This is a genomic window from Streptomyces sp. SAS_270 (assembly GCF_052543295.1).
The window spans coordinates 57,672-114,501 of sequence record NZ_JBMNDS010000020.1 but is presented as its reverse complement, the minus strand read 5'-3'; the positions used below and the strand labels follow the sequence as shown (position 1 = coordinate 114,501).

At 70.6% G+C, this 56,830-nt stretch carries 50 protein-coding genes, 1 tRNA gene and 1 riboswitch (2 of these 52 only partly in view); of the genes, 29 read left to right on the top strand and 22 right to left on the bottom strand.

The genetic code is table 11. From position 1 onward, the window contains the following. Positions 1-1,686, top strand: the 3' portion of a protein-coding gene (locus ACN6LB_RS16480; protein WP_445026490.1) for a tetratricopeptide repeat protein. It extends 372 nt beyond the left edge of the window; the window shows 1,686 of its 2,058 coding nt (coding positions 373-2,058); its start codon lies beyond the left edge, outside the window; its stop codon occupies positions 1,684-1,686. Between the two features lie 55 nt (positions 1,687-1,741). Here ACN6LB_RS16480 and ACN6LB_RS16475 read toward each other — a convergent pair whose 3' ends face one another. Continuing rightward, positions 1,742-2,983 carry a cytochrome P450 family protein gene (locus tag ACN6LB_RS16475; protein ID WP_445026489.1) on the bottom strand — a complete coding sequence of 414 codons (1,242 nt, stop codon included), beginning with the start codon at positions 2,981-2,983 and terminating at the stop codon, positions 1,742-1,744. Between the two features lie 211 nt (positions 2,984-3,194). Between ACN6LB_RS16475 and ACN6LB_RS16470 the strand changes: the two genes are divergently transcribed. The 7 genes from ACN6LB_RS16470 (at position 3,195) to ACN6LB_RS16440 (ending at position 11,331) form a co-directional block, all read left to right on the top strand. Next, positions 3,195-5,141: a recombinase family protein gene (locus tag ACN6LB_RS16470; RefSeq protein WP_445026488.1), complete on the top strand. Its 1,947-nt coding sequence runs from the start codon at positions 3,195-3,197 to the stop codon at positions 5,139-5,141. Between the two features lie 223 nt (positions 5,142-5,364). Further along, positions 5,365-6,435 (top strand): transglycosylase family protein, encoded by a 1,071-nt coding sequence (locus tag ACN6LB_RS16465; protein ID WP_445026487.1) that lies wholly within the window; start codon positions 5,365-5,367, stop codon positions 6,433-6,435. 229 nt (positions 6,436-6,664) lie between these two features. After that, positions 6,665-6,830, top strand: a riboswitch (cyclic di-AMP (ydaO/yuaA leader). Between the two features lie 3 nt (positions 6,831-6,833). Then, positions 6,834-7,538 carry a transglycosylase family protein gene (locus ACN6LB_RS16460; protein ID WP_356143639.1) on the top strand — a complete coding sequence of 235 codons (705 nt, stop codon included), beginning with the start codon at positions 6,834-6,836 and terminating at the stop codon, positions 7,536-7,538. A gap of 309 nt (positions 7,539-7,847) precedes the next feature. Next, entirely contained in the window at positions 7,848-9,128 is a 1,281-nt protein-coding gene (gene eno / locus ACN6LB_RS16455) for a phosphopyruvate hydratase (protein WP_445026486.1), read from the top strand. 104 nt (positions 9,129-9,232) lie between these two features. Beyond that, positions 9,233-9,709: an FtsB family cell division protein gene (locus ACN6LB_RS16450; protein ID WP_356143635.1), complete on the top strand. Its 477-nt coding sequence runs from the start codon at positions 9,233-9,235 to the stop codon at positions 9,707-9,709. 108 nt (positions 9,710-9,817) lie between these two features. Next, positions 9,818-10,348 (top strand): DUF501 domain-containing protein, encoded by a 531-nt coding sequence (locus ACN6LB_RS16445; RefSeq protein ID WP_356143633.1) that lies wholly within the window; start codon positions 9,818-9,820, stop codon positions 10,346-10,348. Next, the gene (locus tag ACN6LB_RS16440; RefSeq protein ID WP_356143632.1) at positions 10,345-11,331 is read left to right on the top strand and encodes a Ppx/GppA phosphatase family protein; all 987 of its coding nucleotides are present in this window, start codon (positions 10,345-10,347) and stop codon (positions 11,329-11,331) included. Before ACN6LB_RS16445 ends, ACN6LB_RS16440 begins: the two co-directional genes overlap by 4 nt. On the opposite strand, the gene ACN6LB_RS16435 is transcribed toward ACN6LB_RS16440, so the two are convergent. After that, the gene (locus ACN6LB_RS16435; protein ID WP_445026484.1) at positions 11,274-11,963 is read right to left on the bottom strand and encodes a poly-gamma-glutamate hydrolase family protein; all 690 of its coding nucleotides are present in this window, start codon (positions 11,961-11,963) and stop codon (positions 11,274-11,276) included. The genes ACN6LB_RS16440 and ACN6LB_RS16435 overlap by 58 nt on opposite strands. A gap of 563 nt (positions 11,964-12,526) precedes the next feature. Between ACN6LB_RS16435 and ACN6LB_RS16430 the strand changes: the two genes are divergently transcribed. Together ACN6LB_RS16430 and ACN6LB_RS16425 are read left to right on the top strand one after the other, a co-directional pair. Beyond that, entirely contained in the window at positions 12,527-13,933 is a 1,407-nt protein-coding gene (locus ACN6LB_RS16430; RefSeq protein WP_356143628.1) for an NAD(P)/FAD-dependent oxidoreductase, read from the top strand. A gap of 221 nt (positions 13,934-14,154) precedes the next feature. Continuing rightward, positions 14,155-15,447 (top strand): class I SAM-dependent methyltransferase, encoded by a 1,293-nt coding sequence (locus ACN6LB_RS16425; RefSeq protein ID WP_445026483.1) that lies wholly within the window; start codon positions 14,155-14,157, stop codon positions 15,445-15,447. Positions 15,448-15,526: 79 nt separating this feature from the next. Here the strand turns inward: ACN6LB_RS16425 and ACN6LB_RS16420 are convergent, their stop codons facing one another. Both ACN6LB_RS16420 and ACN6LB_RS16415 read right to left on the bottom strand, forming a co-directional pair. Beyond that, positions 15,527-18,055 carry an ABC transporter permease gene (locus ACN6LB_RS16420; protein WP_445026482.1) on the bottom strand — a complete coding sequence of 843 codons (2,529 nt, stop codon included), beginning with the start codon at positions 18,053-18,055 and terminating at the stop codon, positions 15,527-15,529. A gap of 93 nt (positions 18,056-18,148) precedes the next feature. Next, a complete protein-coding gene (locus ACN6LB_RS16415) occupies positions 18,149-18,919 on the bottom strand; it encodes an ABC transporter ATP-binding protein (RefSeq protein WP_445026481.1) in 771 nt (256 codons plus the stop codon). A 390-nt stretch (positions 18,920-19,309) separates the two neighbouring features. Here ACN6LB_RS16415 and ACN6LB_RS16410 point away from each other — a divergent pair. The 3 genes from ACN6LB_RS16410 (at position 19,310) to ACN6LB_RS16400 (ending at position 21,856) form a co-directional block, all read left to right on the top strand. After that, a tRNA-Leu gene (locus tag ACN6LB_RS16410) sits at positions 19,310-19,392 on the top strand. Between the two features lie 177 nt (positions 19,393-19,569). Then, a complete protein-coding gene (locus ACN6LB_RS16405; RefSeq protein WP_445026480.1) occupies positions 19,570-20,745 on the top strand; it encodes a 4-hydroxybenzoate 3-monooxygenase in 1,176 nt (391 codons plus the stop codon). A gap of 211 nt (positions 20,746-20,956) precedes the next feature. Next, positions 20,957-21,856, top strand: coding sequence for a Bax inhibitor-1/YccA family protein (locus ACN6LB_RS16400; protein ID WP_445026479.1), 900 nt, complete (start codon positions 20,957-20,959; stop codon positions 21,854-21,856). A gap of 90 nt (positions 21,857-21,946) precedes the next feature. Here ACN6LB_RS16400 and ACN6LB_RS16395 read toward each other — a convergent pair whose 3' ends face one another. Further along, positions 21,947-22,177, bottom strand: coding sequence for a DUF4287 domain-containing protein (locus ACN6LB_RS16395; protein ID WP_026178224.1), 231 nt, complete (start codon positions 22,175-22,177; stop codon positions 21,947-21,949). A gap of 100 nt (positions 22,178-22,277) precedes the next feature. Here ACN6LB_RS16395 and ACN6LB_RS16390 point away from each other — a divergent pair, with 100 nt between their 5' ends. Further along, positions 22,278-22,589 (top strand): hypothetical protein, encoded by a 312-nt coding sequence (locus ACN6LB_RS16390; protein WP_356139770.1) that lies wholly within the window; start codon positions 22,278-22,280, stop codon positions 22,587-22,589. Positions 22,590-22,637: 48 nt separating this feature from the next. Here the strand turns inward: ACN6LB_RS16390 and ACN6LB_RS16385 are convergent, their stop codons facing one another. The 3 genes from ACN6LB_RS16385 to ACN6LB_RS16375 all read right to left on the bottom strand — a co-directional run bounded on the left by ACN6LB_RS16385 (position 22,638) and on the right by ACN6LB_RS16375 (position 26,250). Continuing rightward, on the bottom strand, positions 22,638-23,420 hold the full coding sequence (locus ACN6LB_RS16385) for a hypothetical protein (protein ID WP_356139769.1): 783 nt from the start codon (positions 23,418-23,420) through the stop codon (positions 22,638-22,640). 320 nt (positions 23,421-23,740) lie between these two features. After that, a complete protein-coding gene (locus ACN6LB_RS16380; protein WP_356139768.1) occupies positions 23,741-24,961 on the bottom strand; it encodes an acetyl-CoA C-acetyltransferase in 1,221 nt (406 codons plus the stop codon). A gap of 266 nt (positions 24,962-25,227) precedes the next feature. Further along, a complete protein-coding gene (locus ACN6LB_RS16375) occupies positions 25,228-26,250 on the bottom strand; it encodes an SGNH/GDSL hydrolase family protein (protein ID WP_445026476.1) in 1,023 nt (340 codons plus the stop codon). A 142-nt stretch (positions 26,251-26,392) separates the two neighbouring features. Between ACN6LB_RS16375 and ACN6LB_RS16370 the strand changes: the two genes are divergently transcribed. Beyond that, positions 26,393-27,787: a cystathionine beta-synthase gene (locus tag ACN6LB_RS16370; protein WP_356139766.1), complete on the top strand. Its 1,395-nt coding sequence runs from the start codon at positions 26,393-26,395 to the stop codon at positions 27,785-27,787. Positions 27,788-28,201: 414 nt separating this feature from the next. On the opposite strand, the gene ACN6LB_RS16365 is transcribed toward ACN6LB_RS16370, so the two are convergent. Continuing rightward, positions 28,202-29,029 (bottom strand): helix-turn-helix transcriptional regulator, encoded by an 828-nt coding sequence (locus tag ACN6LB_RS16365; RefSeq protein WP_445026474.1) that lies wholly within the window; start codon positions 29,027-29,029, stop codon positions 28,202-28,204. A 146-nt stretch (positions 29,030-29,175) separates the two neighbouring features. Between ACN6LB_RS16365 and ACN6LB_RS16360 the strand changes: the two genes are divergently transcribed. After that, on the top strand, positions 29,176-29,937 hold the full coding sequence (locus ACN6LB_RS16360) for an SDR family oxidoreductase (RefSeq protein ID WP_356139764.1): 762 nt from the start codon (positions 29,176-29,178) through the stop codon (positions 29,935-29,937). Between the two features lie 37 nt (positions 29,938-29,974). Here the strand turns inward: ACN6LB_RS16360 and ACN6LB_RS16355 are convergent, their stop codons facing one another. The 5 genes from ACN6LB_RS16355 to ACN6LB_RS16335 all read right to left on the bottom strand — a co-directional run bounded on the left by ACN6LB_RS16355 (position 29,975) and on the right by ACN6LB_RS16335 (position 33,788). Then, positions 29,975-30,412: a hypothetical protein gene (locus tag ACN6LB_RS16355; protein ID WP_445026473.1), complete on the bottom strand. Its 438-nt coding sequence runs from the start codon at positions 30,410-30,412 to the stop codon at positions 29,975-29,977. 92 nt (positions 30,413-30,504) lie between these two features. Next, positions 30,505-31,440, bottom strand: a complete 936-nt coding sequence (locus ACN6LB_RS16350; protein ID WP_356139763.1) for an ABC transporter substrate-binding protein — start codon at positions 31,438-31,440, stop codon at positions 30,505-30,507. 13 nt (positions 31,441-31,453) lie between these two features. After that, positions 31,454-32,116 carry an ABC transporter permease gene (locus ACN6LB_RS16345; protein ID WP_356139777.1) on the bottom strand — a complete coding sequence of 221 codons (663 nt, stop codon included), beginning with the start codon at positions 32,114-32,116 and terminating at the stop codon, positions 31,454-31,456. Then, positions 32,116-32,757 carry an ABC transporter permease gene (locus ACN6LB_RS16340; protein WP_356139762.1) on the bottom strand — a complete coding sequence of 214 codons (642 nt, stop codon included), beginning with the start codon at positions 32,755-32,757 and terminating at the stop codon, positions 32,116-32,118. Before ACN6LB_RS16340 ends, ACN6LB_RS16345 begins: the two co-directional genes overlap by 1 nt. Next, positions 32,754-33,788, bottom strand: coding sequence for an ABC transporter ATP-binding protein (locus ACN6LB_RS16335; protein ID WP_356139776.1), 1,035 nt, complete (start codon positions 33,786-33,788; stop codon positions 32,754-32,756). The genes ACN6LB_RS16340 and ACN6LB_RS16335 overlap by 4 nt, the downstream gene beginning before the upstream one ends. Before the next feature lie 168 nt (positions 33,789-33,956). Between ACN6LB_RS16335 and ACN6LB_RS16330 the strand changes: the two genes are divergently transcribed. The 3 genes from ACN6LB_RS16330 (at position 33,957) to ACN6LB_RS16320 (ending at position 37,062) form a co-directional block, all read left to right on the top strand. Continuing rightward, complete coding sequence (locus ACN6LB_RS16330; RefSeq protein ID WP_445026471.1) at positions 33,957-35,465, top strand: aromatic amino acid ammonia-lyase; 1,509 nt, start codon at positions 33,957-33,959, stop codon at positions 35,463-35,465. Then, positions 35,462-36,334 carry a MurR/RpiR family transcriptional regulator gene (locus tag ACN6LB_RS16325; protein WP_356139760.1) on the top strand — a complete coding sequence of 291 codons (873 nt, stop codon included), beginning with the start codon at positions 35,462-35,464 and terminating at the stop codon, positions 36,332-36,334. Before ACN6LB_RS16330 ends, ACN6LB_RS16325 begins: the two co-directional genes overlap by 4 nt. Positions 36,335-36,477: 143 nt before the next feature. Then, the gene (locus ACN6LB_RS16320; RefSeq protein ID WP_445026470.1) at positions 36,478-37,062 is read left to right on the top strand and encodes a hypothetical protein; all 585 of its coding nucleotides are present in this window, start codon (positions 36,478-36,480) and stop codon (positions 37,060-37,062) included. Between the two features lie 21 nt (positions 37,063-37,083). On the opposite strand, the gene ACN6LB_RS16315 is transcribed toward ACN6LB_RS16320, so the two are convergent. From ACN6LB_RS16315 to ACN6LB_RS16295, 5 genes are all read right to left on the bottom strand, one after another. Further along, positions 37,084-37,458, bottom strand: a complete 375-nt coding sequence (locus ACN6LB_RS16315) for a roadblock/LC7 domain-containing protein (protein WP_356139758.1) — start codon at positions 37,456-37,458, stop codon at positions 37,084-37,086. Positions 37,459-37,474: 16 nt separating this feature from the next. After that, the gene (locus tag ACN6LB_RS16310; protein WP_356139757.1) at positions 37,475-38,047 is read right to left on the bottom strand and encodes a roadblock/LC7 domain-containing protein; all 573 of its coding nucleotides are present in this window, start codon (positions 38,045-38,047) and stop codon (positions 37,475-37,477) included. A gap of 38 nt (positions 38,048-38,085) precedes the next feature. Continuing rightward, entirely contained in the window at positions 38,086-39,447 is a 1,362-nt protein-coding gene (locus ACN6LB_RS16305) for a hypothetical protein (protein ID WP_445026469.1), read from the bottom strand. Next, complete coding sequence (locus tag ACN6LB_RS16300) at positions 39,444-39,842, bottom strand: hypothetical protein (protein ID WP_445026467.1); 399 nt, start codon at positions 39,840-39,842, stop codon at positions 39,444-39,446. The genes ACN6LB_RS16305 and ACN6LB_RS16300 overlap by 4 nt, the downstream gene beginning before the upstream one ends. A gap of 189 nt (positions 39,843-40,031) precedes the next feature. Next, positions 40,032-41,462, bottom strand: a complete 1,431-nt coding sequence (locus ACN6LB_RS16295; RefSeq protein ID WP_445026466.1) for a diaminopimelate decarboxylase — start codon at positions 41,460-41,462, stop codon at positions 40,032-40,034. 116 nt (positions 41,463-41,578) lie between these two features. Here ACN6LB_RS16295 and hutU point away from each other — a divergent pair, with 116 nt between their 5' ends. From hutU to hutI, 4 genes are read left to right on the top strand one after another with little or no spacing between them, the layout of a single operon-like run. Beyond that, complete coding sequence (gene hutU / locus ACN6LB_RS16290) at positions 41,579-43,261, top strand: urocanate hydratase (protein WP_445026465.1); 1,683 nt, start codon at positions 41,579-41,581, stop codon at positions 43,259-43,261. Continuing rightward, entirely contained in the window at positions 43,258-44,475 is a 1,218-nt protein-coding gene (locus ACN6LB_RS16285; protein ID WP_445026464.1) for an allantoate amidohydrolase, read from the top strand. Before hutU ends, ACN6LB_RS16285 begins: the two co-directional genes overlap by 4 nt. Beyond that, the gene (locus ACN6LB_RS16280) at positions 44,472-45,833 is read left to right on the top strand and encodes a formimidoylglutamate deiminase (RefSeq protein ID WP_445026463.1); all 1,362 of its coding nucleotides are present in this window, start codon (positions 44,472-44,474) and stop codon (positions 45,831-45,833) included. The genes ACN6LB_RS16285 and ACN6LB_RS16280 overlap by 4 nt, the downstream gene beginning before the upstream one ends. A gap of 35 nt (positions 45,834-45,868) precedes the next feature. Continuing rightward, positions 45,869-47,125 (top strand): imidazolonepropionase, encoded by a 1,257-nt coding sequence (gene hutI / locus ACN6LB_RS16275; RefSeq protein ID WP_445026462.1) that lies wholly within the window; start codon positions 45,869-45,871, stop codon positions 47,123-47,125. Here hutI and ACN6LB_RS16270 read toward each other — a convergent pair. Beyond that, positions 47,067-48,674, bottom strand: coding sequence for a ricin-type beta-trefoil lectin domain protein (locus ACN6LB_RS16270; RefSeq protein ID WP_445026461.1), 1,608 nt, complete (start codon positions 48,672-48,674; stop codon positions 47,067-47,069). The genes hutI and ACN6LB_RS16270 overlap by 59 nt on opposite strands. A 260-nt stretch (positions 48,675-48,934) precedes the next feature. Then, positions 48,935-49,864, bottom strand: a complete 930-nt coding sequence (locus ACN6LB_RS16265) for an RNA polymerase sigma factor SigF (RefSeq protein WP_445026460.1) — start codon at positions 49,862-49,864, stop codon at positions 48,935-48,937. A 238-nt stretch (positions 49,865-50,102) separates the two neighbouring features. Between ACN6LB_RS16265 and ACN6LB_RS16260 the strand changes: the two genes are divergently transcribed. The 6 genes from ACN6LB_RS16260 to ACN6LB_RS16235 all read left to right on the top strand — a co-directional run bounded on the left by ACN6LB_RS16260 (position 50,103) and on the right by ACN6LB_RS16235 (position 55,758). Then, the gene (locus ACN6LB_RS16260; RefSeq protein WP_445026459.1) at positions 50,103-50,471 is read left to right on the top strand and encodes an STAS domain-containing protein; all 369 of its coding nucleotides are present in this window, start codon (positions 50,103-50,105) and stop codon (positions 50,469-50,471) included. Between the two features lie 291 nt (positions 50,472-50,762). Next, positions 50,763-51,317 (top strand): ATP-binding protein, encoded by a 555-nt coding sequence (locus tag ACN6LB_RS16255; protein ID WP_445026458.1) that lies wholly within the window; start codon positions 50,763-50,765, stop codon positions 51,315-51,317. 181 nt (positions 51,318-51,498) lie between these two features. Then, positions 51,499-52,200, top strand: coding sequence for an LPXTG cell wall anchor domain-containing protein (locus ACN6LB_RS16250; RefSeq protein ID WP_445026457.1), 702 nt, complete (start codon positions 51,499-51,501; stop codon positions 52,198-52,200). 47 nt (positions 52,201-52,247) lie between these two features. After that, the gene (locus ACN6LB_RS16245) at positions 52,248-53,207 is read left to right on the top strand and encodes a COG1470 family protein (RefSeq protein ID WP_445026456.1); all 960 of its coding nucleotides are present in this window, start codon (positions 52,248-52,250) and stop codon (positions 53,205-53,207) included. After that, positions 53,204-54,442 carry a hypothetical protein gene (locus tag ACN6LB_RS16240; RefSeq protein ID WP_445026455.1) on the top strand — a complete coding sequence of 413 codons (1,239 nt, stop codon included), beginning with the start codon at positions 53,204-53,206 and terminating at the stop codon, positions 54,440-54,442. Before ACN6LB_RS16245 ends, ACN6LB_RS16240 begins: the two co-directional genes overlap by 4 nt. A 38-nt stretch (positions 54,443-54,480) precedes the next feature. Next, positions 54,481-55,758: a hypothetical protein gene (locus ACN6LB_RS16235; RefSeq protein ID WP_445026505.1), complete on the top strand. Its 1,278-nt coding sequence runs from the start codon at positions 54,481-54,483 to the stop codon at positions 55,756-55,758. A 73-nt stretch (positions 55,759-55,831) separates the two neighbouring features. Here ACN6LB_RS16235 and ACN6LB_RS16230 read toward each other — a convergent pair whose 3' ends face one another. Beyond that, on the bottom strand, positions 55,832-56,830 hold the 3' portion of the coding sequence (locus ACN6LB_RS16230) for an oligopeptide:H+ symporter (RefSeq protein WP_356139744.1). Its footprint extends 498 nt past the window's final position; 999 of the gene's 1,497 nt are visible here — the last part of the coding sequence; its start codon lies beyond the right edge, outside the window; the stop codon is at positions 55,832-55,834.

Genomic DNA, 56,830 nt, shown 5'->3' with positions numbered 1-56,830 from the left:
ACCGGCACCCTCGAATCCGTCTCTGCCGACACCCTCGATCAGACTGGGCCGATCGTCCCTCGTGGGGTGGTCGGCCCTCCCCTCGCAGCCCAGGACCACCTGGACTTCCGCCAGGGCACCTTCAACGGCCAGTTCGTAGGCGTACAGCACAACCACTACCCCTCTGACCGTCCGGCGCGGGAGAGCGGAACCTCCGCCCCGGAGGGCTGGCCGAGCGTGGAGGACCTCGATCCTCTCGCACTCGGGGTGCGGCCGACACGACGGTTCGATGGCGAGTCAGAACGGCCGCCCTATATCCGGCGGGATGTGGACGAGCGGCTGGAAGTCTTGGTCGAGCGAGGCGGACTGCTCGTGGTCACCGGTGAGCCGTTGTCGGGCAAGAGCGACACCGCTGTAGCTGCCATATACGGCGCTCTGGATCTGGCCTCCCGGATCTACGCGCCAGCGCCCGGCGCGGATCTGCGTGGGTTGCCCGCACTCTTGCACGGTCGAGAGGGTTCGTATGTCCTGTGGTTGGACGAACTGGAGGGCCACCTCGGCGAGAACGGTCTGGACGCGGCTCTCTTGTCCCGGCTGACCAAGTTGTGCGTGCCAGTCGTGGCAACGATGAACGACGAGGCGTACGACGCTCATCGGTTCGGAAAGGGGCCTGCGTCGCGTGTGTTACGCCGGGCGGAGAGGGTCGAGCTCCCACGCCGTTGGAGCGAGGCAGAGCTGGCGAGACTGGCAATGTTCAAAGATCCACGGCTGACCGACGCCCTGAAGTGGCACGACAATCTCGGCATCGCCGAGTACCTCGCTGCCGAACCTGAGCTTTGGGACGAATGGCAGCGGGCCCGCCGCGCCACTGCTCACCCGCGCGGCCACCTGCTGGTACGGGCCGCGATCGATCTTGGCCGGTGCGGGCTTGACGGGCCGGTCCCACTGGAGTTGCTGCGGGATGTCCACGAGGAATACGCCTCCGAGATCCCGGAGAGAGACTGGGAGCCTTTCGACGATGCTCTGGAGTGGGCCACGGCGAAGTCGCACCGGGCGATCGGTTTGCTCGTACCGGGGGATAAGGCGGGCACCTGGCGCGCCTGCGGGGCACTGGTAGCGGCTGCGTTGCGATCCGCCGAGATGCCGCCGGTGCCTGACGGAGTCGTCCACTGGTTATTCGGCGTCGTGCAGGACTACGAAGCGCGTGACCGTGACGCTGTAACGATCGTCATCGCGTCCGCACTTGCCCAAAGAGCAAGCGAAGGCGATGCAGGGGCGATGTTCATGCTTGGCGTTCTCAACGACGGGACGAGCGACGACGAGGCATCATTGGACTGGTACCGGAGGGCGGCAGAGGCGGGGAACCCCATGGCAATGGCCGTCGCAGGCTTTCGCCTTGCGGCCCGGGGCGATGACTCGGCGGCGATCCCGCTCCTGGAAGCCGCAGCCGAGGCCGGCGACCCCGTCGCGGCTGGGCGTCTTGGCCGTCTGCTGCGGGAGCGGTCGGAGCACTGGCTGAGTGTGGCGGCCAAGGCTGGCGTCGCTGAAGCGGCGTACGAATTGGGCGACCTGCTTATGTCCCCATACGCGAGTGATCGGATCGAGGCAGAGAACTGGCATCAGGTGGCGGCGGCGGCCCAGGACGCCCTTGCCCGGCTGCGGCGCCCATCTCTCCGCCAGAGCGGGTCGGATACTGCCGAGGAGTGACTGAACAACCCACCCCACCGGCTACCGGGGACCCGGCATCGAACTCTTCACTTACTCATCCGGATGCGGTGAACTCCACCGGAAGCTTTCGTAGGCCCCGCATGATGAGCCCGCCCCGCCAGCGAAGGTCGGCGGGGTCGGCGGCGAGGCGGATGTCGGGCAGGCGGCGTAGCAGTGTCTCCAGGGCGGTGCGGCCTTCCAGGCGGGCCAGGGGTGCGCCGAGGCAGTAGTGGATGCCGTGGCCGTAGCCGAGGTGCTTATTGTCGCGGCGGGAGAGGTCGAGGGTGTCAGGCCCGGAGAAGCGGGCAGGGTCTCGGTTCGCGGCGGCCAGTACGACCAGCACAGGGTCGCCGGTAGCGATGGGCTGCCCGCCGATGGCGAGGGGCTCGGTGGCGAAACGCCAGGTGGCTAGTTCCACGGGGCCGTCGTAGCGCAGCAGCTCTTCGACGGCGGTGTCGAGCGGTCCCCGTTCGCCGCGCTCGATCGATTCCTGGAGCAGGGCCCGCTGGCCCGGGTGGCGCAACAGCGCGTGCACGCCGTTACCGATGAGGTTGATGGTGGTCTCAAATCCGGCGAACAAAAGCACGAAGCACATCGCGGCGGCTTCGTTCTCGGTGAGGTGCTCGCCGTGGTCGAAGGCGCGGATGAGACCTGAGATCAGGTCGTCGCTGAGATCGTCGCGCTTGCGATGGATCAGTTCGGTGAGGTAGGCGCGGATCTTCTTCACGGAGCGAGCGACGCCGCCTCGCGGGCCACCGCCGTGTCGGATCATCATGCCCGCCCAGTCGCGCAGGTCGTCCTGGTCCTCGCGTGGAACGCCCAGCAGATCACAGATGGCGTAGATGGGGAGAGGGAAGGCGAAATCATCGATGAGGTCCGCCTTGCCCGTCCTTGCGAACTCGTTGATGAGGCCGTCCGTCAACTCCTGAACGCGGGGCGCGAATTCGGCCACGCGGCCCGGGGTGAACGCTTTCGACACCAATCGGCGCAGCCGGGTGTGGTCCGGCGGGTCGATGTTGAGCAGATGCGTCATCAGATTTGCGCTGCGCTCGCCAGGGATGCCTGTCTTGCTCTTGCCGTGCGCGTCTTCGGCGTGGTGATCGGGGTTCTTCGACAGCCGTCCGTCCGCCAGGGCCTGGCGCGCGTCGACATAGCGGGTGACCAGCCATGCCTCGACTCCGCTGGGCAGTTTCGTCCGGTGTACGGGGGCATGCTCGCGCAGCCACGCGTAGGCCGGGTAGGGATCGGTGGCGAACTCCCAGGTGAAGAGTTCGGGCGCGGTGTTCGGGACGTTCACGAGATGACCGTAGCCGGAGCCGGTCTGGGCACGTGCGGCCGCCGAGGTGCGTACGGCTGAGCCTGCCGTATCGGGATATGGGTGATCAATAGGAATTATGTACGTTCCCCGGATGCCCTGTTCTGGAAGGCGTTAGATTCCCGATAACAAACACAAGTGGCCCCAGAGCTGGCTAGAGCTCCGGGGCCGCGCCAGCCGTGAAGGGGCTGACGTGTACAACGCTATAGCTATGCCTGTGTCCAGGGCCAGCCGTGCACGGGGGCCGGCGCGCACTGTTCGGGCGGCCTTGATGCTGCGGGTCTCGACGGAAGAACAGGCGCGGGGGTACGGGCTGGACGTCCAGGAGCGCGCGGGGCGTACCTACATCAGCAGCTGGCCTGGGTGGACCCTCTCACCTGAGATGATCTTCAGGGATGAAGGTGTGTCGGGGGCAGTCATCCACCGCCCCGGAATGCTGCGGCTCGAACAAGCTGCCAGGCAAGGCCTCATCGACGTGATCGTGGTCCACAACTTCGACCGCATCGGACGTACTGGCCGAGCATTCTGGGCCTGGATCTGGGCCATGGAAGATCTCGGCGTCAGTTTTGTGTCGGTCATGCAGGACATCGACATTGCCACGACGATCGGCCTGCAGCAGCTGCAGGCCCACGCGCTCGTCGCCGAGACCGAGGGGAACCTCATCTGTGAGCGCACACAGGGCGGTCGTCAGCGGAAAGCCCTGGAAGGCGGCTGGGTCGGTGGCCCGCCGCCATGGGGGTACGCCATCGAGGGGATTGGTAAACGTGGGTCCACGGTCGTCGTCAACGAGGCTGAAGCGAAGGTCGTCTTGAGCGCGGTGAGCCTCATCGTGGACGGGAACAGGAATGTCTCCGAGGTGGCCGAGGAGTTGAACTCCGCCGGTTGCTTCACGCGCAGCGGTCGGCCGTGGACGGCTTCCAACCTTCATCGGCGCCTCAGAAGCCCCTCTCTTCTCCAGGGCGAGGTGGTCTTCCGCAAGCCTGCGGGCAGCGGGGCGAACCGCACCAAACTGGACGAGTATGGAATCCCCCTGCACGGGGACAGCGTGGTCATCTCGATTCCTCGCATCATCACGGCTGAAAGGGCGGAGGCCCTTGAGAAGGCCATGGCCAAGAACGGCCACTCCTCGCATGCAGCTTCCGGTGAGTACCTACTGACTGGCCGGATCGTCGGTAACTGCGGAGAGAGCTACGTCGGGGCCTACCGCAACTCCAACCGCACCCGGTACTACCGGTGTGGTGGCGGCAACAACGGCAAAGGGAAGTACACGCAGTGCGCTGACCCATACTTGACCGCCACTGATGTCGAGTCGGCAGTCTGGCGCGAGGCCAGGACTCTCCTGGCCGAACCTGGACGGGTTGGGTCGGCGATCGAAGGCCGGTTGACACCCTTTCCTGGCGACATCGGTAAGCAGCGCAAGCGTGTAGCCGAGTTCGAGAAGTCGCTCGTGGAGAAGGAGAAGGTCGCGACGCGTGCTGTGGTCGACCTGGCTCGCATTCCTGGCCTCGATCAGGTCGTGAAGGACGCAGCTGTGAAACAGCTCAACGAGGACGTGCGGAGCGCCAGGGACCTGCTGGCCGCGGGGCGAGAGGTGCTTGCGGGGCATGAGGAAGTCGAGGAGCAGACCAGGAACCTCATGGGTCTTATCGAGATCGCGAGAGAGAAGCGAAGGGACTTGACACTCTCAGAGGCACGAAAAGTGATCGACCTCCTGGACATCACAGTGAAGCCTCTTGAGACGTTACGGAAGCGGTCCGGGGTCAAGTGCAAGGTGACGGAGTGGCACGAGAGAACGGGGATGCTGGTTCCCGCTGAGGTGCCTGAGCCGAAGTGGCCCGCTGTTGAGGAGTTGATGACGTCCTTCTTCCCGCGCCAGCAGTTCGCGCGTGGCGCGGTGGAGGTCCGGACGCAGGTGAACGGCGTCTTGTTCCGGCTGCGCAACGGGTGCCTTTGGAGCGGACTTCCCGAGAGGTATGGCCCGTGGGCGCTTGTCAAGGACAGGCAGAACACTTGGTTCAAAAAGGGGTTTTGGCATGTCTTGGTGGAGCATCTGAACTCTGCCGGAGGTGGCGCGCCCGTGAAGCGTGAGCCGCAGGTGCCGCCTCTCGAGATCAGGGGACGGGCGGGCCTTGACTCGTGAAAGGCCTGCAGGCGGACCAATCTGAGGGTGCGAGGGGATACCTTCGAAACTCGCGTCGGTGCATGCCAGAAGGCAGGTAAACCTGACACTCCCTCAACTCTGTGATCTTCACGTGATCTACGCTGCATCGACTTGTGACAAGCGTTCGAGTGCGGATACGTTCACTCGTCAACGCGGCCCACCAGCCGCGGTAGTTATCTGCTGTCACGCGAAAGGCTTCCGCATGCTCTCCGGGAACGGCCGTCACCGTCGACCCCGTCAGGCTCCGGCTCTCATCGTCGCGGCAGGAGTGACCGGATCGGCGATCGCCATCCCGTTGCTCGGTGCCACCGGTGCGCACGCGGCCGACGGGACCACATGGGATCGGGTCGCAGAATGCGAGAGCGGCGGGTCCTGGAGCGCCAACGACGGCAACGGGTACTACGGCGGACTCCAGCTGACCCAGGAGAACTGGCAGAAGTACGGCGGCCTCACCTACGCGCCGACCGCCGACCAGGCCAGCCGTTCGCAGCAGATAGCCGTGGCCGAGAAGGTCCTCGACGACCAGGGGCTCGTCGCCTGGCCCACCTGTGGCCCGCTCTCCGGGCTCAGCAAGAACTCGGGCTCGATCGACGTCGACACGGGCGTGGCGGGCGACTCGGCCGGCTCCTCCGGCTCGTCGAGTTCATCGGGTTCGTCTGATTCCTCGGATACTTCGGATTCGTCTGGTTCATCCGATTCCGGCACCGACTCCTCGGGCCTCTCCGACTCCTCGTCCGACACGTCGTCCGACGCGCCCTCGGGCGAGACCCGGAACTCGACCAAGGCCGACACGTCCGACGGCGACTCCGGTGACTCCGGTGACTCCAGCGACGCTCAGGATTCCGACAGCGCGACCACAGGGTCGACAAAGAGCGACGAGTCGGACAAGTCCGGCCAGAACGCCGACTCTTCGGACGGCTCCTCCGGGACCGCGACATCCGAATCCGGCTCCGGGCGCCACCGCGGCGACAGTGCCGGCGAAGAGGCCGAGGGGAGCACCGGCGAGGGTGCGGCCGACCGCGCCTCCGGCAGCCGCGGTGACGACACCTCCGGCCGTCACGCCTCACGCGGCTCCGGCGCCGCACGCGGCGCGACGGACGGCTCGTACGTCGTCCGCACCGGGGACAGTCTCTGGTCCATCGCCGACTCCCTTGACCTGAAGGGCGGATGGTCCGGTTTGTACTCCGCGAACGAGCAGGCGCTCGGCACCGACCCGGACCTCATCCTCCCCGGTCAGAAGCTTGAGCTGGACAGTGCCGAAGCCGCCCGGTAGGTAGCCGACCAACTGGCCGTCATCTGGCGAATCGGGCTAAATCCAGCGGTAGTTCAGGTCATGATTCGAGATGGAATGTCCGGTTTGGTGAGAGTGAGACATGAGTCTCAGTAGCCCTGATCGTCTTTGAAATTCCGGCGATCGCATGTCTACGGTCGTGACCGCTCGCCACAGCGGGCACCGACGGTCGCAACGCCGAATCCTGCCAACGGCCGTACGGGAACAGTCGTCGCGTCAAGCGCCGTAGGCAGGAGCGGGGGACCCAGGTAAGTGCCGGACCCGGTGATCGTTGCCGGACCGGCTTGGGGTGAAGCCGCGCACCACTGGTGCGCGGCCGGGCAACTCAACCGGCCCGAACCCGACAGCTCACCTCGCAGGCGTCGGTGAGGGGATCTCTCATGCTGTTTTCCAGCAAGGGCAAGCACCGCCGCCCGTCCAAGGCCACCCGTGTCGCCACGCTCGCCGGTGTCACCGGCGTCGCCATCGCCGCTCCGCTGATGGCCTCCGGCACCGCCTCCGCCGCCACCGCCTCCGAGTGGGACGCCGTCGCCTCGTGCGAGTCCGGCGGCAACTGGTCGATCAACACCGGCAACGGTTACTACGGCGGCCTCCAGTTCTCCTCGTCCACGTGGGCCGCGTACGGCGGCACCGCGTACGCCTCCTCCGCCGACCAGGCCTCCAAGTCCGAGCAGATAGCGGTCGCCGAGAAGGTTCTCGCCTCGCAGGGCAAGGGCGCCTGGCCGAGCTGTGGCGTGGGCCTGTCGGGTGCGTCGACCGGCGGCGGTTCCACCTCGTCGGACACGGGCTCCGGCTCCAGCTCGCAGAGCACCACCCAGCCGCAGCAGCAGAGCACCACGACGAGCGAGCAGCACGCCTCCCGCTCGCAGGAGCGCCCCGCCGCCAAGAAGACCGTCCAGACCCCGACCGGCAAGAAGGTCAAGAAGGGTGACGGCGAGTACAAGGTGAAGAAGGGCGACAGCCTCAGCTCGATCGCCGAGAAGAAGCACGTCAAGGGTGGCTGGCAGAAGCTGTTCAAGCTGAACCAGGACATCATCGACGACGCCGACTTCATCTACCCCGGTCAGCAGCTTCACCTCAGCTGAACCACAGCCTCCTCCCATACGTGGCCTTCATAGTGGAGGCCACGTGAGGGGCACCCCCCCGTCCCCACGGGCTCCCCGCTCCGGTGCGTGTTCCCCCGTACGCACCGGAGCGGGGTTTTTTCTTGGCCCGCTTCGCGGCTCTCCTCGCCCTCTTCATTCCTTTTTTGTTCCGTTCTGGAACAATGTTTACCCTGAGTTCTGCTCAAGGAGTGGTCGACCGGCTGGCCGATCGCCCTGGGCCGGTTAGGCTCATCTCGCGGGACTGCCGAAGTCCTGTGTACCCGCGTCACATCCCAGAAGGAGATGCTCGTGCCGTCCATCGACGTCGTCGTAGCCCGGGAAATCCTCGACTCGCGAGGCAACCCCACCGTCGAGGTCGAGGTCGGCCTCGACGACGGCAGCACCGGCCGTGCGGCCGTCCCGTCCGGCGCCTCCACGGGCGCCTTCGAGGCCATCGAGCTCCGCGACGGTGACCCGAACCGCTACCAGGGCAAGGGTGTCGAGAAGGCCGTCCTCGCGGTCATCGAGCAGATCGGCCCGGAGCTCGTCGGCTACGACGCCACCGAGCAGCGCCTGATCGACCAGGCGATGTTCGACCTGGACGCCACCGACAACAAGGGCTCGCTCGGCGCCAACGCCATCCTCGGCGTCTCCCTCGCCGTCGCCCACGCCGCCTCCGAGGCCAGCGACCTCCCCCTCTTCCGCTACCTGGGCGGCCCGAACGCGCACCTGCTGCCCGTTCCGATGATGAACATCCTGAACGGCGGGTCGCACGCCGACTCGAACGTGGACATCCAGGAGTTCATGATCGCCCCGATCGGCGCGGAGTCCTTCTCCGAGGCCCTGCGCTGGGGCGCCGAGGTCTACCACACCCTCAAGAAGGTCCTGAAGACCAAGGGTCTGTCGACCGGCCTGGGCGACGAGGGCGGCTTCGCCCCGAACCTGGAGTCCAACCGCGCCGCGCTCGACCTCATCGTCGAGGCCATCAAGCAGGCCGGTTACATCCCGGGCGAGCAGATCGCGCTCGCGCTCGACGTCGCCGCGTCCGAGTTCTACAAGGACGGCAAGTACGAGTTCGAGGGCAAGTCCCGCTCGGCCGCCGAGATGACCGAGTACTACGAGGAGCTCGTCTCCGCGTACCCGCTGGTCTCCATCGAGGACCCGCTGTACGAGGACGACTGGGCCGGCTGGAACACCATCACCGCGAAGATCGGTGACAAGGTCCAGATCGTCGGCGACGACCTCTTCGTCACCAACCCGGAGCGCCTCGCCCGCGGCATCGAGGAGGGCTCCGCCAACGCCCTTCTCGTCAAGGTCAACCAGATCGGTTCGCTGACCGAGACCCTGGACGCCGTCGAGATGGCCCAGCGCAACGGCTTCAAGTGCATGATGTCCCACCGCTCCGGCGAGACCGAGGACGTCACCATCGCCGACCTCGCCGTCGCGGTGAACTGCGGCCAGATCAAGACCGGTGCCCCGGCCCGCTCGGACCGCGTCGCCAAGTACAACCAGCTGCTGCGCATCGAGGAGATCCTCGACGACGCCGCGGTGTACGCCGGCCGCAGCGCCTTCCCCCGCTTCAAGGGCTGACCGTAGCCTCGTAGGAAGCGTCGTACGTACGTCCCCGTACTCGGTCCCGTACCGTGTGCGGGGACGTACGCGCGTGTGAAACGGGACGAACGGGAGGCGGGACGATGGCCGTGAAGGACCGGGACCGGTTCTCCACCGCGACCAGGCTGCGGGTGCTCGGCGAGCAGACGGCGGCCCGTGTCTACCGCTCCCAGACCAAGCGCCAGGCCCGCCGCTCCCGGCTGACGGGCCGGGCCGCGCTCCTCGCCCTCGTCCTGTGCACGCTCATCGTCGCGCTCGCGTACCCGATAAGGCAGTACGTCTCCCAGCGCGCCGAGATCGCCGACCAGCAGCGGGAGCAGCAGCAGGCCCGGCAGCGGGTCGAGCAGCTGCGCGACCTCAAGGCGCGCTGGCAGGACGACGCGTACGCGGAGCAGCAGATCCGGCAGCGGCTGCACTACGTCATGCCGGGCGAGACCGGTTACATCGTGATCGACCCGGACGCGGCGAAGCAGTCCCGCGCGGAGAAGGGGGCGGCCGACCGCCCCTGGTACTCGAACGTCTGGGACGGCGTGGACAAGTCCGACGCCGCCGACCGGTGAACCGCTGAGCAGGCAGGACGAGTTGAGCACGTAGGACCGGATGAGCACGTAGGACCGACTCAGTACGCAAGACCGATCAGCACGCAGGACCAGTAGGAAAGAACAGGTATGCAAACGCCTCCGCCGACCACCCCGCGCACCGAGCCCACCGACGCGGACGTCGAGGCCTTCAAGCAGCAGCTCGGCCGTCCGCCGCGCGGGCTGCGCGCGATCGCGCACCGCTGCCCCTGCGGTCAGCCGGACGTCGTCGAGACGGCGCCCCGGCTGCCGGACGGCACGCCGTTCCCGACGACGTACTACCTGACGTGCCCGCGGGCCGCCTCCGCGATCGGGACGCTGGAGGCCAACGGGGTCATGAAGGAGATGACCGAGCGGCTGGCGACGGATCCCGAGCTGGCGGCGGCGTACCGGGCCGCGCACGAGGACTACATCGCGCGGCGCGACTCCATCGAGGTGCTGGAGGGCTTCCCCAGCGCGGGCGGCATGCCGGACCGGGTGAAGTGCCTGCACGTGCTGGTCGGGCACTCGCTGGCGGCGGGCCCCGGCGTCAACCCGCTCGGGGACGAGGCGATCGCGATGCTGCCGGAGTGGTGGCGCAAGGGCGCGTGCGTGACGACGGCGAGCGAGGACACCGAGTGAGCAGCCGTGTCGCCGCCATCGACTGCGGTACGAACTCCATCCGGCTCCTCGTCGCCGACGTGGACCCGGTCAGCGGCGAACTCGTCGACCTGGACCGGCGGATGACCATCGTCCGGCTCGGCCAGGGTGTGGACCGTACGGGGAGGCTGGCGCCGGAGGCACTGGAGCGGACGTTCGCGGCCTGCCGGGAGTACGCGGCGGTCATCAAGGAGCACGGAGCCGAGCGGCTGCGTTTCGTCGCGACGTCGGCCTCGCGGGACGCCGAGAACCGCGACGAGTTCGTGCGCGGGGTCCTGGACATCCTGGGCGTCGAGCCCGAGGTGATCAGCGGTGACCAGGAGGCGGAGTTCTCCTTCACCGGCGCGACCAAGGAGCTGACGGGCCGCGACGACCTGGCGAAGCCGTACCTGGTCGTGGACATCGGGGGCGGCTCGACGGAGTTCGTCGTGGGCGACGACCATGTGCGCGGGGCGCGCTCCGTGGACATCGGGTGCGTACGGATGACCGAGCGGCACCTCGTGCACGACGGCACGGTGAGCGATCCGCCGTCGCCCGCGCAGATCGGGGCGATCCGGGCCGACATCGAGGCCGCGCTGGACCTCGCCGAGCAGGCCGTGCCGCTGCGCGAGGCGCACACGCTGGTCGGCCTCGCGGGTTCGGTGACGACGGTGTCCTCGATCGCGCAGGAACTCCCCGCGTACGACCCCGTCGCCATCCACCACTCCCGGATCCCCTACGACCGGGTCCGCGCGATCACCGAGTGGCTGCTGTCCTCCACACACGCCGAGCGCGCCGCGATCCCCTCGATGCACCCGGGCCGTGTGGACGTCATCGCGGCGGGCGCCCTGGTACTGCTGTCGATCATGGAGCGGATCGGCGCGAGCGAGGTCGTGGTGAGCGAGCACGACATCCTCGACGGCATCGCCTACAAGGTGGCGGAAGAGATCGAAGCGGGCAGTCCCCGCGAGCCAGGGCTGTCCTGAGAGACGAGGGCGCGGTCCTCGAACACGGAGCGCACGGCGGCGACGTACCGGTCGAACGTCGCCGTGCGCCTTCCGGTGTCCCGCATCGCGCGCGTCAGGTCGCCGTCGGGGAAGAAGGACGCGCGCAGCGATGTGGACAGCTCCAGTTGGACGCCGGCGCCGATCGTGGTGCGGTTGGCGATGTTCGCCGGGCTGCTGCCGTTGATCTTCCGGGCCGCGTCGGTGACGTGGAAGCCGGCCTGTCGCAGGGCGGTGCGGACACGGTCGGCGGTCGCGGTGTCGAGGCCGCCGAGGGCGGTCTCGGGCACGCCGGTGGTGCCGGTGAAGCCGTGGAAGGACAGGCAGCCCAGCGACGACGCGATGACGCCCTGGCAGACGGGTTCGTCGAAGTTGGTCGAGGTCACGTGCAGGTCGCTGTTGCCGGTGGACCTGATGGCGGTGAATTCGTAGTGCGTCATGAGCCCCGCGCCGACCGCGCGGGCGACCTCCCCGGAGCCCGGTTCGATGCCGCCGCCGTGGATGGCGATGCTGGCCCACGCCGAACCCGTCACCGGAACGCGGCGACGCAGGTAGTCGACGCCCTCGACCTCGCGGGCGGCGAGATCGGTGTAGGAGGCGTACAGGTCGGCCACGCACACACCTCCTTCACGTTGTGGACCGATGCGACGCCGCCGTCGGTGGTTACGCTGCCGCCGGTGATTCTCCACGCCTCGCCCGTGTCGGCCGAGGTGTGTCTCGCGGAGCGGGCTGGGCAGTGGTCCCGGTCTCCTTTGCTACTGATCAGTAGCCTCTGCTGAGCAGGTCGGATAACGTATGAGCGCGTCTGCGGGGTCTTGGAAACGCCCTCCGTGAGGCCCCGTCGGAAAACTTCGTGAAGTTCTTCACAAGAGAATGGGCCCTGTGGGGGGCGGATTTGGCCCTGGTGGCCCTTCCGGGGTGCTCAGGGGGTCCGGGAGCATGCTCGGCGGAGTGATACGCGAGCGATTCCGGAGGGGCGAACGGGAGACTGGTTCGGCCGGTCCGAAGGTCTTCAGTGGCTGCTCACGCGGTGTTGACAACGGTCCGAACCGGGCGGTGGTTCCCCCGCGCCGGCATGACCTGCGTCACGCGAGCCGCGCAGTGTAGCAGAGACCCCACCCATGCTTGTGAAGGGGCGCACGAGCGACCCCCCAGGAGCGGGTGGATACTCGATGGCATGAGCACCACGGAGCGTCCCAGGATCCTCGTAGTAGGCGGTGGGTACGTAGGCCTGTACGCAGCTCGGCGCATTCTCAAGAAGATGCGCTACGGAGAGGCGACCGTCACGGTCGTCGACCCCCGGTCGTACATGACCTACCAGCCCTTCCTCCCCGAAGCCGCCGCCGGCAGCATTTCGCCTCGGCACGTCGTCGTCCCGCTGCGACGCGTTCTGCCGAAGGCCGAAGTCCTCACCGGCCGGGTCACCACCATCGACCAGGACCGCAAGGTCGCCACGATCGCCCCCCTCGTGGGCGAGGCGTACGAGCTGCCTTTCGACTACCTCGTCATCGCGATGGGCGCGGTCTCCCGCACCTTCCCGATCCCCGGCCTCGCCGAGCAGGGCATCGGCATGAAGGGCATCGAGGAGGCCATCGGCCTGCGCAACCACGTCCTTGAGCAGCTCGACAAGGCCGACTCGACGACCGACGAGGAAGTCCGCCGCAAGGCGTTGACCTTCGTCTTCGTCGGCGGTGGCTTCGCGGGCGCCGAGACCATCGGCGAGGTGGAGGACATGGCCCGCGACGCGGCCAAGTACTACACCAGCGTGTCCCGCGAGGACATGCGCTTCGTCCTCGTCGACGCCGCGGACAAGATCCTCCCCGAGGTCGGTCCCAAGCTCGGCACGTACGGCAAGGAGCACCTGGAGTCGCGCGGGGTCGAGATCTACCTCTCCACCTCCATGGACTCCTGCGTCGACGGTCACGTGGTGCTGAAGAACGGCCTCGAGGTCGACTCCAACACCATCGTGTGGACGGCCGGCGTCAAGCCGAACCCCGTCCTCTCGCGCTTCGGCCTGCCGCTCGGCCCGCGCGGCCACGTGGACACCCGGACCACCCTCCAGGTGCAGGGCACCGACTACATCTGGGCCGCGGGCGACAACGCCCAGGTTCCGGACATGGCCGCCCGCAAGGCCGGCGTGGAGAACGCCTGGTGCCCGCCGAACGCCCAGCACGCGCTGCGCCAGGCCAAGGTCCTCGGCGACAACGTGATCTCCGGCATGCGGGGCTTCCCGCAGAAGGAGTACGCGCACGCCAACAAGGGTGCGGTGGCGGGCCTCGGCCTCCACAAGGGCGTCGCGATGATCGTCATGGGCAAGATGAAGATCAAGCTCAAGGGCCGTCTCGCCTGGTACATGCACCGTGGCTACCACGGCATGGCGATGCCGACCTGGAACCGGAAGATCCGCGTCTTCGCGGACTGGACGCTCGCGATGTTCCTCAAGCGCGAGGTCGTCTCCCTCGGCGCCATGGAGACTCCCCGCGAGGAGTTCTACGAGGCCGCGAAGCCGGCGCCCGCGCCGGTCGCCGCCGCCGCGCCGAAGGCCGAGGAGAAGAAGGCCGAGGAGAAGGCCAAGGCCTCCTGACCTCCTGCGGTCTGACCGCCTGAGGTCACCGAACGCCCCGAAGGGGCCGCCCGCCATCCGTGGTGCGGGCGGCCCCTTCGGCGTTCCCGGCCCGCACCCGATAGAACATGGCCAGTACACCCATTTTGCTCACTCGTAACGCGGTAGGCGGACTGCACAAAGGGCACGGGGGTGTTTACGTGGTGTCGGAGCGTTCGGGAACGTCATCTCGGAGGTAGGCCATGCAGGACGCCGCATCGCGGCTGAACAGCCATTTCGAACAGTTGCTGGGGGTTCCGCTCCCGGTGCGCATCCGTGCATGGGACGGCTCGGAAGCAGGCCCGCCCGGCGCCCCCACCTTCGTCGTACGTAATCGGCGCGCCCTGCGCCGGCTGCTGTGGAAGCCGGGCGAGTTGGGACTCGCACGAGCCTGGGTGGCCGGGGACCTCGCAGTGGAGGGCGACCTGTACGCCGCACTCGACCTGGTGTCGGAGCTGGTGTGGGAGCGGGGTGAGGACGCCCGGGGCCTGGTGGAGGCGCTGCGCGACCCCCAGGTGCGCTCCGCCGCCCGCGGACTGCTGCTGATGGCGGGGCCGCCGCTGCCGCCCTCGCCGCCCCGGGAGGAGGTGCGCAGACGCCGTCACCTGCACACCAAGCGCAGCGACCAGCGCGCCATCAGCCACCACTACGACGTGGGCAACGACTTCTACGAGCTCGTCCTCGGACCCTCCATGGTGTACTCCTGCGCGTACTGGTCCGCGCCGGACAGCACCCTGCAGGACGCCCAGCGCGACAAGCTCGAACTCGTCTGCCGCAAGCTCGCCCTGACGCCCGGTCAGCGGCTGCTCGACGTCGGCTGCGGCTGGGGTTCCCTGGCCGTGCACGCCGCCCGCGAACACGGTGTGAGCGTCGTGGGGGTCACCCTCTCTCAGGAGCAGGCCGCGTACGCCCGCAAGCAGGTGGCGGACGAGGGACTCACCGACCGGGTCGAGATCCGCGTGCAGGACTACCGGGACGTCACCGACGGCCCCTACGACGCGATCTCCTCCATCGGCATGGCCGAACACGTCGGAGCCGAGCGCTACCTGGAGTACGCCGAGGTGCTGGGCCGACTGCTCAAGCCCGGCGGACGGCTGCTGAACCACCAGATCGCGCGGCGCCCGCAGCGCGACGAATCGACGTACGCCATCGACGAGTTCATCGACGCCTACGTCTTCCCGGACGGTGAACTCGCGCCCGTCGGCACCACGGTGACCCAGCTCGAACGCGCCGGCTTCGAGGTGCGCGACGTCGAGGCCCTGCGCGAGCACTACGCCCTCACGCTGCGCCAGTGGGTCGCCAACCTGGAGGCGCAGTGGCCGCGCGCCGTACGGCTCACCAGCCCCGGCCGCGCCCGCGTCTGGCGCCTCTACATGGCGGCCAGCGCCCTCGCCTTCGAACGCAACCGCCTCGGCGTCAACCAGGTCCTGGCGGTCAGGGCACCCGAGCCGTCCGGCACCTCCGGGATGCCGCTGCGGGCCCGCACCTGGAACTGACGGGCCGAGCGGCCGACCGGCCGGCGCACACGGGAAGGGGCCCCGTTCCAGGTGGAACGGGGCCCCGACTCGCCCGCGACTACTCCGACTTGATCGCCGTCAGCATGTTCAACCGGGCCGCCCGCCGCGCCGGCCACAGCGCCGCCAGCACGCCGACCGTCGCCGCCAGGAGCAGGAAGACGCCCATCCTGGCCCAGGGCAGGACCAGTTCGTACGTCGCCATCCTGCTGCCCAGCAGCTCACCGGCCGCCCAGCCGAAGAACACGCCCAGGCCGATACCGAGCACACCGCCGAAGAGCGAGATGACCAGCGACTCCAGGCGGACCATCCGCTTGATGCCCTTGCGGTCGAGGCCGATCGCGCGGAGCATCCCGATCTCCTGCGAGCGCTCGAACACCGACATGGCCAGGGTGTTGATGACGCCGAGGACGGCGACGACGACGGCCATGGCGAGCAGGCCGTAGAGCATGTTCAGCATCAGCGTGAACATCTTCGCGATCTCGTTGGAGAGGTCCTTCTTGTCCTGGACCTTGATCGCGGGGTTGTCGCCGAGGGCCTTCTCCAGCTTGTCCTTGACCGCGTCGGAGGTGCCGCCCGACGTCTTCAGCATGACCTGCATGTCGGCGGCGTCGCTCTCGTGCGGCGCGAGGGTGGCGGTGTCCAGCATGATGCCCTGGATCAGCTCGTTGCTCTCGTAGACCCCGGCCACGGTCAGCTGCTGCTTCCTGCCGTCCTCGTAGGCGACCGTGAAGTGCGAACCGGCCTTCCAGCCATGGGACTTGGCCGTCCCGTCGTCCACGACGACCTGTGTGCCGCCGACCTTGAAGGCGCCGCTGTCCACGGTGAGGTCGGTGAGCTTGCCGATGGCGTCGCCGTTGACGCCCGTCAGGTACTCGGTCGTACGGTCGATGCGCGAGGGCGCGTTGCGCAGCGGGCTCGTGTCGGTGACGCCGTCGACGTTCGCGAGCTTCTTCTCGACGTCCGGCGAGAGCGAGTTCCCGTTCGCCATCGACACGATGTAGTCCGCCTTGATCGCCGAACCGGCCATCTTGTCGATCGACTTCTGCAGACTGCCCGCCATCACCGTCATACCGGTGATCAGGGTCAGGCCGATCATCAGCGCCGAGGCGGTCGCGGCGGTACGGCGTGGGTTGCGCACGGAGTTCTGCCGGGCGAGCTTCCCGGAGATCCCGAAGACGCGCAGCAGCGGGGCCGCGGCCGCGATCAGCGGGCGGGACAGCAGCGGGGTGAGGACGAAGACGCCGATGATCAGCAGGACCGCGCCGAGGCCCATCGGGGCCTGCCCGTCCGAGCCGTTCATCGTGGTCGCGTAGAGGACGACGGCGACGCCCGCTCCCGCGAAGAGGGCGCCGATCGTGTTCCGTACGACGAGGGACTTCGTGGTCGCCTTGGCGTGCACGCTGCTCATCGCGGCGACCGGCGGGATCTTCGCCGCCCGGCGGCCCGGCAGCCACGCGGCGAGCATGGTGATGACGATGCCGACGAGAAGGGCAGTGGCGACGGTCCCCGGCGAGATCACCAGCGGGCCGTCCGGCACGGTGGCGCCCAGCGAGCCCATCAGCGAGCGCATTGCGGCGCCGATGCCGATCCCGGCGACCAGACCGGTGACCGCCGCGACCGCACCGACGAGGAAGGCCTCAAGGAGCACGGACCGGGTGACCTGACGGCGGGAGGCGCCGACCGCGCGCAGCAGCGCCAGTTCCCTGGTGCGCTGGGCGACCAGCATGGTGAAGGTGTTGGCGATGATGAACGTGCCGACGAAGAGTGCGATGCCCGCGAAGACCAGCAGGCCGGTGCGCATACCGCTGGTGGCCGTGGCGATCTGCTCGGCCTGGTCGTCGGCGAGCTGCCGGCCGGTGGTCGTGTACGTGGTGTCCTTCGGGAGGACCTTGTCGAGCGCGCCGCGCAGCGCGCTCTGGCTGGTGCCGGCCGCCGCCTTCACATCGATCTCGTCGTACTCGCCGACCCGGTCGAACAGTTTCTGCGCGGTCGCCGTGTCGAAGAGGGTGAGGCTGCCGCCGGCCGCGACATTGCCGTCGTCGGTGGTGAAGGTGCCGGTGACGGTCGGGGCGAGGACGGGGCCGTCGACGGACATGCGGACGGTGTCGCCGGCCTTGTACCCGGCGCGCCTCGCGGTCTCCGCGTCGAGGGCGACCTCGTTCGCGCCGTGCGGCGCGCGGCCGCTCTTGAGCGGGTACCGCGGGTCCTTGTCCCCCCAGTAGTTGCCGCCCTGCGACTGGAAGCCGCCGCCGATCAGCTTGCCGTCCTTGTCGGCGACGGCGGTGAAGCCGGAGACGACGCCGATGGCGGAGGCGGCACCGGGAGCCTTCGCCGCCTTGTCCAGCAGCGGCTCGGTCAGCTTGCCCGTCCTGCCGATCGTGTCGCCCTTGTCCTCCTGGCTCTCCGGCCGGACGGCGACGTCGACCTGGTCGAAGCCCTTGGCGGAGCTCTTCTGGTAGGCGTCGGAGATCGTGTTGGTGAAGACCAGGGTGCCGGACACGAACGCGACGCCGAGCATCACGGCGAGCACGGTCATCATCAACCTGGCCTTGTGCGCAAGGACGTTGCGCAAGGCGGTACGGAACATGGGTTTCTCAGTCCAGGGAGAGTGGAGTCGGACGACGGAGGGCGGACGACGGAGGGCGGACCGGCGCAGGGCGGACCGCTGCAGGGCGCCGGGTCAGCTGGTGCGGCCCTTGGCGTCGAACTGCTTCATGCGGTCCAGGACCGAGTCGGCGGTCGGCCCGTACACCTCGTCGACCAGGCGGCCGTCGGCCAGGAAGACCACGCGGTCCGCGTACGCGGCGGCCACCGGGTCGTGCGTGACCATGACGACGGTCTGGCCCAACTCCCGTACGGAGTTGCGCAGAAAGCCCAGCACCTCCGCGCCGGAGCGCGAGTCGAGGTTCCCGGTCGGCTCGTCGCCGAAGATGATGTCGGGCCGGGAGGCGAGGGCGCGGGCGACGGCGACGCGCTGCTGCTGGCCGCCGGAGAGCTGCGAGGGGCGGTGGCCGAGCCGGTCGGCGAGGCCGATCATCCTGATGACCGAGTCCAGCCACTCCTTGTCGGGCCTGCGGCCCGCGATGTCCATCGGGAGCGTGATGTTCTCCAGGGCCGTCAGGGTCGGCAGCAGGTTGAACGCCTGGAAGATGAAGCCGATCTTGTCCCGCCGGAGCTGGGTGAGCTGCTTGTCCTTGAGGGAGCCGAGCTCGGTCTCGCCGAGGCGTACAGAACCGGACGAGAACGTGTCCAGGCCCGCCACACAGTGCATCAAGGTCGACTTGCCCGACCCCGAAGGGCCCATGATCGCGGTGAACTCGGCCTGCCGGAAGTCGATGGTGACCCGGTCCAGGGCGACCACCTGGGTCTCGCCCTGTCCGTAGATCTTCGACAGTTCGGTGGCACGAGCGGCCACGGCGGTGGCCCGGCCGGCGAGAGGGGTGGTGGTCACGGGAGGGTGCTCCTGTCGGGACGACGACGCTGCGGGGGACTTGTTCCATCGTCGTGGCCGGTCGGGCCCGTGTAGTCAGCCGCTGATCCGGTTCCGGGGGCAGCCTCGAGTCGGACCGCGAACGCCCGCGTCATACCTGGGGATGACGGCCGTCCCTGAGGGGCGGGGAGCCGCGAGCCGGCGGAGGCGCTCGTTCGGACGGTGAAATTCCGTCATTCCGTATACGCGCCCGTGACTTAGCCGAAAGGCTATTGGCAAGTGCGGATGGCCCGTACCGGGGGCTGATGCACCCTCAGACGTCCATAAAATAAGACAACATCGGTCCGCCCGCCCGCTGTTCGGGGGAAGCGCCCCGATAGGCTCGTAACCTCGACGCGGAGCCCATGGCCTGCCCGGATGGTGGAATGCAGACACGGCGAGCTTAAACCTCGCTGCCCCTCGCGGGCGTACCGGTTCAAGTCCGGTTCCGGGCACCTCCGACCCTTTCCTCCCTTCGCACTCGCTGCACCCTTCATTGAAGACTTCACCATCGACCGTTGACAGCAAGCGCATACGGTCGGAGACTCGCGTCAGAGGTTAGTGAAGTAAATTTCACTAGGCGAACATGAAGGAACATGGGCGAGCACAGAGGAACGCGAAGGGGCGTGCCGATGCGTACCACCGTCGGGATCATCGGGGCCGGACCGGCCGGACTGCTGCTGGCGCGGCTGCTGCACAACGCCGGGATCGACTCCGTCGTACTGGAGAGCCGGGACCGGGCGTACGTGGAGCAGCGCCAGCGGGCCGGGATCCTGGAGCAGGGGACCGTCGACGTCCTGCGGGCCGCCGGAGCCGCGGAGCGGATGGATCGCGAAGGGCTGCGGCACGACGGCATCGAGCTCCGCTTCGCCCGCACCCGCCACCGCGTCGACTTCCCCGCGCTCACCGGCGGCAGCTCCGTGATGGTGTACGCGCAGACCGAGGTGTGCAAGGACCTCATCGCACTCCAGCTCAAGGAGGGCGGGCCGCTGCTCTTCGAGGCAGAGGCGCTGGCGGTCGAGGACGCGGAGAGCGACAGCCCGCGCGTGCGCTTCCGGCACGAGGGGCGTGAGGACGTCCTGGAGTGCGACTACGTCGTCGGCTGCGACGGCTTCTGGGGCGTGGCCCGGCAGGCGGTGCCCGCCGGCATCTCGCAGGTCTTCGAGCGCACGTACCCCTTCGGCTGGCTCGGCATCCTCGCCGATGTGGCCCCCTCGCACGACGAACTCGTCTACGCCCGCCACGAGCGCGGGTTCGCCCTGCTCAGCATGCGCTCGCCCAGCGTCTCCCGCCTCTACCTCCAGGTACCCGACGGCACCGCGGCCGAGACCTGGGCGGACGAGGAGATCTGGGACGAGCTGGAGCGGCGCCTGGAGACGGACGACGACTGGCGGCTGGAGCGCGGCCCCATCACCCAGAAGTCCGTCACGCCCATGCGCAGCTACGTCCACGAGCCCATGCGCCACGGCCGCCTCTTCCTGGCCGGCGACGCCGCGCACATCGTGCCGCCGACCGGCGCCAAGGGGCTCAACCTCGCGGTCGGCGACGTCGTCACCTTCGCGCGGGCGCTGGCGTACGAGAAGGAGACCGGCTCGGCGGAACGCCTCGACGCGTACTCCGAGACCTGCCTGCGCCGCGTCTGGCAGGCCGAGCGGTTCTCGTACGACATGACGACGCTGCTGCACCGCGCCCCCGACGCCACCCCCTTCGAGGACCGCGTCCAGCTGGCCCGGCTGCACCGGATCGCCGGCTCACGGGCGGCCGGGACCGACCTCGCGGAGGGGTACACGGGGTTTCCCCTCGACTGAGCGAGGTACTGACCCACGAGCCGCCCGCGCCGACCACCTAAGACCCGGCTAAGTGGCCGGTTACGGCTTCGTACCAGTGCTCGCCGGGCATCGGTCGCACGCGTACGGTGGCAGCACAAGGGAAAGATCCTCCCCAAGCAGTAGGGTCAATCCTTTGCCTACCTATTACTCTTGAGCCCAAGGCCACGCGAGGTGGCCATGGAGGAGTGAAATGAGGAGCAGCAACCCGGTCTTCTCGCGACGGGGCTTCAGCCGCGACAACGGCTACGCGGGGTTCAACGCGGCGCCGCAGGCCGGGGGACCCGCTGTCGGAACCCAGGGCAACCCGTACGCGCAGGGCAACCCGTACGCCCAGCAGGGCGGCAACCCCTACGCGCAGAACCCGTACGCGCAGCAGGACCTTCAGAACGGCGCTCCGCCGCAGGCCCCGGCCACCACCGGCCGTATGACGATGGACGACGTCGTCATGCGCTCGGCCATGACGCTCGGCACCGTCGCCGTCGGCGCCGTCCTGGCGTGGGCGCTGCTGCCGGTGACCAGCACCAGCTACGGCCTCGCCATCGGCGCCGCCCTCGTCGCCTTCGTGCTGGCGATGGTGCAGTCGTTCAAGCGGACGGCCTCGCCCGCGCTGATCCTCGGTTACGCCGCCTTCGAAGGCGTCTTCCTCGGGGTCATCAGCGAGATGTACAACAGCCGGTGGTCGGGCGCGCCCTTCCAGGCCGTCCTCGGCACCATGGCGGTCACCGGCGCCACCCTGCTCGTCTACAAGGCGGGCTGGATCCGTGTCACCGCACGGTACGCACGCATCGGCATGGCCATCGCCATCGCCTTCGTGCTGACCATGGCGGTCAACCTGCTGCTCGTCGTCCTCAACGTCGCTCCCGACGGCGGACTGCGCAGCATGGGCCCGCTCGGTGCGGTCGTCGGCATCATCGCGATCCTCATCGGCGCGTTCTTCCTGACCCTCGACTTCAAGCAGATCGAGGACGGCATCGCGTACGGCGCCCCGCGCGAGGAGGCGTGGCTGGCCGCGTTCGGCCTGACCATGACCATCGTGTGGATCTACGTCGAGATGCTGCGACTGGTCGCGATCTTCAGCGGCGACGACTAGAAGCACGGTGACGACCGAAGGGCCCGCGAACCAGAGGCTGGTTCGCGGGCCCTTTGTCGTCGGATGCGTGGTCGTCTCGGTGGTGCGCGCTCAGAGCAGTTTGCGCGCGGCCCTCCTCAGGTCGTACTCGTGGATGATTGCCTTGGCGTGGCCGTACGCGAGGTCGTGTTCGGCGCGGAGCCAGCTGACCTTCTCCTCGAAGCGGAAGAGGGCGGGGCCTTCGTCTACCGTGCGCAGCCAGTCGGATACTTCACGACCGGTGCAGTGGGGGATGCGGGCGAGCAGATTGCGATGGGTCTCCTGGGAGAAGACTTGGGACATCGGCGCCTCCGGACGCGTGCGATGCGGTCGCTCTTCACGTCACCGTGCCTGAGGGTTGGCCCGTTGGCAACAGTCCAGGATGGACGCGTAGGGTCGCGTCGTGCTTGATACGACGCCGTTGACCCGTGCCGTGGACCACTTCGCCGACCGGTTGCGGGCCGCGCCGCAGAGCCGCCTGCAGCGGAGCGCGGCAGCCGAGGCACTGGGGCTGGCCAGGGAGTTGGCACTGCGTGCCCAGCGGCTGGAGGACCCGTCGGGCGAGCCGCGGGAGATGCCCGACGCGGGGATGTTCGCCGCCGCCGACCAAATCACTGTCGCCGCGCACGATTTGGCGCTCGTACTGAAGAACGAGGGCGACCTCGACGATGCGGTGCGCCTCGTGGTGGAGGCACAGCAGCGCGCCGGGGTCTGATCCGTTCGACCGACTCTTCGGGTGGGTTCCCGCCGCTTCCTACAGCTCCTACAGCGACGCTATGACGCGGTCCGCCAGGATGTACACGTTCTCCTCGCCGCACGCGAACGTCAGCGCGTACGCGCCCGAGACGCCGGAGCCGCCGAGCAGGACCGGGGTCTCGCCCGACCGCAGGGCCGCGGCCAGCCGCTCCGCGGTCTCGCGGTGGCCCGGGGTCATGCACAGGGTCGTACCGTCCGCGAAGACGTAGACGTCGAGGGTGCCCAGCGGGCCCGGGCGGACGTCGGCCAGCGCCGTGCGGGACTCGGCGAGTTCCTCAAGACAGGTCACCGTGCGCTCGTGGTCGTTCACGACAGGTGACTGGACCGGGACGAAGTCCGGGTGCGAGGGGTGGCGGCGGCGGGCCGCGGCCAGTTCGGCGGAGTCCCCGGCGAACTCGTCGGCCTCCAGGCCGGGCTCGGTCACCGGCTCCAGGTGCTCCAGGCCCGCGAAGTCCGACTGGCGCGGCAGGAACAGTTCGCTGTCGGGCAGGCCGAGCAGGGACGGGGTGTCAGAGGCGTCACGCGCCTCCTGGGCGGCCCAGAAGGCCCGCGCCTCGGCGAGCTCCCGCTCCCGCTCCTCGGCGAGCGCCTCGGCGACGGCAGCGCGTATCTCCTCCGCGTCAGCGGCGCCGCGGGCGGCCGGTACGAGGCCGCGCGCGGCCTCGGCGCGGCTCTGGGTGATGTCGTCGTGCAGGGCCGCGACCTGCTTGCGCAGCACCAGCAGGGTGCGCAGAACGGCGACGCCCACGGCCGCGGTGGCGGCGGTGGTGAGCAGTAGAGCAAAAGGCATGGCGCTCACTGACGTACTCCCGGTTCAAAGTCGACCCCCGACTTCCTACATCAGCTTGAAGGGCGGACTAACCAACTGTCAGTGCGTAACGTCACGAATAGGACAGGACTTTGGGCCCGGGGTTTACTCGTGGAACGGCTCTGACCTGCGCAAATTGCTCTCGCAAGGGAGATAGGTCACATCCTGGGGGAGATTGGATCACAAATCGGCCCGGAGTCCCCGGGGTTACCGGGATCCGGGCCGATTCGGTCACGCTGGGTCCAACTCCGGTTACTCATCCGGTCATTCGCGACAGGACCGTGACGGGTCCGTGCGAGATGTCAGCTGAGGCGCTCGATGACCATCGCCATGCCCTGGCCGCCGCCGACGCACATCGTCTCCAGGCCGAACTGCTTGTCGTGGAACTGGAGGCTGTTGATGAGCGTGCCGGTGATGCGGGCGCCCGTCATGCCGAAGGGGTGGCCGACGGCGATGGCGCCGCCGTTCACGTTCAGCTTGTCCAGCGGGATGTTCAGGTCGCGGTAGGACGGGATCACCTGGGCGGCGAAGGCCTCGTTGATCTCGAAGAGGTCGATGTCGTCGACGGTCAGACCCGCGCGCTTGAGGGCCTGCTTCGAGGCCTCCACCGGGCCGAGGCCCATGATCTCGGGCGAGAGGCCGGTGACGCCGGTGGACACGATCCGGGCGAGCGGGGTGAGGCCCAGCTCGCGGGCCTTCGTGTCGGACATGATCACGAGGGCGGCGGCGCCGTCGTTCAGCGGGCAGCAGTTGCCGGCCGTGACCAGGCCGTCGGGGCGGAAGACCGGCTTGAGGCCCTGCACGCCTTCCAGGGTGACGCCGGCGCGGGGGCCGTCGTCCTTGCTGACGACCGTGCCGTCCGGGGTCGTGACCGGGGTGATCTCGCGCTCCCAGAAGCCGTTCTTGATGGCTTCCTCGGCGAGGTTCTGCGAGCGGACGCCGAACTCGTCCATGTCCTGGCGGGTGACGCCCTTGATGCGGGCCAGGTTCTCGGCGGTCTGGCCCATCGCGATGTACGCGTCCGGGATCAGACCGTCCGCACGCGGGTCGTGCCACGTCGAGCCCTCGGTCTGCGCGACGGCGGCCGTGCGGGCCTCCGCCTCGGCGAAGAGGGGGTTGTGCGTGTCCGGCAGGCTGTCGCTGTTGCCCTTGATGCTGCGCGAGACCATCTCGACACCGGCCGAGATGAAGACGTCGCCCTCGCCGGCCTTGATGGCGTGCAGGGCCATGCGGCTGGTCTGCAGGGAGGAGGAACAGTAGCGGGTGATGGTGCAGCCCGGGAGGTGGTCCATTCCCATCTGTACGGCCACGATGCGGCCGAGGTTGTGGCCCTGCTCGCCGCCGGGGAGGCCGCAGCCGAGCATCAGGTCGTCGATGTCCCTCGGGTCCAGCTCGGGGACCTTGGCGAGGGCGGCCTGGATGATCGTGGCGGTCAGGTCGTCGGGGCGCACGTCCTTGAGGGAGCCCTTGAAGGCGCGGCCGATGGGGGAGCGGGCGGCTGAGACGATCACGGCTTCGGGCATCACGGCTCCATTGGCGTACGGGGGGTGAAGCTACTGGCAGGGCTGGTTGGGAAGTTACCCGTACGTACCGTCGAGGTCACCGCTATGGGTGTGTGACTCCGGCCGCACTTTTCTAAGCGCTTGCTTTTTTCTGGCGGGGGCGCCTTGGGGGAGAGGGGGCCCTGCTCGGCCCTTGTCCCTGGGGGCTGCCGCCCCCAGACCCCCGCTGTCGGCCTGAACGGCCTCGTCCTCAAACGCCGGACAGGCTGTGACCAGCCCGCCCGGCGTCAAGGCGAGCCCGCCGGAGCCGGGTCCGTGGCGGGCAGGCGCCGCCGGCGGCGGCGCTTGAGGAGGGCCCAGGGGCCGCGCGGGCCCGTGGGCATGGCGGCGGCCACCTCCGTGCCGGGCTCGGACGCGGCCTCCGCGGCGGCCCGGGCGACCGGAAGGAAACCCTCGCGACGGGAGACGTCCGGGCGCTCCTCCTCCGCCGGCCAGAGGCCGAGCGCCGCGCAGACGGTGGGGAGGACCGCCATCGCGGCCGTCGCGTACCCCTCCGCGGAGGGGTGGTAGTTGTCCGGTCCGAACAGCTCACGCGGGTTCGCCTCGAACTCCGGGCCCAGCAGGTCGCCCAGCGACACGGTGCGGCCGCCCTGCTCGACCGTTCCGATCGTCTGGGCGGCCGCCAGCTGGCGGGAGGCCCGCCGGGCGAGCCAACGCAGCGGCTGCTGCACCTGCTCGACCGTGCCCAGGTCAGGGCACGTCCCGACCACCACCTCCGCCCCCGCGGTGCGCAGTCGCCGTACCGCCGAGGACAGGTGCCGCACCGAGCGGGTCGGCGGCATCCGGTGGGTCACGTCGTTCGCGCCGATCATGATCACGCACACGTCCGGCACCTGGGCCGGATCCGCGAGGGCGAGCACCACCTGCCGGTCGAGGTCGTCGGACTGGGCCCCGGGCAGCGCCACGTTCCGCAGCCGGACCGGGCGCTCGGCCACCGCGGCCAGCCCCGAGGCGATGAGCGCCCCCGGCGTCTGGCGGGCCCGGTGCACGCCCTGGCCCGCCGCCGTCGAGTCACCGAGCATCAGCAGGCGCAGTGGAGGTTCGGCGATCCCGGCGTACGCGTACCCGTACAGGCCGTCGGCGCTCGGCGCATGCGGACTGTGCCCGTTGCCCACATGCCGCTTCGCCATCCGTACCTCGGCCAGCACCACGCCGACGGCTGCCGCGCCCACCAGCCCGACCCCACCGCCGCCGTACGCGGCGCCCGCCGCGATGCGGCGGGCCACCCTCGCCCTCGACAAGCTCGTCATCCGACGCCGCCACCTCCTCGTAGCCGTACACCCACTGCTTGCCCCGTGGAGGCGGTCGGCCAATCTCAACGGCGAGTGAACGCCCACCTGGGGCCTTAGGCTGGCGGAACCATCCCTCAGACAGACAGCTCCGGAGACAACGGTGCAATTCCACGACTCGATGATCAGCCTCGTCGGCAACACCCCGCTGTTGAGGCTCAACAACGTGACCGCGGGCATCCAGGCGACCGTCCTGGCGAAGGTTGAGTACTTCAACCCCGGCGGGTCCGTGAAGGACCGCATCGCCCTGCGCATGATCGAGGCCGCGGAGGAGAGCGGCGCCCTCAAGCCCGGGGGCACGATTGTCGAGCCGACCAGCGGGAACACCGGCGTCGGGCTCGCGATCGTCGCCCAGCAGAAGGGGTACAAGTGCATCTTCGTGTGCCCCGACAAGGTCAGCACCGACAAGATCAACGTGCTGAGGGCCTACGGGGCCGAGGTCGTCGTCTGCCCGACGGCCGTTGATCCCGAGCACCCCGACTCGTACTACAACGTCTCCGACCGGCTCGTGCGCGAGACGCCCGGCGCCTGGAAGCCCGACCAGTACTCCAACCCCAACAACCCCCTCTCGCACTATCACTCCACCGGCCCCGAGCTGTGGGAGCAGACGGACGGGCGGATCACCCACTTCGTGGCGGGTGTGGGGACCGGCGGCACCATCTCCGGGACCGGGCGCTACCTGAAGGACGCCAGCGACGGCAAGGTCCAGGTCATCGGCGCCGACCCCGAGGGATCGGTGTACTCCGGCGGGTCCGGGCGGCCGTACCTCGTCGAGGGCGTCGGTGAGGACTTCTGGCCGACCGCGTACGACCGGACCGTCGCCGACGAGATCGTCGCCGTGTCCGACAAGGACTCCTTCCAGATGACCCGTCGGCTGGCGAAGGAGGAGGGGCTGCTCGTCGGCGGCTCCTGCGGCATGGCCGTGGTGGCCGCGCTGCGCGTCGCCGAGCGCCTCGGGCCCGACGACGTCGTCGTCGTCCTGCTGCCGGACAGCGGGCGCGGCTACCTCAGCAAGATCTTCAACGACGAGTGGATGGCCGACTACGGCTTCCTGGAGGACACCGGCCCGAGCGCCCGCGTCGGTGACGTGCTGAACGACAAGGAGCACGGCTCCATCCCCTCCCTGGTGCACATGCACCCGGAGGAGACCGTCGGCGAGGCGATCGAGGTGCTGCGCGAGTACGGCGTCTCGCAGATGCCCATCGTCAAGCCCGGCGCCGGCCACCCCGACGTGATGGCCGCCGAGGTCATCGGCTCGGTCGTCGAACGCGAGCTGCTCGGCGCGCTCTTCACCCAGCAGGCCTCCCTGCAGGACCCGCTGGAGAAGCACATGTCCGCGCCGCTGCCGCAGGTCGGCTCCGGCGAGCCGGTCGGCGACCTGATGTCCGTGCTCGGCACCGCCGACGCGGCGATCGTCCTCGTCGAGGGCAAGCCCACCGGGGTCGTCAGCCGTCAGGACCTGCTCGCCTTCCTCGCCAAGGGCGGCGCCAAGCAGTAGTCCTCCCTCAGCGGTCCAGCAGTCCCGCAGGAGGAACTCCTGTTCGGTTCCCCGTCGTCGACGGATCTTCCGGCTCTTTCGGCGGGGAACTTCGCAGAAGTGGTACGAGCGCGTCACGTCCGCGCAGCACCCGCTTAACACAGGTCCGGCACATTAGTGGGTGTCGGCAGGGCGGGAGCGGCTCCCCGCCCCACCGGCACCGAAAACGGCGTCAAGGACCTCCGGAGCGGCTCCCGGACCTCCATGGACGCCCAGGACGCGCAGACCTGGCCTGACCCGGCGCGCGTCCCTCGCGGGGACCGCCGTCGTCCCGCCCCCCGTCACACGGGGGTGCGGCGGTCCCCGCCAAGCTTTTTTCCGGCGCCTTCTCAGTGCCCTCTCAGCGCCTCTTCAGTGCTCTTCGGCCTGCGGACCTCACGTCCGCGCCGTGGCCCAACTCCCCAGCAGCGCCAGGCGCTCCGCCGTCTCCGACCCCGGTTCCGGGGTGTACGCCACGATCGTCTGGTCCGGCTCCGACGGCACTGTCAGGGTCTCGTACGGGAGGGTCAGCAGGCCCGCCACCGGATGCCGGACGCGCTTGACGCCGTACGCGCACACCGCCACCTGGTGGTCCGCCCACAGCCGGCGGAAGTCCTCGTCCTTGAGGGAGAGCTCGCCGACGAGGGCGCACAGCTCCTGGTCGTCCGGGTGCAGGCCCGCGTCGATGCGCAGGTTGGCGATCGTCTGGGCGGCGACCGCGTGCCACTCGGGGTAGAAGTCGCGGGCGACCGGGTCGAGGAAGACATGGCGCGGGATGTTGCGGGTGGCGGGATCCATGCGGCTGAAGCCGCCCACCGCGTCGCCGAGCGCGTTCCACGCCAGTACGTCCATGCGGCGGCCCAGCACGAACGCCGGGGTGCGCTCCATGCTGTCCAGCAGCAACTGGACGCCGGGGCGTACGCGGGGTGCGGCCGGGCGGCGGCGTTGCTGCCTGGGCGGGCGGGCCACCGTACGCAGGTACGCCTGCTCCGTCTCGTCCATCCGCAGCACGCGGGCGATCGCGTCAAGGACCGCGTCCGAGACGCTCGGGCCGCGCCCCTGTTCGAGCCGGATGTAGTAGTCGACGCTCACGCCGGCCAGCTGTGCCACCTCCTCGCGGCGCAGGCCCGGTACGCGACGGCGCCCGTGCGAGGGCAGACCGACTTCGTCGGGAGTGATGCGTGCGCGGCGTGAGCGCAGGAAGTCTCCGAGGTCCCCGTCCATGGGTTCGATCCTAGGCGGGATGCGCGCGGCGAACCTGGTACTGCCAGACCCAGGAAAAGCGCATCCCTGGGTAGGACCGGCGGGAGCGCCGAGTGTGGTTCTCGTCGCCGGATCGACCGGCGGCCACCACCACCTCGGGAGTTTCCATGTCGTACGAGAACCTGGCCGGACGTACCGCCGTCGTCACCGGAGCCGCCAGCGGCATCGGCGAGGCCATCGCCGTGCAGCTCGCCGGGCAGGGAGCGCGGGTCGCGCTGCTGGCCCGGCGCGGGGAGCGGCTGGCGGAGCTGGCCGCGAAGATCGAGGCCGACGGCGGGCAGGCGCTCGCCGTGGTCGTGGACGTCACCGACGACGCGTCCGTCGAGGCGGCCGCCGCCCGCATCCACGAGACGTACGGGCCCGTCGACCTGGTCGTCAACTCGGCGGGCGTCATGCTGCCGAACCCCGTCGACGACGGACGCATCGACGAGTGGCAGCGGATGCTCGACACCAACGTGACCGGCGTACTGCGTGTCATCCGCGCCTTCACCGGCGACCTGGTGGCCGTCGCCGCCGAGGGCCGCACCGCGGACCTGGTGAACATCTCCTCCATCGGCGCGCACATCACGTTCCCCAACTACGCGGTGTACGGGGCGACGAAGGCCGCCGTCACGTATCTCTCCCAGTCCCTGCGCACCGAACTCGGCCCGCGTTCCGTGCGGGTCACCAATGTCGAACCGGGGCTCACGGAGACCGAGTTGGGCAGCCACATCGACAACGCGGAGCTGTCGGGGCAGCTGGACGGGATGTTCGGCGCGCTGGAGGGGCTGTCGTCCGAGGACGTCGCGGACGCGGTGGCGTACGCGACGAGCCGGCCGCGCCGGGTCAACCTGCGCCAGATCATGGTGCTGCCGACCCAGCAGGCGTGACGAGCAGGCGTGACGAGCGGGTGTGACCGCCGGGCGGTCAGTCCTCCCAGTCGCTGTCCTGGGAGGACTTGCGGCGCCGGGTGAACAGGCTGGGATTGAGCCGCACGGCCTGGACGACGTTGACGCCGACGATGCCCACCCAGGCCGCCAGCAGCCCGGACATGCCTCCGAAGGCGCCGCCGATCGCGGACAGCGGGACCGCCAGCACCAGCGAGACGATCCCGAAGCCGAACCGCTCGCCGAAGGAGTCGGACGACTGGGGCGAGCGGGCGCCGCGGGCCACCACCATCTGCTGCTCGGCGATCTGGCGCCGCACCTGGCGGTCGACCGTGCCGTCGAGGCGCTGCTCGACCTTCTCCAGGAACGAGTCGATCAGCGCGGACTCGTATTCGTCGCCGAGTTCCCTGCGTGCGTGCAGGGTGGCGTCGAGTTCCCTCTTGAGTTCGGCGTCGTTGCGGGCTTCCATACCGGTCATGGGTCCACGGTAGAGAGCCGGAGCCCTGATGGGCACTGGGGGTAGCCCCCCTGTCGGGACTGGGCCGCGCCCCCGCTGCCCCGCGCAGGCGGCTACTTCGTCAGCCCGTGCTGCTTGGCATAGGCGTTCGCGACGTCCTCCGGGTCCTTCTTGTCCTTGTCGACCTGCCGGTTGAGCTCGGTGAGCTGGGCGGTGGTGAGGATGTTGCCGAGGCGGGCGAGGGCCTTGCGGACCGTCGAGTCGGCCTTGCGGTCGGCGATGAGCGGAACGATGTGCTGGCTGGGGATGAGGTTCTTGGGGTCGGCCAGGATCACCCAGTCATGGGACTCGATGTCGGTGTCGGTGGTGAAGAGGTTCGCCACGTCCACGTCGCCCTTCTTCAGGGCGCCCTTGACCAGCGGCCCGTCGGAGTCGAGGGACTTGAACTCCTTGAACTCGACGCCGTACACGTCCTTCAGTCCTACGGCACCGACCTGGCGCTTCTTCACCTCGGCGGCGGCGCCGATGACCAGCTTGCCGTTCTGCTTCGCCAGGTCGGCGAGGGTGGTCAGGCCGTACTTCCTGGCGGTCTCGCGGGTGACGACGAAGGCGTCGGAGTCCTCCGCGATGCCGTACGGCAGGACCTCCAGGCCGGCCGGCAGGGCGAGGGTGAGGGCGTTCTGCATCGCGCCCTCCTCCGCGGCCGTGGCCTTCGGGTCGAGGTAGTTGAGAAGGGCGCCCTGGTACTCGGGCAGCAGATCGATGTCGCCGCCCTTGAGGGCGGGGATCACGATCTCGCGGGTGCCGAGGTTGGGGCGGACCTTCGTCTTGACGCCGGCCGCCTCCAGGACGGCCGCGTAGAGGTAGCCCAGCACCTGGTTCTCCGTGAAGTTGGCGGTGCCGATGGTGACGCCGCCCTTGCTGGAGCCGCCGCCGGAACCGGCGTTGCCGCCGCCGTCGAGCGAGGTGACGCCGCTGCTGCAGGCGGCGAGGGCGGGGACGGAGACGGCGGCTCCCGCAAGAGCGCCGAGGAGGGTACGACGATTCATTTCGGTGGTTTCCCTACGCGGTGCGGTGGCGGAAGAGGAAGCGCTGCAGGCCCGACAGGGCGAGGTCCAGGACGACGGCCACCGCTGCGACGAGCACGGCGCCGCCGAGTACCTGCACGAGATCGCGCTGCGCGAGACCGTCGAAGACATAGCGGCCGAGGCCCCCGAAGGAGACGTACGCGGCGATCGTCGCCGTCGCCACCACCTGGATCAGTGCGAGGCGCACGCCCGTCATGATCAGGGGGAGCGCGAGGGGCAGCTCGACCTGGAACAGGACCTGGTGCCAGCGCATCCCCTGGCCGCGCGCCGCGTCCTTCACGTCCGGGTCGACGGCGGTCATCCCGGCGTAGGTGTTGGTGACGATCGAGGGGACGGCGAGGGCGACCAGCGCGATGTAGACCGGCCACATCGACAGGCCGCTGGCCAGGAAGACGAGCACCACCAGGCCGACGGTGGGCAGGGCCCGCCCGAAGGACGCGAGGTTGATGGCGAGGAACGCGCCCCTGCCGGTGTGCCCGATCAGCAGGCCGACGGGCAGGGCGATCACGGCGGCCACGAGGGTCGCGAGCAGGGAGTACTGGAGGTGCTCGGCGAGGCGGTGCGCGATGCCGTCGGTGCCGGACCACTGGGCGGAGCTGGTCAGCCACGTGCCGAGGTTCTTGAAGAGTTCGTACATCAGGCTCGCCGCCTCGTCCACGGGGTGAGTACGTACTGCACGGCGACCAGGAGCGCGTCCGCGACCAGTGCAAGGAGCAGGGTCAGGACGACGCCCACGATCACCGGCGTCGGGAAGTCGCGCTGGAAGCCGTCGGTGAAGAGCTGGCCGAGTCCGCCGTCGCCGATGTACGTCGCCACGGAGACCAGCGAGATCGACATGACCGTCGCGATGCGGACGCCCGCCATGATCACCGGGAGGGCGAGCGGGAGTTCGACGGTGAGGAGCGTGCGCAGTGGGCGCGTGCCCATCGCCTTCGCGGCCTCCTTCGTCTTCGCGGGGACCGAGTCGAGGCCCTCGACGGTGTTCCGCAGCAGGACGACGAGGGTGTAGATCGTCAGGCCGATCACGGTCGTGGTGCGGGTGAGGCCGCTCACCGGGAGCAGCAGCACGAAGATCGCGATCGACGGGATCGTGAAGAGCACGTTCGACAGCCCGAGCAGCAGGCCGCGCAGGGGGCGCACCCGGTGGGCGATCACGGCCAGCGGGAGGGAGATCAGCAGCCCGAAGAAGACCGCGGAGAGCGCGGCTTCGAGGTGGGAGACGGTGAGGGTGGTGAGGTCGTCGGTGTGGTCGCCGATCCACGACCAGTCGATGGTCATGCGGTGACGCCCGCTGCGGTGTGCGCACGGCCCGCGTGCTCGTGGATGTCGTCGCGGGAGGAGACGCCGGTGAGGACGCCGTCCGCGTCGACGCGGGCTATCAGTCCGCCGGGCGAGGCGATCGACTCGTTGAGCGCGGCCAGCAGGGAGTCGGTGTCCTTGAGCGGCCGCACGGGGAGTTCGGCGTCCTTGGCGGCCCAGTGCAGGGGCTTGCGCGCCGCGTCGAGTGCGAGCGTCCAGGTGCCGCCCACGGGGGCCGGGGCCTGCGGCACGTCGGCGAGGGTGGTGAGCGAGAGGAGCTTCAGGCCGCGCTCCGCGCCGAGGAAGTCCGCGACGAAGTCGTCCGCCGGGCGGGCCAGGAGTTCGGCGGGCGGGGCGCACTGCACGAGATGGCCGCCGGTGCGGAAGATGGCGATCCGGTCGCCGAGCCGGACCGCCTCGTCGACGTCGTGCGTGACGAAGACGATGGTCTTGTTCAACTCCTTCTGCAGGCGCAGCAGTTCGTCCTGGAGCTGGGTGCGGACCACCGGGTCGACGGCGCCGAACGGCTCGTCCATGAGGAGCACGGGCGGGTCGGCGGCGAGCGCGCGGGCGACTCCGACGCGCTGCTGCTGACCGCCGGAGAGCTGGTGCGGGTACCGCTTGCCGGCGTCGGCGGCGAGGCCGACGGTCTCAAGGAGTTCGGCGGCCCTGGCCCGGCTCTTCCTGCGGCCCCAGCCGAGGAGGAGCGGCACGGTCGCGATGTTGTCGAGCACCGTGCGGTGCGGGAAGAGGCCCGACTGCTGGATGACGTAACCGATGGAGCGGCGCAGTTCGGCGGCGTCCTGCCGTGTCACGTCCTTGCCGCCGACGCGGATGGTGCCGGAGGTCGGATCGACCATCCGGTTGATCATCCGCAGGGTGGTCGTCTTACCGCAACCGGAAGATCCCACGAGGACGGTCACGCCGCCTTCAGGCATTTCCAGGGAGAGATCGTGGACCGCTGTGGTGCCGTTGGGGAAGCGCTTGTGGACCGCGTCGAACTGGATCATGAGGTGTCCCTTGCCCGGCCTGTATATCGTCATGCAGAGTTCTCGGTGTCTGAATAGATTGTCAATGGGCTGGTGTTAATCGCTGGTTACTTATGACTGGCAGGCAAGATCCAATGTCCTGTTTGAGGGGAGCGTGGACGGTATGTCGTCTCACATCGTGGGCGGGTCGTGGGCGCGTTGAAGGCCGTGACGACGGGCCTCGTGATCCTCGACGGGAGCGGCGTCGGCGTCGACGACGTCGTCCGCCTCGCCGACGGTGCCGCGCGCCCGGTCGCCGGCACCGAGGCGATGAAGCGCGTCGAGGAGTCCTGGGACGCCGCCCGGCAGATCGCCGCGACGGGCCGCGTCTACGGCCGCTCCACCGGCGTCGGCGCCAACCGGAACGAGGACGTGCCCACCGAGGCCGCCGCCGGCCACGGCCTGCGCCTGCTGCGCAGCCACGCGGGCGCCATCGGCGAGGAACTCCCCGCCCGCCAGGTCCGCGCCATGCTCGCCGTCCGCGCAAACCAGCTCCTGGCGGGCGGCGCGGGCCTGCGCCCCACCGTCGTCACGGCCCTCTGCGAAGCCCTGGAGAGCGGGGCCCACCCCGTCGTCAACGAGTTCGGCTCGGTCGGCACCGGTGACATCGCGGCGCTGGCCCAGATGGGACTGGCGCTGGCGGGGGAGCACCCCTGGCGGATGTCCGAGGGCGGTGCCGAAGCCGCCCCCGAGGCCCAGCCCCTCGACAACAACGACGCCCTCGCGCTCATCAGCAGCAACGCCCTCACGCTCGGGCAGTCCGCGCTCGCCCTGCACGAACTGCGCGGGCTGATCGCCGCCACCCAGGTCGTCGCGGCGCTCTCGCTGCTCGCCGTCGACGGGTCGCACGAGGCGTACGCCGCGCCCGTGCACCTCGCGCGGCCGCACCGCGGGTCCGCCGAAGTGGCCCGCAGAATGCGGGAGTTGATCGGTGCGGCGGACCGGCCCACGCCACCGCTCGGGAGGATCCAGGACCCGTACGGCTTCCGCTGCATCCCGCAGATCCACGGCCCCGCGCACGACGCCGCGGACGCACTCGACCAGGTCCTCGCCGTCGAGATCAACGCCGCAGCCGAGAACCCCCTGATCTCCCCCGAGGACATGGCCGCCTATCATCACGGCGGCTTCTACCAGGCTCAACTCGCCCTGGCACTGGACCACTTCAGGCTTGCCGTCACCCAGGTGGCCCGGCTGTCGACGTCGCGGCTGTCGACCCTGAACGAGCCCGCCTACACCCGCCTGCGTCCCTTCCTCGCCGACCCCGAGCCCGCGTCCTCCGGCGTGATGATCCTGGAGTACGCCGCCGGAGCCGCCCTCGGCGACCTGCGGGCCTTCTCCGCCCCCGCCTCGCTCGGGCACGCTGTACTCTCCCGTGGCGTCGAGGAGCAGGCCAGCTTCGCCTCGCTCGCCGCACGTCAGACGCTGCGGGCGTGCGGCGCGTACCGTCTCGTCGTCGGCTGCGAGCTCGTCGCCGCCGTGCGTGCGCTGCGCCAGCGCGACCTGCGGCCCGACCCGGACCTGCCGGTCGGCCGGGCGCTGGAGCTCGCCGAGTCGGTGCTGGCGGCGGACCAGGCCGACCGGCCGCTCACGGACGACGTGAGCGCGGCGGCCGCACTGCTCGACCGGTTCACGGAGATCTGGAGGGGGAGCACGTCATGAGCGTGGACAGGAGCGTGGACAGGAGCATGGGTGTGACGGACAGTCCCGCCGCACGGCTGCAGGCCCTCTTCGAGGGGCACCGGCTCACGCCGACCCAGCGGCGCATCGCGCACAGCATGGTGCGCCGTGCCGCCGACGTACCGTTCCTGTCGAGCGTCGAGCTCGCCGAACTCGCCGGTGTCAGCCAGCCGTCCGTCACCCGCTTCGCGGTCGCGCTCGGCTTCGACGGTTACCCGGCGCTCCGTCGCCACCTGCGCGAGGTCGCGCCCGCGGAGGCGGCCGCGGACACCACCGCGTACAACGAGTACCAGCAGGCCGTCGAGGCCGAGATCGAGAACCTCAAGCACCTGGCGGAGGTGCTCGCCGACCCGCGGCCCGTGCAGCGGGCGGGCCGGCTGCTGGCCGCGAGCCGCCCGCTCCCGGTGCTCGGCCTGCGCGCCGCCGCCTCCCAGGCGTACGGCTTCGCGTACTTCGCCGCCAAGGTCCACCCCGACGTAAGGCTGCTGCACGAGGGCGGCACGATGTTGCACGACCGCATCGACGCCGCCGTCCGCGCCGGGGCCACCGCCCTGCTCTGCTTCGCGCTGCCGCGCCACCCGCGCGAGGTCGTGGACTCGCTCACCTACGCCAAGGAGGCCGGGCTCGCGGTGGTGACCGTCGCCGACTCCGCGTTCGCGCCCGTGGCCAAGTGCTCCGACCTGCTGCTGCCGGCCGCCGTCGGCACCGGCCTCGCCTTCGACACGGCGTGCGCCCCGATGCTGCTCGGCCGGGTGCTCCTGGAGGCGATGTGCGACGACCTGCCGGACGCGCAGGCACGGCTGGAGGAGTTCGACGCGCGGGCGGCGACACGGGGCTTGTTCGTGGAGTAGGACGTAGACCGGAAGCCTTTCTCGGGGCCGTGCTGGTCCGGGCTGGGCCGGAGCGGGGCAGGGCGGGGCTTCTCAGATTCGTCTCACGTTTCCTCGCTAGCCTGCGCGCCCGAGACGCTGTGGCCGAAGCGAGGAGGCGGAACGTGGCGCGCGGAGGACAGGGACTGGCTCGGGTGGCCGTCGTGGTGAGGGCCGGGGCCGCCCCGTTGTGGTGGTGCGGAGTGTTCGCGGCGGGCGTCGGCGTCCTGCCGCCGGGGCTGACCGGGCGCCGGATCGGTGTACTGGCCGGGGCCGCGTCGTTCATCGTCGCGGCCGCCGTGGTGGCCTGCCGGCGGCGCAGGCGGTACGCGGCGCTCGCCGGCAGTGCCGCACACGCGGGCAAGCACGACATGCTCCAGGACCGCGCGGTGACCGTGCGCAACTGGCGCCGCGGGCACCGCTGGTGGCTGCTCGCCGCGTTCGTCGCCGCTCTCGCCGGCGCCTTCGCCGTGCCCGCCGCCGGCGGCATGCTGCTCGCCGGGACCGGCGTCGGGCTGTGGCTGAAGGCGGGCTGGCTCGGGCGGCGCGAACGGACCGACGAGGCACTGTTGTGGGTGCGTGTCGACTGGCTCGGCCGGGGCGCCGGCGAACCGGCGGGCAAGCGCGTCAAGGCCTACCGCGCCACCGGCGTCGCGGCGGGCGACGCGGCCCCGGGCGGGGCGCGCCGCCGCACGGACGCGCTCGTCTAGCGCGTCGCCTCCACGGGAGGGTCACACCTCCAGTTCTGCCTCGATCTTCCTCAGCTGGTGGCGGGCCATCGCGAGGTTGGCCTGCTTGGCGTCCAGCACGAGGTAGAGGAAGAGGCCGTTGCCACTGCGTCCGGTGAGCAGCCGGATCAGGTGGTACTGGTTGGTCAGGGTGATCAGGATGTCCTCGATCTCCCCCTTGAGTCCGATGTGCTCCATGGCGCGGAGCTTGGCCCGTACGACATCGGTGTTGCCGGCGGCGGCGACCGTGAGGTCGAAGCTCTTGCTGCCGCCGATCGTGCCCAGCGCCATTCCGCTGTTGTAGTCGACGAGGGCGGCGCCGGTCGCGCCCTCGATTGAGGAGAGCGCCTCTTTCAGCGCGGTTTCGGTGTTCGCCATGACGGGGTGGGTCCTTTCAACTTTCCGTGGTGGTGCGCGCGTTCGCGGTGTTCGCGGTGGAACGTGGATTCGCGGGCGCGCGCCCGGTGCGGGTCCGCGCGGTGGCGGACTTGGCAGCGGTCTTGGAGGCGGCGGAGGCCGCCTTCGCGGCGGACTTGGCCGGGGCCTTGGCAGGCGTTTTCGGCGAGGTGGCCCGGGGTGCGGGTTCGGCGCGGGCGGCCGCGGCGTCCACCAGCTCGCCGATGCGGGTGCCCGCGCGGCGCCCTTCCAGGTGCAGGCGGCCGACGTTCACCTGGTCCAGGGCGAGCAGCGTCAGTACAGCCGAGGTGCCCGCCGCGTACGTCGCCACATAGCCGTGCACACCGCGCACGAGCAGCTCGCGGAAGTCCCCCTGCTCGGTGGCGTCGGTCATCCGCACGGCCACGCCCAGCGCGGCGGATGCGAGCGCGGCCAGCCGCTCCGGCTCGACGTCGGGGGTGTCCTGGGCGAGAACGAGACCGTCGACACCGGTGGCGAGCGCACCGGTCAACTGCGGCACGCGCGCCCTCAACCGGCGGAGTTCGTCGAGGACTTCGGCCTCGGCAGCCATCAGCAGTCTCCTCTCGGCACGCTGACGAAGCGCGCGGATCACAGGGCCTCCAGGGCGTCACGGAGCCGACGCAACAGGGCGACTTGGGGGTCGTCCGAGACACGGCCGGGCGGGGCGGCGGCGGATACGGCGGGATCGATGGGTACGGCAGCGGCGGCGCCGGTTGATGCGCTGGGCGCCCTCCTGGGTGTGAGCGCAGGCGGCCGTTGCTCGGGCACCCTGGGCTGCGTGGCCCGGGACGCCAGACGCGGCACCGCTGAGCCCTCGTGCGGGGCTGTGGGGGTGAGGCGGGCGGTGGGGGCCCTTCCGGGGGAGGGGGCGGCGCGGCGCGGGAGGTCGGGTGCCGGCGCGTTCGTGAGGCCGGACGTCGCGCGTGGTGCCGCGGTGTCCTCTCGTGGGGCTGTCGGGGCGGGCCCGGGGGCGGGGGCAGGGGGTCGCCGGTCGGGTGGCGTGGGTGCGGCCGGGTGGGACGCCGGGTGCGGTGCCGCTGCGGCCTCGTGCGGGGTGGTCGGGGCGGCCCCGGTGGCGCAGGCGGGGAGTGAGGGTTCGGGGGTGGGGGCAGAGGGCCGCCGGGCGGGTGGTGTGGGTGCGGCCGTGTGGGACACCTCGCGCAGCGCCGTTCGGGCCTGTGCCGAGATCGACGCGTCGAACTCCTCCCGGAGCGCGGCGGCATCCGGTCGCGGGGCCGTGGTGACGAGACCGGCGGCTGCCAGTCTGCGCAGGTCGACCAGGGTGTGGAAGGTGGGCCGGCCCAGGGCGCGGGCGATGTCCGCCGCCGTGCGTACTCCGTCCAGCCGGTCGAGGACGGCACGTTGGCGGGCCGTGACGGCCGGGGCGGCGCGACGCTCGGCCCGGACGAGCGGGGCGTCGTCCGTCGCCGCGTCGGGCCAGATACGCCGCAGCAGCTCACGGCGTCGCCGCGTCTCGCGCTGCACCGCGGCCACCGGCACCGGACGCACGGGGCCGAACCAGTGCGCCGCCCCGGTACGGAACCCGGCGGGCGTCCCGCTCGGGCCGAGCACGAAGTACACCGCGTCGTACAGCGCCCCCAGATGGCACAGCTCCAGCGCACCCAGGCCGATCCGGCCCTGCTCGACCAGGAACCGCCCCACCGCCCGCCGCTCCCCGGCCCGGTCGACCGCCTCCCGCCAGCCCTCCGCGTCCAGCGTGCCTCGCGCGGTGAGCAGTACGTCGAGGCCGGGCGCGGCGGGGCTCTCGGCGTGCACCACCTGACCGTCGCGGAGGTAGAGCGTGCCTCGCTCACGCACCAGGACACCGGTGGCGCGCTCGGCGGCGAGCCGGCCGAGGAGCGGGGCGAGCCCGCCGCGCGGGGCCGCGGCCCCCCGCCGTACGGGCAGCGGGGGCGGCGGAGGCGGCGCGGGTGTCCGTACGGGTGTCATTCGAGCACCAGCCGTCCGGCCATCTCGCCGAGCCGGATGCGGGCGAGTGCGAGGTTGCCGTCCGTGCGGGTCAGCCACAGGTGCAGGAACACACTGCTGTCGAAGCTCGTGGGCACGAACCGCAGCAGGTGGTAGCTGTCCCGGTTGCTGATGATCAGGTCCTCGACCGGGGGCTCCGCCGGGGACAGGCCGGGGCCGTCCGCCGCGGCGAACGCCCCGTGCTCGGCGGCGAGCCGGGCCAGCTCGGCGGCCTCGACCGCGGCCGTCTCGTGGTCGCCGCCCGGCGATTCCCCCACGGCGCCCAGCGCGAGCCCGCTGGTCCAGTCGACCACCGCGGCACCCCGCGCGCCGGGCAGCCGCATGGCCTCCAGCAGACACTCGTCGATTCCGGGCACCCCGGCTCCCCTCCCGCCTCGGGTACGGCTCAGTCACGGAGAAACTACGCAACGTGTGCACGAGGGGTGAGGGATCCGGCATTTCCCGGTGGAACATGCCCGACATCACTAAGGTAGGTCAACTGCCCACATTTTCATGTCAGTTGCCGCACCCGCGGCCGGGCGGGCCGAAGCGAGGCCGGCCGCAGGTCACATCGGCGGGACCAGCCCCGTCAGCGCGGCCGCATGCCCGCCGCCCGACTCCGCCACGATCTCCTGCACCGTCTGCGGTTTCCGTACGACCGCGAAGCGCGTGCCGCCCCGCCCGTCCGGGGCGAAGCCGTGAATGCCGGGGCGGACGAGGGAGTTGTAGGCGTAGTGGTGGGCGAAGTAGTACGCGCCGGTGTCCAGGGCGGCCGCGTAGTCGCCCTGTTCGAGGAGGGGGAGCGCGCGGCCCTCGGCGAGGAGGTCCCCGGCGAAGCAGGCGGGGCCCGCGATGTCCTGCACGACGTCGGGGCCTGCCTTGGGGTGCCCCTTCGCGTCGAACGCGGCGATGCGCAGCGGCCAGGACCCCGGCGCGTACACCGTGCGGGCCGCGATCTGCACGCCGGCGTGGGTGACCGCGACGGCCCGCCCCCCGGCGCTCTTCGCGTACTCGACGCGCGCCAGCACCGTCCCGTGCTTGGCGAGCAGTGACCGCCCGAACTCGGTGACCAGCCCGTACCGCCCGTCGAAGAGCCCCGGCACGACCTGCGCGAGCAGCCGGGCGTACTGCGCGTACGTCGGGGTCGTGGCGTCGGAGGTGAAGTTGACCGGCAGGCCGCCGCCGATGTCGATCGTGTCGATCTGCTGCCGCCCGATGCGCCGGTTGATCTCCTCGGCGAGGGCGTACGTCTCGGCGACCCCCTGCGTCATCAGCGAGAGCGGGATGCCCTGCGACCCGGAGTGCGCGTGCAGCCGGGTCAGCCAGGGCCGGTCGGTGTAGGCGCGCACGATCCACTCCCGGGCGCCCTCGTCGCGCAGCGCGACCCCGAACTTGGAGGTCGCCGTCGCCGTGGACAGCGCCTCGATGGAACCCCCGCCGACCTGCGGGTTCACCCGCAGTCCGAGCGGGGAGCGGGTGGTCGCGGACCGGACCAGGCCGTCGATGCGGGCCAGCTCCTGCGGGTTGTCCGCGTTGACGGCGATGCCCAGCGCCAGCGCCTCGCGCAGCTCGGCGAGGGTCTTGGCCGGCGAGTCGAGGACGGTGTGCGTGGGCGGCACTCCGGCGGCCCGGGCGAGGGCGAGCTCCCCGGGGCTCGCCACCTCGCAGCCGATGCCCTCCTCGTGCAGCAGCCGCAGTACGGGCACGAGCGGGGTCGCCTTCACGGCGAAGGCGTGCAGCACGGGCGTGCCGGGCGCGGTGACCGCCTCGAAGGCGGCGCGCAGGGCGGCCGCCGAGTCCCGGATGCCGGTGACGTCCAGGAGCGCGACGATGGGGGCGGCCGCCCCGAGAAGCCCCTGCTCCACCGCCGCCCGGACCGCTTCGTCGCGCCGCGCGACCCGCTCGGCGTCCCCCTCGACCTTCCCGCCCGCGTCTCCGGCCGCCCTGTCCGCCCCGTCGCCCACCGGTTCCCCCGTCGTGTCGATGTGTGCGCCCATCCATTCAGCCAAACACGCGTAGAGCGCCCCCGCCGACGTACGAACGTATTGACTAGCTCTATTCAAAGAGTCAGGATGTGAATATCCACTGCAACAGTCCGCACAGGAGGCAGACCATGTCAGGACCCCGCCCCGTACGAGCGCCGCGCGGTACGGAACTGAGCGCCCTGGGATGGCAGCAGGAAGCCGCCCTGCGGATGCTGCAGAACAACCTCGACCCCGAGGTCGCCGAGCACCCCGACAAGCTCGTCGTCTACGGCGGCACCGGCAAGGCCGCCCGCGACTGGCGCTCCTTCGACGCCATGGTCCGCACCCTGCGGACCCTCAAGCAGGACGAGACGATGCTCGTCCAGTCCGGCCGCCCCGTCGGCGTCATGCAGACCCACGAGTGGGCCCCGCGCGTCCTCATCGCCAACTCCAACCTCGTCGGCGACTGGGCCAACTGGGAGGAGTTCCGCCGCCTGGAGCAGCTCGGCCTCACCATGTACGGCCAGATGACCGCCGGGTCCTGGATCTACATCGGCACCCAGGGCATCCTCCAGGGCACCTACGAGACCTTCTCCGCCGTCGCCGCCAAGCTGCATTCAATTGGTAAAGGGGTCAACGGCACCCTCGCGGGCACCATCACCCTCACCGCCGGTCTCGGCGGCATGGGCGGCGCCCAGCCGCTCGCCGTCACCATGAACGACGGCGTCGCGATCTGCATCGACGTGGACCCGCGCGCCATCGAGCGGCGCATCGAGCACCGCTACCTCGACGTGAAGGCCGACAACCTGCGGCACGCGCTGCAACTGGCGGTCGAGGCCCGGGACGCCCGCAAGCCGCTCTCCATCGGCCTGCTCGGCAACGCGGCCGAACTGCTCCCGCAGATGCTCGCCGAGGGCGCCCCCATCGACATCGTCACCGACCAGACCTCGGCCCACGACCCCCTCGCCTACCTCCCCGTCGGTGTCGAGTTCGACGACATGGCCGACCTCGCCGCCAAGGACCCGGCGGGCTTCACCACCCGCGCCCGCGAGTCCATGGCCAAGCACGTCGAGGCCATGGTCGGCTTCATGGACGCCGGCGCGGAGGTCTTCGACTACGGCAACTCGATCCGCGGCGAGGCCCAGCTCGCCGGGTACGAGCGGGCGTTCGCCTTCCCCGGCTTCGTCCCCGCCTACATCCGCCCCCTCTTCTCCGAGGGCAAGGGCCCCTTCCGCTGGGCCGCCCTGTCCGGCGAGGCCTCCGACATCCACAAGACCGACAAGGCGATCCTCGACCTCTTCCCGGAGAACGAGTCCCTGCACCGCTGGATCAAGATGGCCGGCGAACGCGTCCACTTCCAGGGCCTGCCCGCCCGCATCTGCTGGCTCGGCTACGGCGAGCGCGACAAGGCCGGCGAGCGCTTCAACGACATGGTGGCGTCCGGCGAACTGGCCGCCCCCCTGGCCATCGGCCGCGACCACCTCGACTCCGGCTCCGTCGCCTCCCCGTACCGCGAGACCGAGGCCATGCTCGACGGCTCCGACGCGATCGCCGACTGGCCGCTGCTCAACGCCATGGTGAACGTCGCCTCCGGCGCCTCCTGGGTCTCCATCCACCACGGCGGCGGCGTAGGCATGGGCCGCTCCATCCACGCCGGCCAGGTCTGCGTCGCCGACGGCACCGCGCTCGCCGGCGAGAAGCTGCGCCGCGTGCTCACCAACGACCCCGGCATGGGCGTCATCCGGCACGTCGACGCGGGCTACGACATCGCCGAGACCACCGCCGCCGAGCGCGGCGTGCGGATCCCGATGCGTGAGGGCGGCGACGCGTGACCTTCCACAGCATGTGGGCGGAGCTGCTGCCGATCGGCCGCAGTTCCGCCTCCGGCGGCTACCGCCGCTTCGCCTGGACCGGGGCCGACACCGAGTGCCGCACCTGGTTCCGGGAACAGGCCGAGTCCCGCGGCCTGACGTACGAACTGGACCGCAACGGCAACCAGTGGGCCTGGCTCGGCGACCCCACCGGCGGGGACGCCGTGGTCACCGGGTCGCACCTGGACTCCGTGCCCGACGGCGGCGCCTTCGACGGGCCCCTCGGAGTCGTCTCCTCCTTCGCCGCCCTCGACGAACTCCGGGCCAGGGGAGTCGAGTTCACCAAGCCCCTCGCCCTCGTCAACTTCGGCGACGAGGAGGGCGCCCGCTTCGGGCTCGCCTGCGTCGGCTCCCGGCTCGCCTCCGGGCAGCTCACCGTCGAGCAGGCGCACCGGCTGAAGGACGCCGACGGAATCAGCCTCCCGCAGGCCATGGACGCCGCCGGGTATGACGCGGGGGCCATCGGCCCGGACCCGGAGCGGCTCTCCCGCATCGGCGCCTTCGTCGAACTGCACGTCGAACAGGGCCGCGCCCTCGACCTCAGCGGTGACAGCGTCGGCATCGCGAGCGCCATCTGGCCGCACGGCCGCTGGCGCTTCGACTTCCGCGGCGAGGCCAACCATGCGGGCACGACCCGGCTGGCCGACCGCCGCGACCCGATGCTGTCGTACGCCGAGACGGTCCTGGCCGCCCGGCAGGAGGCCCAGCTCGCGGGCGCCGTAGCCACCTTCGGCAAGATCGCGGTCGAGCCGAACGGGGTGAACGCCATCCCCTCCCTGGTTCGCGGCTGGCTCGACTCCCGCGCCGCCGACCAGCCGACCCTCGACACCGTCGTCAGCGGCGTCGAGAAGGCGGCCCGCCAGTACGCGGAGGCGCACGGCATCGAACTCGACGTCGTCCGCGAGTCGTTCACCCCCGTCGTCGAGTTCGACCACGCCCTGCGCGACGAGCTCGGCCGTCTCCTCGGCAAGGGGACGGACCTGAAGGTCCCGGTCCTCGGAACCGGCGCCGGACACGACGCCGGAATCCTCTCCGGGACCGTCCCGACCGCCATGCTGTTCGTACGCAACCCCACGGGTGTCTCGCACTCCCCGGCCGAGTACGCCGCCGAGGACGACTGCGTGGCCGGGGTGACCGCACTCGCCGACGTACTCGAAGGGCTGGCCTGCAGGTGACGCAGACGACGTACTGGCTGGAGCACGCCTGGCTCGACACCCACGTCGAGCCGGGCGTGGCCCTCACGGTGTCCACCAACGGCTCCGCCGCGGGGTCGGACGGCCGCATCACCGCTGTCAGCACCGGCGTCGACACCCCGCCGCCCGGCGCCGAGATCCTGCGCGGCCTCACCCTGCCCGGGCTCGCGAACGCCCACTCGCACGCCTTCCACCGCGCCCTGCGCGGCACCGTCCAGGTCGGCTCCGGCACGTTCTGGACGTGGCGCGAGGTCATGTACTCCGTCGCCGACCGGCTCACCCCGGAGACCTACCGCGCACTCGCCCGCGCCGTGTACGCCGAGATGGCGCTCGCCGGCATCACCGCGGTCGGCGAGTTCCACTACGTGCACCACACCCCCGACGGCACCCCGTACGCCGACCCCAACGCCATGGGCGAGGCGCTGATCGAGGCCGCCGCCGACGCCGGGATCCGCATCACCCTCCTCGACACGGCGTATCTCTCGGCCGGCTTCGGACAGGCTCCGAACCGGCACCAGCTGCGCTTCTCCGACGGCACGGCGGAGGCGTGGGCGGAACGCTGTTCAGTTCTCAAGGACCGTGATCACGCGCGGATCGGTGCCGCCATCCACTCCGTACGGGCCGTACCCGCCGGACAGTTGGCGACGGTGGCGCGCTGGGCCGAGGAGCGGCGGGCCCCGCTCCATGTGCATCTGTCGGAGCAGACGGCGGAGAACGACGCCTGTCTGGCGGCGCACGGCCGCACCCCCACGCGGCTGCTCGCCGACCACGGCGTCCTCGGCCCGCGCACCACCGGCGTCCACAACACGCATCTCACCGACGAGGACATCGCCCTGCTCGGCGGCTCCTCGACCGGCACCTGCATGTGCCCGACGACCGAACGGGATCTCGCCGACGGCATCGGCCCGGCCCTCACCCTCCAGCGCGCCGGCTCCCCGCTCTCCCTCGGCTCGGACAGCCACGCCGTGATCGACCTCCTCGAAGAGGCCCGCGCCATGGAGCTGAACGAGCGGCTGCGCTCCCGCACCCGGGGTCACTGGACGGCGGCGGCCCTCCTGCGCGCGGCCTCCGCCGACGGCCACGCGGCCCTCGGCTGGGACGACGCGGGCGACCTCGAAGAGGGCGCGCTCGCCGACTTCACCACGATCGCCCTCGACTCGGTCAGAACGGCCGGACCACTGCCACGGCTCGGCGCCGAGACCGCCGTATTCGCCGCGACCGCAGCGGACGTGCGCCATACGGTCGTGGGCGGCCGGCACGTCGTACGGGACGGGGCGCACACGCTCGTACCGGACGTGCCGTCAGCGCTCGCGGCCGCCGTCGACGCCCTGCGCGGCTGACCCCCGTCCACCGGCCCACAGCGAACAAGGACGCCATGACCACCGTCATCACCAACATCGCCAACCTGGTCACCAACGATCCCTCCCTCGGGTGGGGGTCCCCCCGCTCGAGCAAATTCGAGAGTGGGGGAGGGTCCCCGCTCGGTCTGATCCAGGACGCGGCCGTCGTCATCGAGGGCGACCGCGTCGTGTGGACCGGTGAATCAAGCAAAGCACCCGCCACTGACAACCGGGTCGACGCCGGTGGCAGGGCCGTGATCCCGGGCTTCGTGGACTCCCACTCCCATCTGGTCTTCGCGGGTGACCGCACCCAGGAGTTCAACGCCCGTATGTCGGGCCGCTCCTACAGCGCGGGCGGCATCCGCACCACGGTCGCCGCGACCCGCGCCGCGAGCGACGAGCAGCTGGAGGCGAACCTCACCCGCTATCTGAGCGAGGCCCTCCGCCAGGGCACGACCACCTTCGAGACGAAGTCCGGCTACGGCCTGACCGTCGAGGACGAGGCCCGCGCCCTGCGCATCGCCGCCGCCCACACCGACGAGGTCACCTATCTCGGCGCGCACATCGTGTCCCCGGACTTCGCCGACGACCCGGCCGCGTACGTCGCCCTGGTGACCGGCGAGATGCTCGACGCCTGCGCGCCGTACGCCCGTTGGATCGACGTCTTCTGCGAGAAGGGCGCCTTCGACGGCGACCAGGCGCGGGCGATCCTCACCGCGGGCAAGGCCAAGGGCCTGCACCCGCGCATCCACGCCAACCAGCTCTCCCACGGCCCCGGCGTCCAGCTCGCGGTCGAGCTGGACGCGGCCTCCGCCGACCACTGCACCCACCTCACGGACGCCGACGTCGACGCCCTCGCCCACAGCGCAACGGTCGCCACCCTGCTCCCTGGCGCGGAATTCTCCACCCGCGCCCAGTGGCCCGACGCCCGCCGCCTCCTCGACGCGGGCGCGACCGTCGCCCTGTCCACCGACTGCAACCCGGGCTCGTCGTTCACGTCCTCCGTCCCCTTCTGCATCGCCCTCGCGGTACGGGACATGGGGATGACCCCGGACGAGGCGCTGTGGTCGGCGACGGCGGGCGGTGCGGCGGCCCTGCGCCGTGACGACATCGGCCGCCTCACCCCGGGCGCGTACGCGGACCTGGCCGTCCTCGACGCGCCGAGCCACGTCCACCTGGCCTACCGGCCGGGCGTACCGCTCGTGTCGGAGGTCTGGCGACGCGGAACGCCGGTCAGTCAGCCGTCGAACCCGCCCGCCACCGCTGGTCGTCACGCCCCTGATCCCAGGTGAGCATCAACCCGTAGCCGTACGGGGTGACCGCGTGGTCCGGAGCGATGGCCGGGCGGATCACGCCGTCACCGTCCACGGTGAAGCGCAGGTTCATGCCGTTGCCGCCGTAGACCGACCGGCACTCCCAGATGCCGACGCCCCGGTCGGTGGAGCCGCGGCTGTCCAGGCAGAAGTCGGGGTCGGCGTACGACTGGAGGACACCGCGGCCGCTGTCGACGCGCCACATCTGGGTGCGGGACGAGGAGCAGCGGGCCGTGATGACGTCCGTGCCGAGTTCCATGTCGCCGTCGCGGATGTCCAGGCACAGTCCCGAGTCGGCGTTGACGACCTGGGCGTAGGTGCCGTCCGGCGGGTGCGCGGCGGTGCGGGTCGGCGACGGTTTCGGTTTGGGCTCGGGTCTCGCCTTCGTCGGTGTGGCGCTCGGCTTCTTCGACGGCTTCGAACGGTGCGTGGGCTTCGGCGACTTGGAGGCACGGGACGGCGACGGGGTGACGGAGACCGTCGCGGTCACCGTCACCGCCGGCGGCGCCTGCGGAGTGCGCACCGTGCCCGCCGTCCGCTGGGGCTGCGAGCCGTCCGACGACACCAGGAACAGCACGAGCGGCGCCAGCGCGACGCCCAGCGCGACCGACACGAGCACCAGCCGCCGAGTCGGCAACCAGGCCCACCCGGACCGCGCCGCCCGCCGGGTGCGACCGGCCGCCCGGACCTGTGCGGTCCGCGTCTCGGCGAAACCCCCGGGAACGTACGCGGCGCCGCCCCACGGCAGCAGGCCCTCGGCCAGTGCCGTGCGCGGGGTGTCCCGCAGGGCGGTCAACTCCTCGTGCGCGGCGGCGCAGTGCTCGCAGTGCGTCATGTGGGCGTGCAGATCGGGGCTGTAGCGCGGGTTCTCGGGGTGGACCGCTTCCTCGATCAGCCGCCGGAAGTCCTGGCAGCGGGGGTTGCCGGAGCGGGCGAGACGGGACTTCAGGCACGTCTGGCGCAGCGCCTGGAAGGCCGGCTGCTTCCCGTACGCCACGTCCTGCGGTGTGACGCCCAGGAGCGGGGCCACCACGTCGTCGGGCACCTCCTCCACGACCCCGTACCAGATGAGGGCCTGGACGCGGGGCGGCAGGGACTGGAAGGCCTCCAGCATCGGCGCAGGCGGCAGACCGGCGGAGCCGCACCGGTGCAGCAGGGAGAGCAGGCCCGCTTCGAGCCGGCCGCCGCGCTCGTCCGCGGTCCAGGTGGCGGCCACCCGCCCGCTCAGCAGCAGGAGTTGGTGGCGCCAGGGCCCCGGCGGGTCGATGCCGCGCGCCGTGTCGCGGGCCGCCAGGGCGAATGCCTGCGCCGTGAGCTGCCGTGCCGCGTCCTCGCTCACCGTGCACAGCCGGGCGTACGCGAGGACCGCGGGCCGGTGGCGGGCGCGCAGTTCGCGCAGCGCCGGATACGCCTGCGCGGTTTCGGCGCGCAGCAGGTCGGTCAGCCGCGCGTCGGGCACCGACGTGAGCGGTCCACCCCCGGCCTCGGCATCGTCGTCGTCACCGTCGGTCCGGCCGGCCCGAGCCATCCCGCTGCCTCCTCGCACCCCTTGCTCCGCCCCGCCGGTACGACTCCTGGGCATGTGGACATGCCTACCGGCGGGTAGTGGGGGGACCATAGTGAGGGAACAGGATTCGTGGGGATAGAGGGTTTCCGCGGGTAACCGGGGCCGCTGCCAAGCTGTGACTACACCCGGGGACCGGGGCAGCGCCCGGACAGCGACTGCGCCCGGCACCCGAGGAGTTGGGTGCCGGGCGCGGACGGGCGGCCTGTGTTCCTGGAGGACGCTCACTCCTCCAGCGTCAGCCCCTTGCGCAGCCGAACCAGCGTGCGCGACAGCAGCCGGGAGACATGCATCTGGGAGATGCCGAGTTCGTCGCCGATCTCCGACTGGGTCAGGCCCGCGACGAAGCGCAGCGAGAGGATCTTGCGGTCGCGCGGCGGGAGTTCGGCTATCAGCGGCTTGAGGGACTCCACGTACTCGATGCCCTCGAGGCCGTGGTCCTCGTAGCCGATGCGGTCCGCGAGCGCGCCCTCGGAGTCGTCCTCCTCGGGCTGGGCGTCCAGCGAACTGGCCGTGTAGGCGTTCGAGGCGGCCATGCCCTCGACGATCTCGTCCTTGCTCAGCCCGAGGCGTTCCGCCAGCTCTCCCACCGTCGGGGCGCGATCGAGCTGCTGGGCGAGTTCGTCACCCGCCTTGGCCAGGTCGAGACGGAGTTCCTGGAGCCTGCGCGGGACGCGGACCGACCAGCTGGTGTCGCGGAAGAAGCGCTTGATCTCGCCGACGATGGTGGGCATCGCGAAGGTGGGGAACTCGACGCCGCGGCTCAGCTCGAAGCGGTCGATCGCCTTGATCAGGCCTATGGTGCCGACCTGGATGATGTCCTCCATGGGCTCGCTGCGGGAGCGGAACCGGGAGGCGGCGAACTTGACGAGGGCGAGGTTGAGTTCGACCAGGGTGTTGCGAACGTACGAGTAGTCGTGCGTGCCCTCTTCGAGGGACTCCAGTCGCTCGAAGAGCGTCTTGGACAGGGCCCGTGCGTCCACCGGCCCCACCTCGTCGAAAGGCGGGATCTCTGGAAGTCCGTCGAGCCCGTGAAGTGCGTCGAGCGCGGCGTCGGTTGAGACGGGCTCGGGGGCCGGGTGTTCCAGGGGGGATGTCGACGTCGCCCTCTGGGTATGCGATTCGTCGAGCCGGGGTGACATGATGTCCTCCATCGTTCTCGGCATATGGCCGCCGATGCCAATACGTGCACTGCGGTGTGCGGCGCCTCCAAAGCCGGCCGTGTCGGTTAGGTGTCTCTACTAGCCCTACCCGCTTTCGCGAGGTTGCCGCAAGTGCGATCTGATGCTAAATGTCCACTTTATGGTGGTTGTTCAGGTGTCGGAGGTTGTGAGGAAGGCGTAGTGTTCGAGGGCGTAAATCAGCAGTCGCGACGCTCGGGAGAGAGACGGCATGGACCGCGGGACGGTCGGCAGCGCACAGTCGGGCCGGCTTCTGGTCGAGGTGCGGGAAGAGGGCTCAAGCGCCGTCGTGACCCCGGCGGGTGAGTTGGATCACTACACGGCGGATTTGTTGCGTGAGCCACTCGAGGACTGCCTCGAAAAGGGGTTCGCGCGCCTGGTCGTCGACTGCGCGCGCCTGGAGTTCTGTGACTCCACCGGGCTCAACGTGCTCCTCGGTGCCCGGCTGAAGGCCGAGGCCGCGGGGGGCGGGGTCCATCTGGCGGCGATGCTGCCCGTGGTGGCCCGGGTCTTCGAGATCACCGGGGCGGACGCCGTGTTCACGGTGCACGAGACGCTCGAAGCGGCGCTGCAGGAGTAGCGGGGCGTGGGTGGCGGCCGACCGGTCCCCGCCGACGACGCGCTCCGCGCACCGCTCGGTGACGACTCCGTAACCCCTGTCACAGGTTCCTGCCGAATAAGTGGGTGTTCTGACGGTTCGGTCGGGCAGGAGACATCCTGAATATGTCAGCACCAGGGCACCGCGCTGTGGCTCTTCGCCCCGGACGAGTAGAAGTGAAGAACGTGTGAAGTACTGAGCACTGAAGCTACGACATTACGAATTTACTGAGACTTGAATCGTGAACCGGTGAATCGGTGAGGTGAAGCGCTGATGAGCACCACCCGGCCTTACTCGCCGGGCGACCGCGGCCCGGAGTCGGGCGACGGCGGCGCTTCGGGGGTGGACGGCGCTTCGGGAGCGCCCGTGGACGGTGCGGCCGTGCCCGCGGTGGAAGGTGCCGCCGCGCGCCCCGCCGCCGGCCATGCCCGTCGGCTGAGCTTCGCCGGTGAGAGCGGTGTGGTTCCGCTCGCCCGCGACTTCGCCCGCCAGGCGCTGTACGCGTGGGGCTGGCTGCCCGCCGCGAACGCCGACCAGCGGGCCGCCGCCGAGGACGTCCTGCTGGTCGTCTCCGAGCTGGTCACCAACGCCTGTCTGCACGCCGAGGGCCCGGACGAGCTCCGGATCGCCTGCGACAACAAGGTGCTGCGCATCGAGGTCTCCGACCGGGGCGCCGGCCAGCCCGCCCCGCGCACTCCGCACCGCGCCGGACGCCCCGGCGGCCACGGCATGTTCATCGTGCAGCGGCTGTGCCTGGACTGGGGCGTCGTGCGGGTCCCCGGCGTCGCCGGCAAGACCGTATGGGCCGAGGTCGGGGCACCCGCCTGACCCCCGTACGGCCCCCACCACAACCCTCATCTCCGGTTACCCAGGGTTCGGTCTCCACCCGAACCCCTTTTCGTGCGCGTCGGATCACCACACATCCGGCGCGCACTTTGTCTTCCCTCGGCAAGGCCCCGGGCGTACCTTGACGGCCGATCTGATGTTCCGTCAGGAATGAGGCCCCGAGGTGTCGTACCGGACGTACCAGAAACGAACCGCCGCGCTCGCGCTCGGCGCGGCCCTGGCCGGCTCGGCGGTGCTGATGGCCGCCCCCGCAGCCCAGGCCGCCGTCGTGAACGTCAACTACCAGTGCAAGACGCCGATCGGGGACAAGAGCGCCGTCTCGCCCATCGACATCAAGAGCGTCAAGAGCGGCAGCGCCTACAAGCTCACGATGTCCTGGCAGAAGGGCGTCTCCTCCAGCCCGGTGGAGCTGGGCAAGGGCGCGATGAGCCCGAGCGCGGTCATCAAGCTGGGCGGCGCGGACGCAGGCACGGTGGCGGTGACGGGACCCGCCAACGCGGCGGCGATCCCGGCCAACACCCCCATCAAAATCAGCGACTTGAGCGGCACGTACACACCGAAGAAGAGCGGCAGCGTCACCTTCACCGCGGGCGTGCTCACCATCAAGGCGCTCGGCACGACCACCACGTGCACACCCACCAACAGCCCCAAGCCGTCGCTGACCCTCGACGTCAAGGCCGCGGGCGGCGGCTCGGGAACCGGCGGCACGCAGTCCGGCCCGGACTCCGGCAACTCGCTCCCGCAGACCGGCCCCGAGGACTCGGCGATAGCGCTCGGCACGCTCGGCGGCACGGTGCTGCTCGCGGGCGCGGCCGGCGCGCTGTGGCTGACCCGAAGGAACCAGCACCGGGCGGTACGCCGCTGACGCGGGCGCTTCCCGTACGCGCACGAGTCCAGCACCAGGAGCCGCCGATGCCGTCCGCCCTCTCCGCCGCCCGCGTACTGGGCCTGACCTTGGTGTTGCTGAGCACGGCACCGGTGGCCGCGGCCGATGACGACACCTGGACCGTCGTGCCGTCCGGCGACGGGCGGCCGTACTTCTACGCGGAGGGCGCGCCCGGCACGGTGCTGCAGGACACGGTGTCCGTGCGCAACCCGGGCAGCACTCCGCTGACCGTACGGCTGCGCGGCGCCGACGCCGACAACACGGCCGACGGCGGCTTCACCGTGCGCAGGCGGGCGACGGACACGGGGGCGTGGATCGGCTTCGCGCGGCGGACGGCGGAGGGACGCCGGGTGCCGGTGAGCGCGGTCTCCGTGCGGGTGCCCGCGCACACCCGCGCCGACGTGCCCTTCACCGTGAGCGTGCCGGCGGGCGCGGCGCCGGGTGACCACCCCGGCGCGATCGTGGCGAGCGGCGGCGGCCGGTCCGCCGCCGTCCGCGTCCAGCTGCGGGTCGGCGGCCCGACGCTGTCCGCGCTCACCGTCGAACACGTCACCGTCGGCGGCGGGCGCATCTCCTACGAACTGGTCAACCGCGGCACCACCGTGCTGACACCGAGGCTCGCGGTGCGCGCCGACGGCGTCTTCGGCCGGGTCCTGGACCGCACCCCGCGCACCCTGCCCCTCGAACTGCTCCCGGGCCGCCGCGTCACGCTCACCGAGCCATGGCCCCACGCCCCCGCGCTGGACCTGGTCGACGTACGGCTGACGGTCACGGCGGCGGGCGGCGCGCGCGACGAGGCGGACGCGTCGGTGCGGTTCGTGTCGTGGGGAGCGGTGGCGGAAGGCGCGGGGGGCCCGGCGGCGCTCGGCGCACTCGTGTGCGGTGTCGTACGGCATCGCGTACGGCGTCGGCGGCGCCGCACGGCCGACGGCGGGACCGGTGAAGAGCCGTGCAGGGAAGTCGAGTTGACGGGAGCGGTGTCGTGAGGGTGAGCGTCGTCGTGAACTTCGGGGGGCGCCGGGGGCGGATACCGGCGCTGCTGACCGTCCTCGTGCTCGCACTTGTCGCGTTCCTGGCTGCCGCGGCGCCGGTGCACGCGGCGGACAAACCGGTCGTGAAACTCTCCAAGTCGCAGGCGGGGACGGGCGGTTCGATCACCGTCACCGGCAGCGGATGGCGGCCGAAGGCGCTGCTGATGATGCTGATCTGCGGTCAGTCCGTGCCCTCCCGGGGGGTGATCGGCGGCACCAACTCGTGCGCCAACGCGGACGGCCGGGCCGTCACCACCGACGCGAAAGGGAAGTTCAGCAAGGAGCTGCCGGTCGCCGAGCCACCGAAGCCCTGCCCCTGCGTGGTGCACGTCGCCACCGTCACGGGGGAGAAGGCGCAGGCGGACGCCATCTTCATGGTCGCCGGGCACTCGGTGGAGTCGCTGCCGCCGGAGGAGGCCGGCGGGCGCCTGTCGGTGCTCACCGACACCCGGCTCGACGGCTCCGGCGGCCTTCTCACCTGGTTCGGCTCGCCGCCCGCCCGGGAGCTCGTCTTCACCGTCGGCAACACCGGCACCGCCGCCATCAAGAACCCGGTCTTCCAGGTCGGCACCTCCCACGGTGTGTTCGCGCCGCAGTGGGAGGAACAGCAGTGGCGCGGCACGATCGGCCCCGGCAAGAAGGCGCGGATCACCCTCCCGGTCGAGCTGTCGGCCGGGGCGCACGGCGACTACACCGTCTCGCTGAAGTACGCCGGAAAGGTTCTCGCCGAGCAGCCGTGGGGCGTGGGCCGGCCCTGGGGCGTCACCCTCTTCTGGATCCTGGTCGGCGTGGTCGTACCGGCGGCGTTGTTCCGGATCGGGATGGCCGTGGTGGACCGGATCCGGCCGCGCACGTCGGCCGGGCGGCGGCGTTTCGGCTTCGGCACGGGCGCCCTCGGCGGCCGGGCGGGCCGCAGCGGCCCTGCGGGCCCTGGGGGCCGGCACCGGGGCCTGGGCCTCGGCCTGCCCGAACTCGCCTCGCGCATGCCCAAGTTGCACGCACCCGCCGCCCGGTCCTCCTCCTCCGCACCCGCCGCGACCCCTACGACTCCGGCCCTGCCGTGGTTCACCCCGGACACCGATCCGGGGACCACGGCGACCGGTCAGCTCTCCGCACCGCACGACAACAGCCCTACGGCTCAGCCGAGCCGTACGGGACGGACGAGTCGGACCAGAGAGGGAAACACGTGAGCAAGCCGAAGAGAGCGAGCGCGGCCGGGGTCGCGCTCATGCTCGGCGGTGCGGGCATCCTGCTGGGAGTGGCCGCGGCCCCCGCCCAGGCCGCCGAAGTGTCGTACGCCACCAAGTGCGTTCCGCCCGCGGCCTCCGGCCTGGACCCCGTCGAGGGCACCACGAAGGTGGAGATCACGGCGCCTGCCACGGCGAAGGTCGGTGACACGGTCGACGTGGTGTGGAAGTTCGTCCAGGCCGCCTCGAAGAACCCCGACCTCATCGACCTGCCGAAGGACTCGGTCCAGCCGAGCGGCACCCTCAAGGCGTCCGGCGCGCAGACCACCGCCGTTCCCGTGCAGGGGCCGCGCAAGAACCCGGCCATCCCCAAGGGCGGCGCCATGGTGCTGTCCGACATGAAGGGCACGCTGAAGCTGACGGCGCCGGGCGAGGTGACGCTCACCCCCGACGCGTACTCCATCAACGCCTACAGCACGGACACCAAGTGCGCGCCGACCGAGACGGTGAAGTCGGCGGCGACCATCAAGGTGACGGAGGGCGGCGGGAGTTCGCCGACCACGTCACCGGATCCGTCCGCCTCCGTGACGTCCTCCGCCTCCGCCTCGCAGTCGGCGACCGGCACTCCGAGCGACTCCGCCGGTGCGAGCCAGGGCAGCGACACGGGCGGCTCGTCGGGCGGTGACGACGGCGGGCAGAGCGACTTCCCGGGCAAGGAGGTCTCCGTCCCGTACGCGTGCAAGACGCCCATCGGGGACAAGGACGCCACCTCACCCGTGCAGATCAACGCCAAGAAGAACGGCGGGAGTTACGGCCTCACGGTCCAGTTCAAGAAGTCGGTGATGGACAGCCCCGCGACGATCCCGGCGGGCTCGGTCAAGCCCTCGATGGAGGTCACCCTCGGCGGCGCCGACAAGGGCACCGTGCACGTCGAGGGCCCGGCCAACGCCAAGGAGATCAAGTCGGGCGACCCGATCGAGATCCCGGACCTCAAGGGCACCTACAAGCCGGGCGGGAGCGGTGAATCCACCCTGTCCCCGGGTGTGCTGATCATCGACGCCCTCGGCACCACGACCACCTGCACCCCGACCACCAGGCTGGTCTCCCTCACCCTGGACACCACCGAGCAGGCGAGCGGCGCCTCGGGCGGCGGCTCGTCCTCCGGCAGCGGCGGTACGTCCTCCGGCGGCAGCGGCGGCCTCGCCGAGACCGGCTCCGACAGCCACGGGACGCTCAAGGCACTCGGCCTGATCGCGGGCACGGTGACCCTGCTGGGCGGCGCGGTGTTCACGTTCATGCCGGGGCGGCGCATGCGCTGAACGCACGGAGGGCCCCCGCACCGACAGCGGTGCGGGGGCCCTGCGCAGGAGTCGAAAGACCGTCAGGCGCGCCTCAGTGGACGTCGCCCATCAGTTCCTTGACCTTCTTGCGGTACATCCACACCGCGACACCGGCGATCACGGCGAGCGTGGCCTCCAGGGCGACGATGCCCGTCTTGTTGAGGTCGACCTCGGCGATGGAGAGCAGGCCCGTCGTGGCGTCACCGGCGGTGACGGCCAGGAACCAGACACCCATCATCTGGGAGGCGTACTTCGCGGGAGCCATCTTCGTCGTGACCGACAGACCCACCGGGGAGACGGTCAGCTCACCGACGGTCTGCACGAAGTAGATCGCGACGAGCCACATCGCGGCGGCCTTCTCACCGTTGTCGGCGATCGCCAGCGGCGCGAGGAAGAGGAAGAAGGACGCACCGATCAGGATCAGACCGGAGGCGAACTTCACCGCCGTGCTCGGCTCCTTGCCGCGCCGGTTCAGCGCCAGCCACGCCCAGGCGAACAGCGGGGCGAGCGCCATGATCATGACCGGGTTGACGGACTGGTACCAGGAGACCGGGAACTCCCAGCCGAAGACGGTGTTCTCGGCGGAGGAGTCGGCGAAGATCGACAGGGTCGAGCCGCCCTGGTCGTAGATCATCCAGAAGACGGCCGCGGCGACGAAGAACCAGATGTACGCGGACATCCTCGACTGCTCGACGCGGTCGAGGTCCTTGTCGCGCTTGATGCGGCCGATGACCATGATCGGGATGATCAGGCCGGCGAGGGTGATCGGGACCAGCAGCCAGTTCAGCGTGTAGTGGCCGGAGAAGCCGACGATCGCGTAGAAGACGACGGCGACGGCGGCCCACATCGCGGACTTGCGCAGCGTGGCGGCCTTCTCCTCGTCGGACAGGCGCGTGGGGACCTCGCTGGAGCGGGCGCTGAGGTGGCGGCTGCCGAGCAGGTACTGGGCGAGGCCCAGGGCCATGCCGAGTGCGGCGAGCGCGAAGCCGAGGTGCCAGTTGACCTTCTCGCCGATGGTGCCGATCGTCAGCGGAGCGGCGAAGGCGCCGAG

Coding starts and splice junctions, on each gene's coding strand:
- ACN6LB_RS16350 (WP_356139763.1), bottom strand. CDS start 31,440: ATGAATCGTCGTACCCTCCTCGGCGCTCTTGCGGGAGCCGCCGTCTCC.
- ACN6LB_RS16305 (WP_445026469.1), bottom strand. CDS start 39,447: ATGACACCCGTACGGACACCCGCGCCGCCTCCGCCGCCCCCGCTGCCC.
- ACN6LB_RS16355 (WP_445026473.1), bottom strand. CDS start 30,412: ATGACCGGTATGGAAGCCCGCAACGACGCCGAACTCAAGAGGGAACTC.
- hutI (WP_445026462.1), top strand. CDS start 45,869: ATGACCACCGTCATCACCAACATCGCCAACCTGGTCACCAACGATCCC.
- ACN6LB_RS16365 (WP_445026474.1), bottom strand. CDS start 29,029: ATGGACGGGGACCTCGGAGACTTCCTGCGCTCACGCCGCGCACGCATC.
- ACN6LB_RS16245 (WP_445026456.1), top strand. CDS start 52,248: ATGCCGTCCGCCCTCTCCGCCGCCCGCGTACTGGGCCTGACCTTGGTG.
- hutU (WP_445026465.1), top strand. CDS start 41,579: ATGTCAGGACCCCGCCCCGTACGAGCGCCGCGCGGTACGGAACTGAGC.
- ACN6LB_RS16345 (WP_356139777.1), bottom strand. CDS start 32,116: ATGTACGAACTCTTCAAGAACCTCGGCACGTGGCTGACCAGCTCCGCC.
- ACN6LB_RS16460 (WP_356143639.1), top strand. CDS start 6,834: ATGCTGTTTTCCAGCAAGGGCAAGCACCGCCGCCCGTCCAAGGCCACC.
- ACN6LB_RS16325 (WP_356139760.1), top strand. CDS start 35,462: ATGAGCGTGGACAGGAGCGTGGACAGGAGCATGGGTGTGACGGACAGT.
- ACN6LB_RS16360 (WP_356139764.1), top strand. CDS start 29,176: ATGTCGTACGAGAACCTGGCCGGACGTACCGCCGTCGTCACCGGAGCC.
- ACN6LB_RS16430 (WP_356143628.1), top strand. CDS start 12,527: ATGAGCACCACGGAGCGTCCCAGGATCCTCGTAGTAGGCGGTGGGTAC.
- ACN6LB_RS16340 (WP_356139762.1), bottom strand. CDS start 32,757: ATGACCATCGACTGGTCGTGGATCGGCGACCACACCGACGACCTCACC.
- ACN6LB_RS16395 (WP_026178224.1), bottom strand. CDS start 22,177: ATGTCCCAAGTCTTCTCCCAGGAGACCCATCGCAATCTGCTCGCCCGC.
- ACN6LB_RS16385 (WP_356139769.1), bottom strand. CDS start 23,420: ATGCCTTTTGCTCTACTGCTCACCACCGCCGCCACCGCGGCCGTGGGC.
- ACN6LB_RS16265 (WP_445026460.1), bottom strand. CDS start 49,864: ATGGAGGACATCATGTCACCCCGGCTCGACGAATCGCATACCCAGAGG.
- ACN6LB_RS16255 (WP_445026458.1), top strand. CDS start 50,763: ATGAGCACCACCCGGCCTTACTCGCCGGGCGACCGCGGCCCGGAGTCG.
- ACN6LB_RS16315 (WP_356139758.1), bottom strand. CDS start 37,458: ATGGCGAACACCGAAACCGCGCTGAAAGAGGCGCTCTCCTCAATCGAG.
- ACN6LB_RS16260 (WP_445026459.1), top strand. CDS start 50,103: ATGGACCGCGGGACGGTCGGCAGCGCACAGTCGGGCCGGCTTCTGGTC.
- ACN6LB_RS16310 (WP_356139757.1), bottom strand. CDS start 38,047: ATGGCTGCCGAGGCCGAAGTCCTCGACGAACTCCGCCGGTTGAGGGCG.
- ACN6LB_RS16270 (WP_445026461.1), bottom strand. CDS start 48,674: ATGGCTCGGGCCGGCCGGACCGACGGTGACGACGACGATGCCGAGGCC.
- ACN6LB_RS16420 (WP_445026482.1), bottom strand. CDS start 18,055: ATGTTCCGTACCGCCTTGCGCAACGTCCTTGCGCACAAGGCCAGGTTG.
- ACN6LB_RS16380 (WP_356139768.1), bottom strand. CDS start 24,961: ATGCCCGAAGCCGTGATCGTCTCAGCCGCCCGCTCCCCCATCGGCCGC.
- ACN6LB_RS16445 (WP_356143633.1), top strand. CDS start 9,818: ATGCAAACGCCTCCGCCGACCACCCCGCGCACCGAGCCCACCGACGCG.
- ACN6LB_RS16450 (WP_356143635.1), top strand. CDS start 9,233: ATGGCCGTGAAGGACCGGGACCGGTTCTCCACCGCGACCAGGCTGCGG.
- ACN6LB_RS16400 (WP_445026479.1), top strand. CDS start 20,957: ATGAGGAGCAGCAACCCGGTCTTCTCGCGACGGGGCTTCAGCCGCGAC.
- ACN6LB_RS16235 (WP_445026505.1), top strand. CDS start 54,481: ATGCTCGGCGGTGCGGGCATCCTGCTGGGAGTGGCCGCGGCCCCCGCC.
- ACN6LB_RS16425 (WP_445026483.1), top strand. CDS start 14,155: ATGCAGGACGCCGCATCGCGGCTGAACAGCCATTTCGAACAGTTGCTG.
- ACN6LB_RS16465 (WP_445026487.1), top strand. CDS start 5,365: ATGCTCTCCGGGAACGGCCGTCACCGTCGACCCCGTCAGGCTCCGGCT.
- ACN6LB_RS16335 (WP_356139776.1), bottom strand. CDS start 33,788: ATGATCCAGTTCGACGCGGTCCACAAGCGCTTCCCCAACGGCACCACA.
- ACN6LB_RS16405 (WP_445026480.1), top strand. CDS start 19,570: ATGCGTACCACCGTCGGGATCATCGGGGCCGGACCGGCCGGACTGCTG.
- ACN6LB_RS16375 (WP_445026476.1), bottom strand. CDS start 26,250: ATGACGAGCTTGTCGAGGGCGAGGGTGGCCCGCCGCATCGCGGCGGGC.
- ACN6LB_RS16295 (WP_445026466.1), bottom strand. CDS start 41,462: ATGGGCGCACACATCGACACGACGGGGGAACCGGTGGGCGACGGGGCG.